General features: G+C 68.4%; 57 protein-coding genes (1 of these 57 only partly in view). 22 read left to right on the plus strand and 35 right to left on the minus strand.

Annotated elements, in window-relative coordinates:
• Positions 1-381: 381 nt before the first annotated feature.
• The 5 genes from ACTZQ5_RS09455 to rpmF form a co-directional block, all read right to left on the minus strand.
• A complete protein-coding gene (locus tag ACTZQ5_RS09455; RefSeq protein ID WP_443584934.1) occupies positions 382-729 on the minus strand; it encodes a MerR family transcriptional regulator in 348 nt (115 codons plus the stop codon).
• 5 nt (positions 730-734) lie between these two features.
• Complete coding sequence (locus ACTZQ5_RS09460) at positions 735-1,034, minus strand: integration host factor subunit alpha (protein ID WP_443585172.1); 300 nt, start codon at positions 1,032-1,034, stop codon at positions 735-737.
• Between the two features lie 267 nt (positions 1,035-1,301).
• Complete coding sequence (locus ACTZQ5_RS09465; RefSeq protein WP_443584935.1) at positions 1,302-2,270, minus strand: beta-ketoacyl-ACP synthase III; 969 nt, start codon at positions 2,268-2,270, stop codon at positions 1,302-1,304.
• On the minus strand, positions 2,267-3,298 hold the full coding sequence (plsX, locus tag ACTZQ5_RS09470) for a phosphate acyltransferase PlsX (RefSeq protein WP_443584936.1): 1,032 nt from the start codon (positions 3,296-3,298) through the stop codon (positions 2,267-2,269). Before plsX ends, ACTZQ5_RS09465 begins: the two co-directional genes overlap by 4 nt.
• Before the next feature lie 32 nt (positions 3,299-3,330).
• Complete coding sequence (rpmF, locus tag ACTZQ5_RS09475) at positions 3,331-3,510, minus strand: 50S ribosomal protein L32 (RefSeq protein WP_198354171.1); 180 nt, start codon at positions 3,508-3,510, stop codon at positions 3,331-3,333.
• Between the two features lie 391 nt (positions 3,511-3,901).
• On the opposite strand from rpmF, the gene ACTZQ5_RS09480 reads away from it, so the two are divergent.
• Complete coding sequence (locus ACTZQ5_RS09480; protein WP_443584937.1) at positions 3,902-4,135, plus strand: hypothetical protein; 234 nt, start codon at positions 3,902-3,904, stop codon at positions 4,133-4,135.
• A gap of 32 nt (positions 4,136-4,167) precedes the next feature.
• Here ACTZQ5_RS09480 and ACTZQ5_RS09485 read toward each other — a convergent pair whose 3' ends face one another.
• Complete coding sequence (locus ACTZQ5_RS09485; protein ID WP_443584938.1) at positions 4,168-4,827, minus strand: MBL fold metallo-hydrolase; 660 nt, start codon at positions 4,825-4,827, stop codon at positions 4,168-4,170.
• Positions 4,828-4,907: 80 nt separating this feature from the next.
• Here ACTZQ5_RS09485 and pabB point away from each other — a divergent pair, with 80 nt between their 5' ends.
• From pabB to msrA, 4 genes are all read left to right on the plus strand, one after another.
• Positions 4,908-6,686 (plus strand): aminodeoxychorismate synthase component I, encoded by a 1,779-nt coding sequence (pabB, locus tag ACTZQ5_RS09490; protein WP_443584939.1) that lies wholly within the window; start codon positions 4,908-4,910, stop codon positions 6,684-6,686.
• A 39-nt stretch (positions 6,687-6,725) separates the two neighbouring features.
• Positions 6,726-7,925, plus strand: coding sequence for a pyridoxal phosphate-dependent aminotransferase (locus tag ACTZQ5_RS09495; RefSeq protein WP_443584940.1), 1,200 nt, complete (start codon positions 6,726-6,728; stop codon positions 7,923-7,925).
• Positions 7,926-8,088: 163 nt separating this feature from the next.
• On the plus strand, positions 8,089-8,235 hold the full coding sequence (locus ACTZQ5_RS09500; protein ID WP_443584941.1) for a hypothetical protein: 147 nt from the start codon (positions 8,089-8,091) through the stop codon (positions 8,233-8,235).
• 38 nt (positions 8,236-8,273) lie between these two features.
• Positions 8,274-8,927 (plus strand): peptide-methionine (S)-S-oxide reductase MsrA, encoded by a 654-nt coding sequence (msrA, locus tag ACTZQ5_RS09505; RefSeq protein ID WP_443584942.1) that lies wholly within the window; start codon positions 8,274-8,276, stop codon positions 8,925-8,927.
• A 182-nt stretch (positions 8,928-9,109) separates the two neighbouring features.
• Here the strand turns inward: msrA and pdeM are convergent, their stop codons facing one another.
• Entirely contained in the window at positions 9,110-9,772 is a 663-nt protein-coding gene (gene pdeM, locus ACTZQ5_RS09510) for a ligase-associated DNA damage response endonuclease PdeM (RefSeq protein WP_443584943.1), read from the minus strand.
• Between the two features lie 192 nt (positions 9,773-9,964).
• Between pdeM and ACTZQ5_RS09515 the strand changes: the two genes are divergently transcribed.
• On the plus strand, positions 9,965-11,848 hold the full coding sequence (locus ACTZQ5_RS09515; RefSeq protein WP_443584944.1) for a potassium transporter Kup: 1,884 nt from the start codon (positions 9,965-9,967) through the stop codon (positions 11,846-11,848).
• Positions 11,849-11,999: 151 nt separating this feature from the next.
• Here ACTZQ5_RS09515 and ACTZQ5_RS09520 read toward each other — a convergent pair whose 3' ends face one another.
• Entirely contained in the window at positions 12,000-14,405 is a 2,406-nt protein-coding gene (locus ACTZQ5_RS09520; RefSeq protein ID WP_443584945.1) for a ligase-associated DNA damage response DEXH box helicase, read from the minus strand.
• A 162-nt stretch (positions 14,406-14,567) separates the two neighbouring features.
• Positions 14,568-14,741 carry a hypothetical protein gene (locus ACTZQ5_RS09525; protein WP_443584946.1) on the minus strand — a complete coding sequence of 58 codons (174 nt, stop codon included), beginning with the start codon at positions 14,739-14,741 and terminating at the stop codon, positions 14,568-14,570.
• A gap of 96 nt (positions 14,742-14,837) precedes the next feature.
• Here ACTZQ5_RS09525 and ACTZQ5_RS09530 point away from each other — a divergent pair, with 96 nt between their 5' ends.
• Entirely contained in the window at positions 14,838-15,836 is a 999-nt protein-coding gene (locus ACTZQ5_RS09530) for a ligase-associated DNA damage response exonuclease (RefSeq protein ID WP_443584947.1), read from the plus strand.
• A 27-nt stretch (positions 15,837-15,863) separates the two neighbouring features.
• Here the strand turns inward: ACTZQ5_RS09530 and rpoN are convergent, their stop codons facing one another.
• From rpoN to ACTZQ5_RS09555, 5 genes are all read right to left on the minus strand, one after another.
• A complete protein-coding gene (gene rpoN, locus ACTZQ5_RS09535) occupies positions 15,864-17,342 on the minus strand; it encodes an RNA polymerase factor sigma-54 (RefSeq protein WP_443584948.1) in 1,479 nt (492 codons plus the stop codon).
• Between the two features lie 116 nt (positions 17,343-17,458).
• Entirely contained in the window at positions 17,459-18,235 is a 777-nt protein-coding gene (lptB, locus tag ACTZQ5_RS09540) for an LPS export ABC transporter ATP-binding protein (protein WP_443584949.1), read from the minus strand.
• Positions 18,236-18,601: 366 nt separating this feature from the next.
• The gene (locus ACTZQ5_RS09545; RefSeq protein WP_443584950.1) at positions 18,602-19,147 is read right to left on the minus strand and encodes an LptA/OstA family protein; all 546 of its coding nucleotides are present in this window, start codon (positions 19,145-19,147) and stop codon (positions 18,602-18,604) included.
• A gap of 6 nt (positions 19,148-19,153) precedes the next feature.
• Positions 19,154-19,792, minus strand: a complete 639-nt coding sequence (gene lptC, locus ACTZQ5_RS09550) for an LPS export ABC transporter periplasmic protein LptC (RefSeq protein WP_443584951.1) — start codon at positions 19,790-19,792, stop codon at positions 19,154-19,156.
• Position 19,793: 1 nt separating this feature from the next.
• On the minus strand, positions 19,794-20,414 hold the full coding sequence (locus tag ACTZQ5_RS09555; RefSeq protein ID WP_443584952.1) for a ribonuclease D: 621 nt from the start codon (positions 20,412-20,414) through the stop codon (positions 19,794-19,796).
• Positions 20,415-20,734: 320 nt separating this feature from the next.
• On the opposite strand from ACTZQ5_RS09555, the gene ACTZQ5_RS09560 reads away from it, so the two are divergent.
• Together ACTZQ5_RS09560 and ACTZQ5_RS09565 are read left to right on the plus strand one after the other, a co-directional pair.
• A complete protein-coding gene (locus ACTZQ5_RS09560; RefSeq protein WP_443584953.1) occupies positions 20,735-21,559 on the plus strand; it encodes a cold-shock protein in 825 nt (274 codons plus the stop codon).
• A 112-nt stretch (positions 21,560-21,671) separates the two neighbouring features.
• Positions 21,672-22,496, plus strand: a complete 825-nt coding sequence (locus ACTZQ5_RS09565; protein WP_443585173.1) for a glutaminyl-peptide cyclotransferase — start codon at positions 21,672-21,674, stop codon at positions 22,494-22,496.
• A 13-nt stretch (positions 22,497-22,509) separates the two neighbouring features.
• Here ACTZQ5_RS09565 and ACTZQ5_RS09570 read toward each other — a convergent pair whose 3' ends face one another.
• Both ACTZQ5_RS09570 and ACTZQ5_RS09575 read right to left on the minus strand, forming a co-directional pair.
• Positions 22,510-23,379: an EamA family transporter gene (locus ACTZQ5_RS09570; protein ID WP_443584954.1), complete on the minus strand. Its 870-nt coding sequence runs from the start codon at positions 23,377-23,379 to the stop codon at positions 22,510-22,512.
• Between the two features lie 43 nt (positions 23,380-23,422).
• Entirely contained in the window at positions 23,423-25,015 is a 1,593-nt protein-coding gene (locus tag ACTZQ5_RS09575) for a cisplatin damage response ATP-dependent DNA ligase (RefSeq protein WP_443585174.1), read from the minus strand.
• A 50-nt stretch (positions 25,016-25,065) separates the two neighbouring features.
• Here ACTZQ5_RS09575 and ACTZQ5_RS09580 point away from each other — a divergent pair, with 50 nt between their 5' ends.
• A complete protein-coding gene (locus ACTZQ5_RS09580; protein WP_443584955.1) occupies positions 25,066-25,908 on the plus strand; it encodes a metallophosphoesterase in 843 nt (280 codons plus the stop codon).
• Positions 25,909-25,912: 4 nt separating this feature from the next.
• Here the strand turns inward: ACTZQ5_RS09580 and ACTZQ5_RS09585 are convergent, their stop codons facing one another.
• The 4 genes from ACTZQ5_RS09585 to ACTZQ5_RS09600 form a co-directional block, all read right to left on the minus strand.
• A complete protein-coding gene (locus tag ACTZQ5_RS09585; RefSeq protein ID WP_443584956.1) occupies positions 25,913-26,098 on the minus strand; it encodes a DUF1328 family protein in 186 nt (61 codons plus the stop codon).
• A gap of 68 nt (positions 26,099-26,166) precedes the next feature.
• Positions 26,167-26,658, minus strand: coding sequence for a Dps family protein (locus ACTZQ5_RS09590; protein ID WP_443584957.1), 492 nt, complete (start codon positions 26,656-26,658; stop codon positions 26,167-26,169).
• A gap of 98 nt (positions 26,659-26,756) precedes the next feature.
• On the minus strand, positions 26,757-27,323 hold the full coding sequence (locus tag ACTZQ5_RS09595) for a TMEM165/GDT1 family protein (protein ID WP_443584958.1): 567 nt from the start codon (positions 27,321-27,323) through the stop codon (positions 26,757-26,759).
• A 13-nt stretch (positions 27,324-27,336) separates the two neighbouring features.
• Positions 27,337-27,672 carry a hypothetical protein gene (locus ACTZQ5_RS09600; RefSeq protein WP_443584959.1) on the minus strand — a complete coding sequence of 112 codons (336 nt, stop codon included), beginning with the start codon at positions 27,670-27,672 and terminating at the stop codon, positions 27,337-27,339.
• Between the two features lie 178 nt (positions 27,673-27,850).
• Here ACTZQ5_RS09600 and rpmG point away from each other — a divergent pair, with 178 nt between their 5' ends.
• Entirely contained in the window at positions 27,851-28,018 is a 168-nt protein-coding gene (gene rpmG, locus ACTZQ5_RS09605; protein ID WP_017977469.1) for a 50S ribosomal protein L33, read from the plus strand.
• Between the two features lie 489 nt (positions 28,019-28,507).
• Here the strand turns inward: rpmG and ACTZQ5_RS09610 are convergent, their stop codons facing one another.
• Positions 28,508-28,870 carry a response regulator gene (locus tag ACTZQ5_RS09610; protein ID WP_443584960.1) on the minus strand — a complete coding sequence of 121 codons (363 nt, stop codon included), beginning with the start codon at positions 28,868-28,870 and terminating at the stop codon, positions 28,508-28,510.
• A gap of 41 nt (positions 28,871-28,911) precedes the next feature.
• On the opposite strand from ACTZQ5_RS09610, the gene ACTZQ5_RS09615 reads away from it, so the two are divergent.
• The 4 genes from ACTZQ5_RS09615 to ACTZQ5_RS09630 all read left to right on the plus strand — a co-directional run bounded on the left by ACTZQ5_RS09615 (position 28,912) and on the right by ACTZQ5_RS09630 (position 31,568).
• Positions 28,912-29,187 (plus strand): DUF3572 domain-containing protein, encoded by a 276-nt coding sequence (locus tag ACTZQ5_RS09615; RefSeq protein ID WP_443584961.1) that lies wholly within the window; start codon positions 28,912-28,914, stop codon positions 29,185-29,187.
• Positions 29,184-29,810, plus strand: a complete 627-nt coding sequence (locus ACTZQ5_RS09620; RefSeq protein ID WP_443584962.1) for an HAD family hydrolase — start codon at positions 29,184-29,186, stop codon at positions 29,808-29,810. Before ACTZQ5_RS09615 ends, ACTZQ5_RS09620 begins: the two co-directional genes overlap by 4 nt.
• A 68-nt stretch (positions 29,811-29,878) precedes the next feature.
• Positions 29,879-30,343: a RidA family protein gene (locus ACTZQ5_RS09625; RefSeq protein ID WP_443584963.1), complete on the plus strand. Its 465-nt coding sequence runs from the start codon at positions 29,879-29,881 to the stop codon at positions 30,341-30,343.
• A 76-nt stretch (positions 30,344-30,419) separates the two neighbouring features.
• Entirely contained in the window at positions 30,420-31,568 is a 1,149-nt protein-coding gene (locus ACTZQ5_RS09630; protein WP_443584964.1) for a GNAT family N-acetyltransferase, read from the plus strand.
• Here ACTZQ5_RS09630 and ACTZQ5_RS09635 read toward each other — a convergent pair.
• From ACTZQ5_RS09635 to ACTZQ5_RS09645, 3 genes are all read right to left on the minus strand, one after another.
• Positions 31,543-33,162, minus strand: coding sequence for a hypothetical protein (locus ACTZQ5_RS09635; RefSeq protein ID WP_443584965.1), 1,620 nt, complete (start codon positions 33,160-33,162; stop codon positions 31,543-31,545). The two genes, ACTZQ5_RS09630 and ACTZQ5_RS09635, sit on opposite strands and share 26 nt — an antisense overlap.
• Positions 33,163-33,171: 9 nt before the next feature.
• The gene (locus tag ACTZQ5_RS09640) at positions 33,172-34,899 is read right to left on the minus strand and encodes a hypothetical protein (protein WP_443584966.1); all 1,728 of its coding nucleotides are present in this window, start codon (positions 34,897-34,899) and stop codon (positions 33,172-33,174) included.
• Between the two features lie 119 nt (positions 34,900-35,018).
• Positions 35,019-36,233, minus strand: a complete 1,215-nt coding sequence (locus ACTZQ5_RS09645; protein WP_443584967.1) for an argininosuccinate synthase — start codon at positions 36,231-36,233, stop codon at positions 35,019-35,021.
• A gap of 132 nt (positions 36,234-36,365) precedes the next feature.
• Here ACTZQ5_RS09645 and ACTZQ5_RS09650 point away from each other — a divergent pair, with 132 nt between their 5' ends.
• Positions 36,366-36,773: an EF-hand domain-containing protein gene (locus ACTZQ5_RS09650; RefSeq protein ID WP_443584968.1), complete on the plus strand. Its 408-nt coding sequence runs from the start codon at positions 36,366-36,368 to the stop codon at positions 36,771-36,773.
• Between the two features lie 151 nt (positions 36,774-36,924).
• On the opposite strand, the gene ACTZQ5_RS09655 is transcribed toward ACTZQ5_RS09650, so the two are convergent.
• Genes ACTZQ5_RS09655 through ACTZQ5_RS09665 form a run of 3 tightly spaced genes read right to left on the minus strand, consistent with a single transcriptional unit; the run spans position 36,925 to position 39,616 of the window.
• Entirely contained in the window at positions 36,925-38,154 is a 1,230-nt protein-coding gene (locus ACTZQ5_RS09655; RefSeq protein WP_443584969.1) for a class I SAM-dependent methyltransferase, read from the minus strand.
• 17 nt (positions 38,155-38,171) lie between these two features.
• Positions 38,172-38,918 (minus strand): molybdopterin-dependent oxidoreductase, encoded by a 747-nt coding sequence (locus ACTZQ5_RS09660; protein WP_443584970.1) that lies wholly within the window; start codon positions 38,916-38,918, stop codon positions 38,172-38,174.
• A complete protein-coding gene (locus ACTZQ5_RS09665) occupies positions 38,915-39,616 on the minus strand; it encodes a cytochrome b/b6 domain-containing protein (RefSeq protein WP_443584971.1) in 702 nt (233 codons plus the stop codon). Before ACTZQ5_RS09665 ends, ACTZQ5_RS09660 begins: the two co-directional genes overlap by 4 nt.
• A gap of 26 nt (positions 39,617-39,642) precedes the next feature.
• Here ACTZQ5_RS09665 and ACTZQ5_RS09670 point away from each other — a divergent pair, with 26 nt between their 5' ends.
• Entirely contained in the window at positions 39,643-40,260 is a 618-nt protein-coding gene (locus ACTZQ5_RS09670) for a flavin reductase family protein (protein WP_443584972.1), read from the plus strand.
• Positions 40,261-40,352: 92 nt separating this feature from the next.
• Here the strand turns inward: ACTZQ5_RS09670 and ACTZQ5_RS09675 are convergent, their stop codons facing one another.
• Genes ACTZQ5_RS09675 through ACTZQ5_RS09690 form a run of 4 tightly spaced genes read right to left on the minus strand, consistent with a single transcriptional unit; the run spans position 40,353 to position 43,527 of the window.
• Complete coding sequence (locus ACTZQ5_RS09675; protein ID WP_443584973.1) at positions 40,353-41,111, minus strand: sulfite exporter TauE/SafE family protein; 759 nt, start codon at positions 41,109-41,111, stop codon at positions 40,353-40,355.
• Between the two features lie 9 nt (positions 41,112-41,120).
• Positions 41,121-42,329 carry a dual-specificity RNA methyltransferase RlmN gene (rlmN, locus tag ACTZQ5_RS09680; RefSeq protein ID WP_443584974.1) on the minus strand — a complete coding sequence of 403 codons (1,209 nt, stop codon included), beginning with the start codon at positions 42,327-42,329 and terminating at the stop codon, positions 41,121-41,123.
• 32 nt (positions 42,330-42,361) lie between these two features.
• The gene (locus ACTZQ5_RS09685; protein ID WP_443584975.1) at positions 42,362-42,871 is read right to left on the minus strand and encodes a hypothetical protein; all 510 of its coding nucleotides are present in this window, start codon (positions 42,869-42,871) and stop codon (positions 42,362-42,364) included.
• Complete coding sequence (locus ACTZQ5_RS09690) at positions 42,868-43,527, minus strand: histidine phosphatase family protein (protein WP_443584976.1); 660 nt, start codon at positions 43,525-43,527, stop codon at positions 42,868-42,870. Before ACTZQ5_RS09690 ends, ACTZQ5_RS09685 begins: the two co-directional genes overlap by 4 nt.
• A 133-nt stretch (positions 43,528-43,660) precedes the next feature.
• Here ACTZQ5_RS09690 and ACTZQ5_RS09695 point away from each other — a divergent pair, with 133 nt between their 5' ends.
• Positions 43,661-44,263, plus strand: coding sequence for an outer membrane protein (locus ACTZQ5_RS09695; RefSeq protein WP_443584977.1), 603 nt, complete (start codon positions 43,661-43,663; stop codon positions 44,261-44,263).
• Positions 44,264-44,382: 119 nt separating this feature from the next.
• A complete protein-coding gene (dnaN, locus tag ACTZQ5_RS09700) occupies positions 44,383-45,498 on the plus strand; it encodes a DNA polymerase III subunit beta (RefSeq protein ID WP_443584978.1) in 1,116 nt (371 codons plus the stop codon).
• A gap of 352 nt (positions 45,499-45,850) precedes the next feature.
• On the opposite strand, the gene ACTZQ5_RS09705 is transcribed toward dnaN, so the two are convergent.
• The 3 genes from ACTZQ5_RS09705 to ACTZQ5_RS09715 form a co-directional block, all read right to left on the minus strand.
• Positions 45,851-46,582, minus strand: a complete 732-nt coding sequence (locus tag ACTZQ5_RS09705; RefSeq protein ID WP_443584979.1) for a class I SAM-dependent methyltransferase — start codon at positions 46,580-46,582, stop codon at positions 45,851-45,853.
• On the minus strand, positions 46,579-47,706 hold the full coding sequence (gene prfB / locus ACTZQ5_RS09710) for a peptide chain release factor 2 (protein WP_443584980.1): 1,128 nt from the start codon (positions 47,704-47,706) through the stop codon (positions 46,579-46,581). The genes ACTZQ5_RS09705 and prfB overlap by 4 nt, the downstream gene beginning before the upstream one ends.
• Positions 47,707-47,820: 114 nt before the next feature.
• Positions 47,821-50,334: a penicillin-binding protein 1A gene (locus ACTZQ5_RS09715; RefSeq protein WP_443584981.1), complete on the minus strand. Its 2,514-nt coding sequence runs from the start codon at positions 50,332-50,334 to the stop codon at positions 47,821-47,823.
• A 299-nt stretch (positions 50,335-50,633) separates the two neighbouring features.
• Between ACTZQ5_RS09715 and ACTZQ5_RS09720 the strand changes: the two genes are divergently transcribed.
• Together ACTZQ5_RS09720 and ACTZQ5_RS09725 are read left to right on the plus strand one after the other, a co-directional pair.
• On the plus strand, positions 50,634-51,986 hold the full coding sequence (locus tag ACTZQ5_RS09720) for a M48 family metalloprotease (RefSeq protein ID WP_443584982.1): 1,353 nt from the start codon (positions 50,634-50,636) through the stop codon (positions 51,984-51,986).
• Positions 51,983-52,696, plus strand: coding sequence for a DsbA family protein (locus ACTZQ5_RS09725; protein ID WP_443584983.1), 714 nt, complete (start codon positions 51,983-51,985; stop codon positions 52,694-52,696). Before ACTZQ5_RS09720 ends, ACTZQ5_RS09725 begins: the two co-directional genes overlap by 4 nt.
• A gap of 12 nt (positions 52,697-52,708) precedes the next feature.
• On the opposite strand, the gene ACTZQ5_RS09730 is transcribed toward ACTZQ5_RS09725, so the two are convergent.
• Positions 52,709-53,098 (minus strand): JAB domain-containing protein, encoded by a 390-nt coding sequence (locus tag ACTZQ5_RS09730; RefSeq protein ID WP_443584984.1) that lies wholly within the window; start codon positions 53,096-53,098, stop codon positions 52,709-52,711.
• Positions 53,099-53,197: 99 nt separating this feature from the next.
• On the opposite strand from ACTZQ5_RS09730, the gene ACTZQ5_RS09735 reads away from it, so the two are divergent.
• Positions 53,198-53,748, plus strand: partial view of a thymidylate synthase gene (locus ACTZQ5_RS09735; protein WP_443584985.1) — the 5' portion only. It continues 244 nt past the right edge of the window; the window shows 551 of its 795 coding nt (coding positions 1-551); its start codon is at positions 53,198-53,200; its stop codon lies off the right edge, out of view.

The following is a 53,748-nucleotide window of genomic DNA, read 5'->3' on the forward strand; positions in this document are numbered from 1 at the left end:
GCCTTGTGGCCCTATGCCGGAACGGTCACGCTGTCCGCGCCCGGGTCGGGTGGCCACCCGACCCGGGCATCCCGCTCATCGCGGAACGTCCCCTCCCTACACCCTTTCCAACAGACAATGCCGGACTCGGTCCGGCATCCACCGTGCCGCACACCCCTACGCTATGGGTTTTGCGGCACCGTGGACCCCGGAACGAGTCCGGGGTGACGAAGGGTACCGGGTTGGCATGCGCCTTCACCCGAAGCCGGCAGCCGTCCTCCCCCGCCAGGGGCAGGATCGAATGTCGATTGGTGCTATGGGCGATATTCGCCCCCATTTAGGTTTCGGGAGGACGATCCGCACCGCAGGTAACGCGGCGGCGCCAGCTTCGCCGTGCCGCCGTCAGTCGGCGCGTTCGTCCGTGCGCAGGGCCTGCGCCAGCCGGTTGCGGATGGCGATCAGCGCGGCGGTGCCTGCGTCGCCGTCATCGGGAGCGGCGGTTTCGGTGAGCAGCAATTGCTGCACGCCGCGCACGGTATAGCCCTTGCGGTTCAGCAGGTCGTCGATGCGGCGGACGAGCGCGACATCCTCCGGCCGGTAATAGCGCCGGTTGCCGGCGCGGGTCACCGGTCGCAGCTGGGGAAAGCGCGTTTCCCAATAGCGCAGGATGTGCTGGGGCAGGCCGGTTTCCGCCGACACTTCCCCGATCGTCCGGAACGCGCCGTCCGCCTTCACCGTGCCGGGCGGCATGCGACTCAGCTGGGGGCGACGATGCGTTCGCGCATCATCTGGCTGGCGCGGAACGTCAGCACGCGGCGCGGTGCGATCGGCACTTCGATGCCCGTCTTGGGATTGCGTCCGATCCGCTCGCCCTTGTCGCGCAGCACGAACGTGCCGAATCCGGAGATCTTGACGTTCTCGCCGCGCGCCAGTGCATCGCACATTTCGCCCAGAATCTGTTCGACGATCTTGGCCGAGTCGCTGCGCGACAGCCCGATTTGCCGGTGCAAAGCCTCTGAAAGATCGGCCCGCGTCAACGTGCCGGCGGTAGTCATCAACACGCTTGCCCCACTCCACTCGCTAAAAAGCCCGTGCACAGGATACACCAGATGAAACGTGTCAGAAAGTGACTTTTCCGTTACCATGCTCAAAATGGGCTTTAGCGCCGGTCAAGACGCCGGCGAACGAGCCGATTTGCAGCGATTTCAAGCGGCTTTCACCCCCCGCTCCTGTCCGAACATCGTCTTGACGGCCGATACGGGAAGGGCGGCGTGCCCCTGATCGGGACGCGCATACCGTCGGCGTGCCGGGCTGCGTCGCGCCTAGAAGCGCAGGACGGCTGCGCCCCAGGTGAAGCCGCCGCCCATCGCCTCCAGCACGACGATCTGATTTTCGCGGATACGCCCGTCGCGGACCGCCGTGTCGAGCGCCAGCGGCACCGACGCGGCCGAGGTGTTGGCGTGGCGATCGACGGTCACCACCACCTTTTCCGGCGGCAGGCCGAGCTTGCGGCTGGTCGCATCGAGGATGCGGGCATTCGCCTGATGCGGGACGACCCAATCGACGTCGGCGGCACTCAGCCCGGCGATCACCAGCGTTTCTTCCATCACCGCAGCCAGATTGACCACCGCGTGGCGGAAGACTTCGCGACCCTTCATGCGCAGCTTGCCGACCGTACCGGTCGTCGAGGGGCCGCCGTCGACGTAGAGCAGCTCGTTATGGCGGCCGTCGGCATGCAGCTTGGTGGCGAGGATGCCGCGGCCGGTATCCGAGTCGGTTTCCTGGCCTTCCAGCACGATCGCGCCGGCGCCGTCGCCGAACAGCACCGCGGTGGTGCGGTCCTCCCAGTCGAGCAGGCGGCTGAACGTCTCGGCGCCGATCACCAGCGCGCGGCGGTGGATGCCGGTGCGCAGCATCGCGTCGGCGACCTGCACCGCGTAGAGGAAGCCGGAACACACCGCCGCCACGTCGAACGCGACGCAATCGTCGATGCCGAGCATCGCCTGCACCTTGGTGGCGCTCGACGGAAAGGTCTGGTCGGGGGTGGCGGTCGCCAGCACGATCAGGTCGATGTCCTGCGCGCGCATATCGGCCGCCTCCAGCGCGGCGCGGCAGGCGTCGGCGGCGAGCGTCGCCGTCGTCTCGTGCGCGGCGGCGATGTGGCGGAAGCGGATGCCGGTGCGCTCGACGATCCAGGCATCGCTGGTGTCGAGCCGCTGCTCGAGATCGGCATTGGCGACGCGCTGCGCCGGCAGCGCCGATCCGGTGCCGAGGACGACCGAGCGGATCATGCGGCTCTCTTCTCGAAATTGCCGAGGTCGTCGGCGATGCGGCGGGTGAGGTCGGCGCGCACCATCTTGGCGGCATTGCCGATCGCAGTGGCGACGCCGCGCTCGTTCGCGCTGCCATGGCTCTTCACGACGATGCCGTTGAGGCCGAGGAAGACCGCGCCATTGTGGTTGTTGGGGTCGAGGTGATCGCGCAGCAATTCGGTCGCCGGGCGGGAGATCAGGAAGCCGACCTTGGAGCGGACCGAGGACCGGAACGCGCGCTTCAGCAGGTCGGCGACGAAGCGCGCCGTGCCCTCTGCCGTCTTCAGCGCGATGTTGCCAGCAAAGCCGTCGCACACGATCACGTCGTGATTGCCGCGGGCAAGCTGGTTGCCCTCGACGAAGCCGGTGAAGGTGAGGGGGAGGTGGGTCTGCCCGCGCAGCACCGCGGCGGCGTCGCGGATCTCGTCCGTGCCCTTCTGATCCTCGCTGCCGATGTTGAGCAGCGCGACGCGGGGCGAATCGAGATCGAGGATGGTGCGGGCATAGGCCGCGCCCATCACCGCGAACTGGACGAGGTTGCGCGCATCCACCTCGGTATTCGCACCCAGGTCGAGCATCACCACGTCATTGTCGCCGAGCGTCGGCAGCGGCGCCGCGAGCGCCGGCCGGTCGATACCGGGCAGCGTGCGCAGCGCGAGCTTGGCCATCGCCATCAAGGCGCCGGTGTTGCCCGACGACACGGCCGCGCCGGCGCGGCCCTGCTTCACCAGATCGATGGCGATGCCCATCGAGGTGGTCTTGGCACGGCGGATCGCCTGGCTCGGCTTGTCGCTCGACCCGACGGTTTCGGGCGCGTGGACGATCTCGCTCGCATGGGCGAGGTTGGGATGGCCTTTCAGCCCCTCCGCCACCGCCGCCTCGTCCCCCACCAGCAGGAAGCGCATGCCCTCGAACCGCCGCCGCGCAGCCGCGACGCCGGCGAGCATGACCTCCAGCCCCTCGTCGCCGCCCATCGCATCGACGGCGATCCAGGAGTTGTCGGGCATGGTTCAGCGCTTATCCGAGTAAGGGGAGGGCGTCAGCCCTCGACCGAGACGATCTCGCGGCCGTTGTAATGGCCGCAGGCGGTGCACAGGTTGTGCGGGCGCTTCAGCTCGCCGCAGTTCGGGCACTCCTGGAACGATTCGATGCTCAGCGAATCGTGGCCGCGACGCATGCCGCGCTTGGAGGGGGAGGTCTTTCGCTTGGGGACGGCCATTTCGGCACCTTGTGTCTGATCGGCTTACGGAATTGAGATGCGCCCTACGGCACGTGCCGGCGATCGGCAAGGCGCCGACTGCTGGACGCCACCGACAACCGGACGCATCGCGAAGCGCGGGCCTATAGCGATATTCCGAGCGGTTGCAAGCCGAAGCCCGTCGCCAACCGCGCGCAACCGCTTGCGAAAGGCGGAACACCGCGCGCGCCCTGCCGTTCAGCCCATCGGCGATTGAACGGAGAGTTGCGATGAATTTCAAAGCTTTAGGATTGGGCCTCGGCGTGTTCTCGATCGCGCTGGGCGTAACCGAACTGTTCGGTTCGCGGCGCATCGCCCGTGCGTTGGAGGCAGAGGGCCACGAAAGCCTCATCAAGGCTTCGGTGCGCGCGAGGTGCTGGCGGGCGTCAACCTGCTGGCAGCGCCGGCGGTGTCGACCAACGTGTGGAACCGCGTGGCGGGCGATGCGATGGACATCGGCGCGCTCGGCCTTGCCGCCAGGGCGCATCCCCGCAACAGGGCGGTCTGGGGATCGCTGCTGTTCGTGATCGCGGCCACCGCGCTCGATGTCATCACCGCGCGCGGGCTGGACCGGGAGACGGGCAAGCTGCTGCCGGTCGGTGCGTGAGCGGCTGGAGTAGGCCCGCCCGCCCGGCGCGCCTACTCCGCCAGCGCGCGATCGCTGACGAACATGTTGTGCGCGCGTTCGTGGGCGAAGGTGCTGGGGTTGCCGTGGCCGGGGATGAAGGCGGTGTCGTCGCCCAGCGGCCACAGCTTGGTGACGATCGTCTCGATCAGCTGCTTGTGGTTGCCGCCCGGCATGTCCGATCGGCCGACCGACCCCTGGAACAGCACGTCGCCGACCTGCGCGAACTTCGAGGGCGCGTGATGGAAGATGACATGGCCCTGGGTGTGACCGGGCGTTTCGTAGACGTCGAGCCGCAGGTTGCCGACCGTCACCGTATCGCCCTCGACCAGCCAGCGATCGGGTTCGAACACGGTGCCGGGCATGCCGTAGTTACGGCCGTCGTCGTCCAGCCGCGCCAGCCAGAACCGGTCCGCCTCGTGCGGCCCCTCGATCGGCACGCCGAGGTCTTCGGCGAGCGGCTTTGCCTCGCCGGCGTGATCGATATGGCCGTGGGTCAGCAGGATCTTTTCCACGGTGACGCCGGCCTGCGCCACAGCCGCCTTGATGCGGGGCAGGTCGCCGCCCGGATCGACGATCGCGCCCTTCATCGTCTCGGTGCACCAGATCAGGGTGCAATTCTGCTGGAAGGGCGTCACCTGGACGATAGCGGCGCGCAAGGTCGTGCTGGTCATGCCGCGGGAGATAGGGGCGAGCGTACGCTCGGGCAATCGCCGCTTGCGCCGGTGGCGGCGCTGCGTGCATCTGGCGGACGATGCTGACCGCGCCCTTCGTGCTGCTCGACGATGCCCGTCCCGGCGGGGCGGGAGCGCGGCTCTATGTCGATCCGGTCGAGATCCTGGCGGCAGACCGGATCGAAGATGTCGTGCCGGCGCTGGAGAGGCTGCGCGCGGCCGGGGACCGCGGGCTGCATGCCGCCGGATATCTGACCTATGAGGCGGGGGCGGCGCTGATGCCGCGGGCGCCGGCGGGGCCGGCGGTCGAGGGGCCGTTGCTGTGGTTCGGGCTGTTCCGCGATCATCGCGCGATGGAGGCGGCAGAGGTCGCGGCGCTGCTGCCCGATCCCGCCGGTGCCTGGGCGACGGCACCGGTGCCGCGCGTCGGCCGGGTGGCCTATGACGAGGCGCTGGCGCGGGTGCTCGAATGGATTCGCGCCGGCGATATCTACCAGGCCAATCTGACGCTGCGCGCCGATGTGGCGGTGGCGGGCGATCCGCTGGCGCTGTACGCGCGGCTGCGGGGTACGTCGGCGGCCGGCCATGGCGCGCTGGTCGCGACGGGCACGCGGCACCTGCTGTCGCTGTCGCCCGAACTGTTCTTCGCGCTGGAGGGGGATGCGCTCACCTGCCGGCCGATGAAGGGGACGGCGCCGCGCGCCGACACCGCAGACGAGGATGCGACGCGGATCGCGACGCTCGGTGCCGATGCCAAGCAGCGCGCCGAAAACCTGATGATCGTCGACCTGATGCGCAACGACCTGTCGCGCGTCGCGGCCCCCGGCAGCGTTGCGGTGCCGGCGCTGTTCACCGTCGAAAGCTATCCGACGGTGCATCAGATGACCTCCACCATCACGGCGCGGCTGGCCGAGGGGCGGGACGCGGTGGATGTCCTCGCCGCGCTATTCCCCTGCGGATCGATCACCGGCGCGCCCAAGCTGCGCAGCCTGGAGGTGATCGGCACGGTCGAGGACGAGGGCCGGGGCGTCTACACCGGCGCGATCGGCCGGATCGATGCGGGCGGGAACGCCGCCTTCAACGTGGCGATCCGCACGCTGGCGATCCCCGTCGGGGGTGCGGTGGCGGAGCTCGGCCTGGGGTCGGGCATCGTTGCCGACAGTCGCGCCGACGACGAATGGGCGGAGGTGCTGGCCAAGGGCGCCTTCGTCACCGCGGGCCAGCCGCCGCTCGACCTCATCGAGACGATGGCGTTCGATCCCGAGGAAGGGCTGCCGCTGCTCGAACGCCATCTGGCGCGGATGACGGCCAGCGCGGCGGCGCTCGGCTTTCGGTTCAACCGGCATGCGGCGCGCAACGAATTGCAGGCGGCGACCTTTCGCCTGCGCGAACCCTGCCGCATCCGCCTGCTGCTCGCGCAGAGCGGCGCGATCGCGATCGAATCGGCGCCGATGCCTGCGCCGGTCGACGAGCCGCTGCGGGTGGCGCTGGTGCCGCTGCCGGTCGATTCCGCCGATTTCCGGCTGCGCCACAAGACCAGCGATCGCGGCTTCTACGATGCGGCGCGGCGCGCGGGGGGAACCGACGAGGTGCTGTTCGTCCGGCCGGACGGCCTGCTGACGGAGGGGAGCTTCACCTCGCTGTTCGTGGCGCACGCCGGTGGCAGGTTGCTCACGCCGCCCGCCGACCTCGGCCTGCTGCCCGGCGTGCTGCGATCGGAACTGCTCGCAAGTGGCCGTGCCGTCGAACGAAATCTGTCGCCTGCCGACCTCGGCGAGCAATTTTTTGTCGGAAATGCGCTGCGCGGGTTGATCCCGGCGGTTGTTGCGATTGCGAAAGAGCCATCGCTGCCGCTATAGGCCCGCGCGTTCTTTCTCGTCGCCACAAGGCCCTGACCCATGAAGCCCTCCGCCGCCCTCGGCCGTATCAGCCCGTCCCCCACGCTTGCCATCACCAGCCGCGTGCTGGAGCTGAAGCGGGCCGGCGTCGACGTGATCGGCCTGGGTGCGGGCGAGCCCGATTTCGACACCCCCGATTTCGTCAAGGACGCGGCGATCCAGGCGATCCGCGACGGCAAGACCAAATACACCAACGTCGATGGTACGATCGAGCTGAAGCAGGCGATCGTCGCCAAGTTCGCCCGCGACAACGGCCTCACCTACACCACCGACCAGGTGACGGTGAACGTCGGCGGCAAGCACACCCTGTTCAACGCCATCGTCGCCAGCGTCGATGCGGGCGACGAGGTGGTGATCCCCGCGCCTTATTGGGTGAGCTACCCCGACGTGGTGCAGTTCGCCGGCGGCACGCCCGTGTTCGCGGTCGCCGGGCCGGAGCAGGATTACAAGCTGTCGCCGGAGGCGCTGGAGGCGGCGATCACCCCGCGCACCAAGTGGGTGATCCTCAATTCGCCGTCCAACCCGACGGGCGCGGCCTATACGGTGGACGAGCTGAAGGCGCTGGGCGCGGTGCTGGCGCGCCACCCGCACGTGTGGATCTTCGCCGACGATATGTACGAGCATATCGTCTATGACGATTTCCGCTTCGCGACGATCGCCGAGGTCTGCCCGGAGCTGTACGAGCGGACGCTGACCGTCAACGGCTGTTCCAAGGCCTATGCGATGACCGGCTGGCGGATCGGCTTCGCGGCCGGCGCGCCCTGGCTCATCAAGGCGATGGCCAAGTTGCAGTCGCAATCGACCAGCAATCCCTGTTCGATCGCGCAGGCGGCGGCAGTGGCGGCGCTGAACGGGCCGCAGGACTTTCTGAAGGAGCGTGCCGCCGCGTTCCAGGGGCGGCGCGACCTGGTGGTCGGCATGCTGAACGCGATCCCCGGCATGCACTGCCCGACGCCCGAAGGCGCCTTCTACGTCTATCCCTCGTTCGCCGAGCTGATCGGCAAGACCACGCCGAACGGCCGCCGTATCGACAGCGACGAGGATTTCGTCGGCTATCTGCTCGACGATGCCAAGGTGGCGGCGGTACAGGGTGCGGCGTTCGGCCTGTCGCCGGCGATGCGGATCAGCTACGCGACCTCCGACGCGCTGCTCCGCGAGGCGTGCACCCGCATCCAGCAGGCCTGCGCCGACCTGCGGTAATCCCGCTCCGGCCAAACCCTGCTGAGGCATGAACGCCGCCGCCACGCGGCGTTAATGCAGCGTTTCTATAAACGGCATTGAGCCTGGGTGCGGGAGGGACGATCTCGCACCGGAATGGCGTGCAGCCCGGCGGGCGGCGCGCGAACAACGATAAAGGTGCGTCATGCGCAAGATCTTCAAGACCGGCTTCTTCTGGCAGTTCGTCGGCGGCTTCGCGATCGGTGCCGTCGGCGTCGTGACGCTGCAGCCGGCCAGTGCCCAGGCCGTGCAGCCGGCGCCGGCCGTCTCGCCGATCGTCGCAGTCCGCTGACCCTTGGCGCCGGTCATGATCGCCACCATCTGTCGATCATGCTGAAAATCCTGTTGCCCGTCGCCGGCACCGTGGCTGCCGTGCTTGCCTCCACCGGCTTCGCCGAGGCCGAGCGTGCCGTGCCGATCCCGGCGGCCAAGGCCGACGTGCCGGCCGCCGGCGCGACGCAGACCGCGGTGTTCGCCGGCGGCTGCTTCTGGGGCATGGAGGCGGTGTTCGAGCGGGTGAAGGGCGTTCGCTCGGTCACGGCGGGCTATGCCGGCGGCACGCCCGGCACCGCGACCTACGATCAGGTGTCGACCGAGACGACGCGGCATGCCGAGGCGGTGCGGGTGGTCTACGATCCGCGCGTCGTCAGCTATGCGACGCTGCTGCGCGTCTATTTCTCGATCGCGCACGACCCGACGCAGCTCAACCGGCAGGGGCCGGATAGCGGCACGAGCTACCGGTCCGCGATCTTCCCGCAGGATGCGCGGCAGGCGGCGGTGGCGCGCGCCTATATCGCCCAGCTGACCGCGGCGAAGAGCTTCCCCAAACCGATCGTAACCCGGATCGAAAACGGCGGATTCTACCCGGCCGAAGCCTATCACCAGAACTTCTACGACCGAAACCCAACCTATCCCTATATCGTCCGCTGGGACAAGCCGAAGGTCGCGGCGTTTAAAGCCGGGTTTCCGACGCTGGCGCGGTAACGTCCCTTCCTCCCCCGCCAGGGGGAGGTGGCCGCGGTGAGGCGGTCGGAGGGGGAGGTCAGCGGCGAACGGCGTGCTTGCGGAAACGCCCCCTCCACCACGGCCTGCGGCCTCGGTCCCCCTCCCCCGGCTGCGCCGAGGGAGGACTGATTCATGCGTCCCCAGCTGCGTGCGGGACGCATTCAAGCCGCGATCGGAAAGCGTAGCAGTCGCTGCTCCACCGGCACCAGGGCCTCGGCGCCGCGGCCGATCGCCTTGGTGAGGGCGGGGTGATCGACATCCAGCCCCCCGGTCAGCGCGCCGAACGCCGGCAGCACGATCTTGCGCGCCGTCGCGACGAAGCAGCGGCGGGCGACCAGCTTGCCGCGCACCTGCACGCGTAATTTGGGGTGGAAGTGGCCGGAGAGTTCCGGCCGCGTCTCGTGCGGATCGGCTTCGTGACGCAGCACCAGGCCATCGACCTCCGCCTCGTCGACCACCCGTCCGCCGCAGCGATCGAGCAAAGCGGCATCGTGGTTGCCGGTGATCCACGTCCAGCGCAGCCCGCCGGTCAGCGCGCGCAGCCGGTCCTGCGCCTCCTGCGGCAGGCGGTCGCAACCGGCACTGTCGTGGAAGCTGTCGCCGAGGCACCACAGCTCCTCCGCGCCGGTCGCCTGGACCAGCCGGGTCAGGTCGGCGAGCGTCGCCAGCGAATCATAGGGCGGCAGCATCTGCCCGCGCGCGGCGAACCAGCTCGCCTTCTCGAAATGCAGGTCGGCGACCAGCAGCGCGCGCCGCGCCGGCCAGAGCAACGCGCCCTCCGCCAGCGCGAGCAGCGCGTGACCACCGAACGAAAAGGGAACCATCGCCGCGCCTTTGCCTGCAACGGCCGGTCCGATCAAGACGTTATCCACACATATGTAAATCCGCTTGCGCGGAGGCGGAATCGGCGTACAGCGCGCCGTCCTTCCGCTCGAGAAGGCATCATCAGGGGGTAAGTGCGCACCATGTCGCTTGCCGACGACGCAGCCGGTTCATCGTCCCATCCGCATCCCGCCATGATCGGCCTGACCATCGGCGCGATCGGCGTCGTGTTCGGCGATATCGGCACCAGCCCGCTCTATGCGTTCCGCGAGGCACTGGGCCAGTCCGCGGCGGACGGGATCGACCCCAGCGAGATCCTGGGCGTGCTCAGCCTGGCGCTGTGGACGCTGACGCTGATCGTCACCATAAAATACGTGCTGTTCCTGATGCGTGCCGACAATCACGGCGAGGGCGGGGTGCTGGCGCTCGCCGCGCTGGCGCGCCGCTCGATCGGCATGCGCAGCCGCATCGCGCTGGTGCTCGGCGCGGCGGGTGCGGCGCTGTTCTACGGTGATGCGATCATCACGCCGTCGCTGTCCGTCCTGTCCGCGATGGAGGGGCTGCGGACGATCCCGAGCGCGGCCAGATTGTTCGACGAAGGCACCATCCGGGCGCTGACGATCGGCATCCTGATCGCGCTGTTCCTGATCCAGCGGCGCGGCACTGCGATGGTCGCCAAGCTGTTCGGCCCGGTGTGCATCGTCTGGTTCCTGACGATCGGCGGGCTCGGCATCTGGCATATCGCCGACGAGCTTTCGATCTTTCGCGTGCTGATCCCGAGCTACGGCATCCATTTCCTGGCGACGCACGGCACGGTCGGCCTGTTCGTCCTCGGCGCGGTGTTCCTGACGGTAACCGGTGCGGAGGCGCTGACCGCCGACATGGGGCATTTCGGCAAGAAGCCGATCCGCATCGCCTGGCTGTTCCTCGTCTTTCCGGCACTGATGCTGAATTATCTGGGGCAGGGGGCGTTCGCGCTGTCGCATCTGGAGGCGGCGCAGGCGGCCGGCACGCCCTTCAAGAACCAGGACTGGTTCTTCCTGATGGCGCCCGAATCGCTGCGCGGGCCGCTGATCGTGCTGGCGGGCTTCGCCACGGTGATCGCCAGCCAGGCGGTCATCACCGGTGCCTTTTCGCTGACGCAGCAGGCGGTGCAACTCGGCCTGCTGCCGCGGATGAAGCTCCGGCAGACGTCCGCGGCGTTCGCCGGGCAAATCTATCTGCCGGCGATCAACTGGCTGCTGCTGGTCGGCGTGCTGGTGCTGATCGTGCAGTTCAAGACCTCGTCGGCGATGGCCGCGGCCTATGGCATCGCGGTCACCGGCACGATGGTGGTGACGACCCTGCTCGGCTATCTCGTCGCGCGGCATGTGTGGCACTGGCGCAGGCCAGTGGCGCTGGCGGCGATCCTGCCGTTCCTGTGCCTCGACCTCATCTTCTTCGGCGCCAACATCCTGCGGGTGATCGAGGGCGGCTGGGTGCCGCTCGTCATCGCCGCCGCGATCGGCCTGCTCATCTCCACCTGGGTGCGCGGCAAGGGCATCGTGCGCGCCTTCGAGGCGCGGCAGAGCATCCCGCTCGCCGACCTCGCCGCCGCGCTCGCCAAGCGGCCGCCGGAACGCGTGCCGGGGACCGCGGTGTTCCTCACCGCCAACCCGCGTTCGGCGCCCGGAGCGCTGCTCCACAACCTCAAGCACAACAAGGTGCTGCACGAACGGAACCTGGTGGTGAGCATCCGCACCACCGACCGCCCGGTCGTCGACCCGACTCTGCGCGCGACGGTGGAGCGGCTCGACGACAATTTCGAGGTGGTGGTGCTGAACTACGGCTTCATGGAAGCGCCGGACGTGCCTGCCGACCTGGGTGTCGGCGGCAAGGCCGAGATGCGCAGCCTTGATGCGATGAAGACCAGCTTCTTCATCGGCCGCAACACGTTGAAGCCGGAAGCGGACGTCGGCATGCCCTTGTGGCAGGATCGCATCTTCATGTTCATGCAGCGCAACGCGAGCGATCCGACGGATTTCCTGAAGATCCCGCCCGGTAAGGTGCTGGAACTGGGCGAGCAGGTGACGGTGTAGGCGTTTCAGGTCCCGCCGTCGGCCTTTCCATTGTCATCCCCGCGCAGGCGGGGATCCATACTGGCTGACCCATCGGTCCCTGCCCATAGCGTCGTGATTATGGATCCCCGCCTGCGCGGGGATGACGGAGAGTAGGGGGCAGCGTCCAGGATCAATCCACCCGCATCGCTTCGGCGGCCAGTGCCTCCGCCTCGACCAGCAGCGCATCGTCGGCGCTGCCTGTGGATACCTTTTCACGCCCGATCAGCGTCAGCACCGGCACCGCGAGCGGCGTCACCCGGTCGAGATCGACATGCAGCATCGTGTCCGCAGCGCGATCGAGCAGCCCGGCGAGGCGACCGACGTCGGTCATCCGGGCGCGTGCATCGTCCCAGGCCGCCTGCAACAACAGATGCGTGGGCTCGTACTTTCGCAGCACGTCGTAGATGAGGTCGGTGGAAAAGGTCACCTGTCGCCCGGTCTTGCGCTTGCCGGGATGCTGGCGCTCGACGAGGCCGCCGATCACCGCCACCTCGCGAAACGCACGCTTGAGCAGATGCGATTGCTGCACCCAGTCGACGAATTCGTGTTCGAGGATATCGGGGCTGAACAGGCGGGCGGGGTCGGTGATCTGTTCGAGGCCGTAGACGGCGAGCGCATAATCGTTGGACACGAAACCCAGGGGTTTCAGCCCCTCCGCCTCCATGCGGCGGGTGACGAGCATGCCGAGCGACTGATGCGCGTTCCACCCTTCGAAGCTGTAGGCGACCATGTAATGGCGCCCTTCGCGCGGGAAGGTTTCGACGAGCAGCTGGCCGGGGCGGGGCAGGGCGGAGCGCTTCTGCTGGAATTGCAGCCATTCGCGCACGTCGTCGGGAAAGCGCTGCCATGCGTCGGGGTCGGCGAGGAACCCGCGCACCCGCGTCGCGAGGTTTGTCGACAGCGGCATGCGGCTGCCGCCATAGGTCGGGATGCGCGCCGGCTTGGACGAGGCGCGGACGATCAAATCCTCGGTATCGATCCGCTCGACCTCGCACGACAGGCCGGCGAAGAAGAAGGTGTCGCCGGGGCTGAGCTGCGCGGCGAAGCCTTCCTCGACCTTGCCGAGATTGCGGCCGTTCTTGAACCGGACGTTGAGCATCGTCGCCTCGACGATGATGCCGGCGTTGAGGCGGTGCTGTGCGACGAACTTGGGATGGCTGACCCGCCACAGGCCGTCGGGGTCCTGCGTCAGCCGCTTGAACCGGTCATAGGCCTTGAGGCTGTAGCCGCCGTCGCGGATGAAGCCGAGCACGCGGTCGAACGTCTCGTCGGTCAGCGCCGAATAGGGCAGAGCGGAGCGGATCTCGTCGAGCAGCGCGGCCTGGTCGAACGGCGCCGCGCAGGCGAGCGCCATGACGTGCTGCGCCAGCACGTCCAGCGCGCCGGGGCGGAACAGGTCGGGGTCGAGTTCGCCCGCCTCCACCGCATCGAGTGCCGCGCGCGCTTCGAGATATTCGAAGCGGTTGCCGGGGACGAGGATGCCTTCCGACGCCTCGTCGAGCCGGTGGTTGGAGCGGCCGAGGCGCTGGAGCAGGCGGCTGGACCCCTTGGGCGCGCCCATCTGGATCACGCAATCCACGTCGCCCCAGTCGACGCCGAGGTCGAGGCTGGCGGTCGCGACCAGGGCGCGCAGCCGCCCGGACGCCATCGCGCCTTCCACCTTGCGCCGCGCCTCCAGCGCGAGACTGCCGTGGTGAACGCCGATCGGCAGGCTCATCGTGTTGACCTTCCACAAATCCTGGAAGATCAGCTCGGCGAGGCTGCGCGTATTGCAGAAGATGATCGAGGTCCGGTGCGTCTCGATCTCCGCCATCACCTGCTCGGCGGCGTAGCGGCCCGAATGGCCCGACCAGGGGACGCGGTCCTGCGGCAGCAGGATGGCGATGTCGGGATCGGCGCCGGGCTCGCCCTGCACCATGGCGACCTGATCGATGTCGCCATCGGGCGCGAGCCAGGCGCGATAGCCGTCGGTATCCGCCACCGTCGCCGACAGCGCGACACGGCGCAGGCCGGGGCTGATCCGCTGCAACCGCGCCATGCACAGCGACAGGAGGTCGCCGCGCTTGCCGGTGGCGAAGGCGTGCACCTCGTCGATGACGATCGTCTTCAGCCCTTCGAACATCGTGATGCTGTCGGGGTAGCTCAGCAGCAGCGACAGCGATTCGGGGGTGGTGAGCAGGATCTGCGGGGGCCTCACCCGCTGGCGCGCCTTGCGGTCGGACGGCGTGTCGCCGGTGCGCGTCTCGACGCGGATGTCGACGCCCATCTCGTCGATCGGCGTGACGAGGTTGCGCTGGATATCGACGGCAAGGGCCTTCAGCGGCGAGACGTAGAGCGTGTGCAGGCCGGTGGTCGGCGCCTCGATCAGCTCGGCGAGCGTCGGCAGGAAGCCGGCGAGCGTCTTGCCCGCACCGGTGGTGGCGACGAGCAGCGCGTGGCGTCCGGCGCGGCCTTCGCGCAGCATGTCGAGCTGGTGACGGCGGGGACGCCAGCCGCGCGAGGCGAACCAGTCGGATAGCGGCTGCGGGAGGTCCATTCTCACCTATGTAGGTAGGTGGCGAGGGCGGGGGAATGGGCCAGCTGTCCGCCATGGCCACGCATCCCCGCGAAGGCGGGAATCCATACGGGCTGACGTCCCGGATCGATCGCAGGCCGTGATGATGATGAACCCCGCCTGCGCGAGGGTTGCGGCAAAGCGTCAGCGCGCGTCGTGATCCACCGCGTCACCCTGGTACAGGTCGTGCGTCGCCTGTTCCGTGCGGCGATGCTGGTCCTTCGACACGCGGTTGTTGAACTTCGCCCAGATGAGCACGCCGAGCAGCACCATTGCGCCGACGAACACGACGAGGCCCCAGAATGTGCTGATAACCATCGAATCTCTCCCACGACGGATCGCTGGGGTTGCAACGGCTGGGGGTGTGCTTTCGATCCGGCGGCACCGGCGCGCCTCTCGCGCGTAGTGACAGGCATGGCACGATTGGGCGACTGGCTGGAACCACATCCGCACGGGATCTATGTGAAGCCTGCCGACGCCTGGATCGACCCGTCCGAGCCCGAACCGCGCGCGCTGGTGACCCACGGCCACGCGGATCATGCGCGCGGCGGCCATGGCGCGGTATGGGCGACGCCCGAGACGCTGGCGATCATGGACGCGCGCTACGGCGAACAGGCGGGCCATCCCGTCGCATATGGCGAGACGATCCGGATGGGGGCGGTGGAGGTCGGCTTCGTCCCCGCCGGACACGTGCTGGGATCGGCGCAGATCGTCCTCGATTTCCGCGGCGAGCGGGTGGTGGTGTCGGGCGACTACAAGCGTCGTGCCGACCCGACCTGCACGCCCTTCGAACCGGTGAAGTGCGACGTCTTCGTCACCGAGGCGACCTTCGCGCTGCCCGTCTTCCGCCATCCCGACACCGGCGACGAGATCGACAAGCTGATCGAACGGTTGCACGCCAATCCCGATCGCTGCGTGCTGGTCGGCGCCTATGCGCTCGGCAAGGCGCAACGGGTGATCGCCGAGTTGCGCGCCCGTGGGCACGAAGCGCCGATCTACATCCACGGCGCGCTGCAGAGATTGTGCGACCTGTATCAGGAACAGGGCGTACGGCTCGGCGAATTGCTGCCGGTGGCCGATGCGAAGAAGGCGGACATGGCGGGCCATGTCGTGATGTGCCCGCCCGGCGCGCTCAACGATCGTTGGTCGCGGCGGCTGCCCGATCCGATCACGGCGATGGCATCGGGCTGGATGCGCGTGCGCCAGCGTGCGCGGCAGAAGAACGTCGAATTGCCGCTGATCCTCTCCGACCATGCCGATTGGGACGAACTGACGACGACGCTGAGCGAGATCGCGCCCAAGGAAGTCTGGGTGACGCATGGCCGCGAAGAGGCGCTGGTGCACTGGTGCATGACCCGCCAGATCAAGGCGCGCGCGCTGGCGCTGGTCGGTTTCGAGGACGAGGATGACTGAGGCGCCGTCCGCTCCGCCGGCGTGACGTTACCCCTCCAGCGCCCGCGCGCGGCGGCGCTGGACGGAGCTGCCGATGCCCATCGCCTCGCGATATTTGGCGACGGTGCGGCGGGCGATGTCGAAGCCCTTGGCTTGCAGCAGCTCGACAAGCGTATCGTCGGACAGGATCTTGGCGCCTTCGCCGGCGATCAGCGTGCGGATCGCGGATTTGACCGCCTCCGCCGACACCGCGTCGCCACCGTCGGCAGCCTGGATCGCCGAGGTGAAGAAATATTTGAGCTCGAACACGCCGCGCGCGCAGCTGAGATATTTGTTGCTGGTGACGCGGCTGACGGTCGATTCGTGCATCTCGATCGCCTCGGCGACCCGCGCGAGCGTCATCGGCTTGAGGTGCGCGACGCCCTTCAGGAAGAACGCCTCCTGCTGCTTCACGATCTCGGCGGCGACCTTGATGATCGTGCGCTGGCGCTGGTCGAGCGCCTTGATGAGCCAGTTGGCGGAGGCGAGCGCGTCGGACAGCCAGGCCCTGGATGCCTTGTCCTGCGGCCCGTGGCTGAGTTCGTGATAATAGCGGCGGTTGACCAGCACGCGCGGCAGCGTCGCGGCGTTGAGTTCGATGCCCCAGCCCGCCTTGGTCTTCATCACGAACAGGTCGGGGGTGACGGCGAGCGCGGGTTCCCCGCCATAGCGGCAGCCGGGCTTGGGATCGTAGCCGCGCAGTTCGCGGATCATGTCCGCCATGTCCTCGTCATCCACGCCGCACATGCGCTTCAGGCGGGCGAGGTCGCCGCGCGCGAGCAGGTCGAGATTGTCGATCAGCCGCGCCATGCAGGGATCGTAGCGATCCGCCTCGCGCGCCTGGAGCGCGATGCATTCGGCGAGATCGCGCGCGCCGACGCCGGTCGGGTCGAGCGTCTGGATCAACGCCAACACCCGCTCGACCCGCGCGAGCGCGATGCCGAGGCGGTTGGCGATATCGAGCAACGGCACGGTGAGGTAGCCGGCCTCGTCCAGCTGGTCGATCAGATGCTGGGCGATGAACCAGTCGGCGCCATCCACCACCGCCCCCGCCTGAGCGAGCAGATGGTCGGCGAGGCTGGTTTCCGTGTCCGCGAACGAATCGAAGTCGAGGCCATCCTCGCCACCGAGGCCGCCACCCGTGCTGCCGCCGGTCATCGACAGCGCGCCGTCGAAGCCGCCGCCGCCATCGGCGACGCTGTCCTGCTGATGGCTTTCGGTGGCGTAATCCACGTCGAGCGGATCGGCCTTGGCGGCACCGCTGACCAGTTCGTCGGCGCCGGCGGGCTCGTCGCGCTCGGGACGTTCGGGGCGGACGACCTCGTCGGTCTGTTGCGCCTCGAGCAGCGGGTTCTTCTCGACCTCTTCGGCGATGAAGCTTTCGATCTCGAGGTTGGATAGCGCCAGCAGCTTGATCGCCTGCTGGAGCTGCGGCGTCATCACCAGCGACTGCGTCTGCCGGATGTCGAGGCGGGGGGCGAGGCTCATGCGGCTAGCCCGTCACCCCAACGCAAGCTGGGGTCTTTTTCGAGCGGACGCACCGGCCGCACGAGATCCCAGCCTGCGCTGGGATGACGGTTGGGGGGACCGCCGGCTTCATATCCCTACAGCGAGAAGCCCTCGCCCAGGTACAGGCGGCGGACGTTGGCGTCGGCGACCAGTTCCTCCGGCGATCCCGCGAACAGCACGCGTCCGTCGTAGATGATGTAGGCGCGATCGACGATGTCGAGCGTTTCGCGGACGTTGTGGTCGGTGATGAGCACACCGATGTCGCGGCGCTTCAGGTCCTTCACCAGATCGCGGATGTCGGCGATCGAGATCGGATCGATGCCGGCGAACGGTTCGTCGAGCAGCATGATCGACGGATCGGCGGCGAGTGCGCGAGCAATCTCGGCGCGGCGGCGCTCGCCGCCCGACAGCGCCATCGCGGGGGAGACGCGCAGCCGGGTGAGGCCGAATTCGTCGAGCAGTTTGTCGAGCTTGCGCACGCGCTCGGCAGGATCGGGCTCGGAGAGTTCGAGCACGGCGCCGATGTTCTTCTCGATCGACAGGCCGCGGAAGATGCTGGTTTCCTGCGGCAGATAGCCGAGGCCGAGGATGGCGCGCCGGTACATCGGCAGCTTGGTGATATCCTCGCCGTCGAGCATGATCCGGCCCGAATCGGGCTTCACCAGACCCATCACCGAGTAGAAGCAGGTCGTCTTGCCCGCGCCGTTGGGGCCGAGCAGCCCGACCACCTCGCCACGATCCACCGACACCGACACGTCGGTCAGGACGACGCGCTTGTCGTAGGACTTGGCGATCGAGATCGCCTGCAGGCCGCGGTTCACCGGGTCTTCGTGGATCGCTTCGGCGGTCTGGAGGTCGGTCACGGCGTCCATCGGGCGAGGCCTTGCTTCGGATGAGAAAAGCCTTGGCAGGCTTCGTGCATGGCCGCGTCATGGCGCGGGATGACGCGGGAGGAAACCCCTTTTCGGCGAAAGGGTGGCGCGATGCGATCATCATCCCCCTCGGGGCAGGGCTGTCGCATAGGGGCTGTCTGATCCGGGAATGGTGTTCTTCGCTCCTCCGCCATGCCGGACTTGGTCCGGCATCCACCGTGGCGCACGCCAATCCGCTGTTGATTTGCGGCACGGTGGACCCCGGAACAAGTCCGGGGTGACGAAAATATCACCCCTTCACCCGGAGCCGGCAGCCGTCCCAGTTACATGCGATAGCCCTGCCTTGGGCGGGGAGGCGCGTGAGGGTCAGTTGCGCTTGGGTACCGAGAAGGTGCCGGTCACGCGGCCGCTGGGTGCGGTGCTGACGCTGCTGCCCGGCGTGCTGCCGCCACCGCCGCGCACCGACGATCCGTCGATCACGGCGCGACCGGTGTCGAGGTTGATGGTCAGCCGGCCGCCGTTCACCGTATTCCCGCCCTGCGTCAGCGTCACCGCGCCGAGCATGGTGATGACCCGGCGGTTGAGATCGTAGATCGCATATTGGCTCTTCGCGGTCTGATCCGGACGGCGCACGGTGACGCCGCCACTCGCGTCCAGGCGCGACACCTGCGGATTGCCGCCGACGACCTGGCCGGTGTAGGTCACGGTCATCCGCGCGGCGTTGAGCGTCATCTCCGCCTGCTTCACTGACACGTTGCCGGACAGCACGGCGCGGTTCGCCTTGTCCTGCAATTCGATATTGTCCGCGCCGAAATCGATCGGTGCGTTCGAATTGTGGGCGGTCTGTGCCGCGAGGGGCGCGGCGGCGAGCAGCAGGGCTACGGTCAGGATGGGAGCGGGAAGGGCACGCATGGCGCGCTATTTCGCCCCTCGCGGCACGATCCGCAAGCGGGCATTGCCGCTGAGGCGCACGGTGCGGTCGTCGAGGTTGGCGCTGAGCCGGTTGGCGCTGAACGTCCCCTGTGTCACGGTGCCGGTCACCTTGCCGCGGCTGTCCATCGTCTTCGACTTGAGGTCGATGGTGGCGTTGCTGGTGTCGAGGCTGTAGCCGTCCGGGCCGCGGAAGGTGATCGACCCCGGCACGGTCATCTGTTCGCTGTTGAGATCGTAGCGCCCCTGCTGCGCACGCAGCACGGCGGGCCCATCCTGCAATTGCAGGTCGGCGGACATGCCGTTGATCTGGACGATCGGCACGCTGCTGCTCTGCTGCACCGCCGATCCGGCGTTGAGCGCGAACGCCTGCCCCTTGTCGTCCTGGCCGCGATAGGTGGCCGATTGCAGCTTCATCCGCTCCTTGGCGACCTCGACCTTGTTCTTGTCGAGGACGAAGGACACTTCGCTGCCTGCGGTCAGCGGCGCCATCACCAGAAAGGCGAACAGCACGCCGATCGCGATCGGCAGGCCGCTGTTGAGCAGCGCGATCAGCCGGTCGTGCCGGCTGCCGGGCGCCGCCCAGCGCTGTCGCGCCGATCGGGGAGGGATGATGACCGCGCCCACGTCAGGCGTGCGCGAAGATATCGATCTCGGGCCAGCCGGCGAGATCGAGCGCCGCGCGGGTCGGCAGGAAATCGAAGCACGCCTGCGCCAGCGCGGTGCGGCCCTCGCGTGCCAGCCGCCGGTCGAGTTCGGCCTGCAGGCGGTGGAGGAAGCGGACGTCGCTGGCGGCATAATCCTTCTGCGCGTCGCTGAGTTCGGGCGCACCCCAATCCGAGGATTGCTGCTGCTTGGACAATTCCTGCCCGAGCAGTTCGCGCACCAGCTCCTTGAGGCCGTGCCGGTCGGTGTAGGTACGCACCAGCCGCGAGGCGATCTTGGTATCATAGGCCGGCGCCGCGACGATCCCCAGGTAATGCTGAAGCGCCGCGATATCGAACCGGCCGTAGTGATAGAGCTTCACCCGCGCCGGGTCGGCGAGCACCGCCTTGAGATTGGGCGCGGCATAGTCGCTGTCGGGGCCGAACCGGACGAGGTGCTCGTCCGCGCCGCCGTCCGACAATTGCACGACGCACAGGCGGTCGCGGGGCGTGATGAGGCCCATGGTTTCGGTATCCACGGCGATTGAGGCACCGGGGGCGAAGACGTCTGCGGGGAGGTCTTCCTCATGGAAGTGAACGGTCATGGCGTGGCCCTACGCCGCAACCGCCCGGCGCTCAATGGGCAAGCGCGCATCGCCGCGCCCGGCTTCGCTATCCGGCGGGATTCCATGTGCCTCGGTGCGCGCACAGACACATGGGTTGTGCCGTTACGGCCACGGTCGGAGATGTATTGGTGCGAAGCGACACTCGATTGCGACGAATTTGTTCGCGGGGACTTGTTTTGTGCGCTATGACGACTCCCAAGGCGCAATAGGTTTGGCGCCCGAGGGCTCGCGTTCGTCGTCCGGCGCACGGGTTCTTCGAACGGATTGGATGCGGGCGAACCGGGAAGACGAACAGGGTTATGAGTTACGACAAAGGTGGCCGCGGCAACCGTGGCGGACGTGGTCGCGATAAGCGCGACGGTTTCGGCGGCGACGATTTCGGTGGCGGCAGCAGCTACGGCGGCGGCGGTTTCGGCGGCGGCGGCTTTGGCGGCGGTGACCGTGGCGGCTTCGGCGGTGGTGGTTTCGGTGGCGGCGGCTTCGGCGGCGGCGGTGACCGCGGCGGCTTCGGCGGCGGTGGCGGCTTCCGCGGCGGCGGTGGTGGCGGCGGCTTCGGCGGCGGTCGCGGCATGCCCCCGCAGGTGGTCGGCGAAGGCACCGGCGTGGTCAAGTTCTTCAACGCGCAGAAGGGCTTCGGCTTCGTCGTCCGCGACGACGGCGGCGAAGACGTGTTCGTGCACATCTCGGCGGTCGAGCAGGCGGGCCTCAGCGCGCTGGCCGAAGGGCAGCCGCTCGGCTTCACGCTCGTCGATCGCGGCGGCCGTATCTCGGCAACCGAGCTCAAGATCGACGGCGAGCCGATGGCCGTTACCGAGCGTGCGCCGCGCGAGCCGCGCGAAGGTGGCTTCGGCGATCGTGGCCCGCGTGGCGGCGCCGGCGGTGCCGGTGGCCCGCAGCGTCAGCTGACCGGCGAAAAGGCGACCGGCGTGGTCAAGTTCTTCAACGCCATGAAGGGCTTCGGCTTCATCCAGCGTGACGACGGACAGCCCGATGCGTTTGTGCACATCTCGGCCGTCGAGCGCGCCGGCATGCCGACGCTCAACGAGGGCGACCGCCTGTCGTTCGAGATCGAGGTCGACCGTCGTGGCAAATATGCCGCGGTGAACCTGTCGCCGGCATCGTAATCATCCCGATTCGCTAAGTCGAAGGGCCCGGTTCCGCAGCAGCGGCGCCGGGCCTTTTGCGTTTCATCCGCGGCCGTGCGATCGAATGGCGGGTACAGGAGGCGCAGGCATGATGAGACTGGCGATGGCGATGGCGGCGATCACGGTGACGGCCGACCTGCCGCAGGCGCCCGCCTCCGCGGGACAGCGCGCCGCGACGCCAGCGCAAGCGCCGATGGCGGGCGTGCCGGTCTATGCGGCGACGGTGGTCGCCCGGCTACCACACGACAAGGGCGCCTTTACCGAAGGGCTGCTATTCTGCGGCGGCGCCCTATACGAGAGCACGGGCAAGGAGGGCGCATCGGACATCCGCCGCGTGACGCTGGCCGATGGCAAGGTCGCCGCGCGAGCGCGAATCGCCCCCGACCTGTTCGGCGAGGGCATCGCCTGCTGGAAGAACCAGTTGCTCAGCGTGACGTGGAAGACGGGCATCGGCTTTCGTTGGGCACTCCCCGGCCTGAGCCGAACCGGCAAGCCGTTCCGATATGCGGGCGAGGGCTGGGGGATGACGACCGATGGCGACCGGATCATCCTGTCGGACGGCACGCCGACGCTGCGGGTGATGGATCCGGCGACCTTCGCGGATCGCGGCCGCATCGCGGTGACGATGAACGGTCGTCCGCTCCGGCAACTCAACGAACTGGAATATGTCCGCGGTCGCATCCTCGCCAACGTGTGGATGAGCGGCTTCATCGCACGGATCGACCCCGCGACCGGCAGGGTCGACGGCCTGATCGACGTGCGGCCGCTCCTCGCCGAGATCGGCAACCCCGATCCCGATGCGGTCGCCAACGGCATCGCCTATGATGCGGCGCATGATCGGCTGTATGTGACGGGCAAATACTGGCCGACGCTGTTCGAGATCAAGCTTGGTGCCGAGGTCGGCCGGGCGCGGTGAGTTGTGGGTCCGATCAGCGCACGATCACCAGCGCTGCGCCCGCGACGATGCCGATGACGGCGCCTGCGCGTTGCCAGGTCACGTGTTCACCGAGTGCCAGGACCGCGATCATCAGTGCCGTGACCATGCCCGTTTCGCGTAGCGCTGCCAGAGGAGCGGTCGGTCCCATCGCCAAGGCGCTCAGCGCCAGGCCGTAGGTTACGATCGAGAGGACACCGGCGGCGGCACATGGGCGCCATTGCCGCCGCATCGCGCCGAGCAGGCGGCCGCGCGACAGGGCCGTGAACATCACCACCGACAGGCCCCCGACCGCGACGAAATCCCACACGATATAGCTGCCGGCCGTGGGAGCGGCGCGCACGCCATGCGCGTCGGCGACCGTGTAAAGAGCCGTCATTACTCCGGTCAGGACCGCCCAGCCGAACGCCGCGCGATCAAGGTGACGTCCGGCGAGCAGCAGGAAGATCGCCGTGCCGATCAGCGCGATGCCGGCGATCTGCGCGGCCGTGACGGCCTCGCCAAGCAGCCCGATCGACACCGCCGCCGTGACGAGTGGCGCCGTGCCGCGCAGGATCGGATAGGCGGCGGAAAAGTCGGCGACCGCATACGTGCGGATCATCGCATAAAGATAGACGATGTGGACGAAGGCGCTGATCGCCAGCCAATTCCATGCTCCCGCGGGCAACGGCACGAGCACGACCGACGGGAGCAGAACGATCGCGCTGGTGCCGTCGGTGACGCCGCGCGCCGCCATGATGTCCGTGGTGCGCGAGCCGGCCGGCACCGGCGCGGAGGAGCGCTTGCCCTTGATGATCGCATTGACGATCGCATGGATCGATCCAGACGCGATCATCATAACGGAAGCGAGCGCGTAGCTGGACATGCACCTACCGTAGGTTCGTCCAATGCCGACGCAAGCGCCCCCGCTACGTCACCAGCCGCCGCAACGTGTCCACCCGGTCCGCTTCCGCGGCGGGTTTGTCCGTCCTGATCCGGGCAATCCGCGGGAAGCGCATCGCCACGCCGGATTTGTGGCGGGTGGAGGCGTGGATCGAATCGAAGGCGACCTCCAGCACCAGCGTCTTCTCCACCTCGCGCACCGGGCCGAAGCGGTTGAGGGTGTGGCGGCGCACGAACGAATCGAGCATGCGCAATTCCTCGTCGGTGATCCCCGAATAGGCCTTGCCGACGGGCAGCAGCTCGCCGTCCTCAGTCCAGCAGCCGAAGGTATAGTCGCTGTAATAGGACGAGCGGCGGCCGTTGCCGCGCTGGGCATACATCATCACGCAATCCGCGGTCAGCGGATCGCGCTTCCATTTGTACCACAGGCCGGCACGGCGACCGCCGACATAGGGGCTGTCACGCCGCTTGAGCATCACGCCTTCGATCGCGGCGTCGCGGGCGCCGGCACGGATCGCCTCCAATTCGGTGAAACTGGCGGCCTCAATCACCTGGCTGATATCGAACCGGTCGGGATCGAGGCGGGGGACGAACGCCTCCAGCCGCGCCCGCCGCTCGCCCCACGGCAGCGCGCGCAGGTCTTCCGCCCCGTCGAACAGGATATCGTAGAGCCTGACGAAGGCGGGATAATCGGCGAGCATCTTCTGGCTCACCACCTTGCGGCCCAGCCGCTGCTGGAGCGCGTTGAAGCTTGCCGCACCGCCGCCTTCGTCCAGCGCGCCGCCCTGAAACTCGCCCTTGACCAGCAATTCGCCGTCCACCGCGCCGGCTTCGGCGAAGGCGGCGGCGACATCGGGGAAGCTGGCGGTCACGTCGTCGCCGGTGCGGCTGTAGAGCCGCGTCTGGCCGTTGACGTGGACGATCTGGACGCGGATGCCGTCCCACTTCCATTCGGCGGCATAGTCGGCGAGATCGACCTGCGCATCCTCCAGTCCGTGCGCGAGCATGAATGGGCGAAAGACGGGGACGTCGGCCGGCGTCGGCTGTGCGCCCTTGCCCTGTGCCCAGGCAAACAGGCTGGCATAGGGCGGGGTGAGCCCGTGCCACACCTCCTCCACCGCATCGACGTCGAGGCCGAAGGCCTGTGCGAGCGCCGTCTTGGCGAGGCGCGCGGAGACGCCGATCCGTAGCGCGCCCGTCGCCATCTTCAGCAGGGCGAATCGCTCCTCGGCATCCAGCCGGTCGAGCATGCCGGCGAGCACCGCCGGCGCATCCGAGCGCGACAGGTGGCGCAGGGCATCCACCGCCGCGGTGATCGACAGCGGGCCGCCGTCGGGCGCGGGGACCGGCGCCGGCCAGAGCAGCGCCACCGTCTCCGCGGTATCGCCGACATAGTCGCGGCTCATCCGGAACAGCACCGGATCGACCCGCGCCTCGATCAGCGCGCGGATCTGCGCCGGCTTGACGCCGGGCAGGTCGAGATCCCCGGTCAGCGCCGCCATCGCCCAGCCCCGGTCGGGATCGGGCGTCGCGTGCAGGTAGTCGACGATCAGCTTCAGCTTGGCGTTACGCCCGCGGGTGTAGATGAGCGAATCGAGAAGCGCGGCGAAGGCGTGCATGGCTGCCAAACGCATGGCGCGATCGTTCCGCTCCCGCTACGGGCGGCGGCGTGATCCGCCGTCTCCTTTTCGTCGCGCTGGGGCTCGTCCTGCTGCTCTGTGCCGTGCTGCTGACGGGCTATGCCGGCGCTCGTGCCGATCCGGTGATCCGCAGAACGGCGGTGAACCTGCCGGGCTGGCCCGCGGGAAAACCGCCGATCACCATCGCGCTGATGAGCGACATCCACATGGAAAGCGCGGCGATGGACGAAGGGCGGCTCGCGCGGATCGTCGCCAGGGTGAACGCGCTGCATCCCGATCTGGTGGTGATCGCCGGCGACTTCGTCGAGGGGGAGGGCGTCGCCGAGGCGGAGCGCGCGATCCCGCTGCTGGAGCGGCCTCTGGCACGGTTGAGGGCGCCGCTGGGCGTGGTGGCGGTGCTCGGCAATCACGATCACTGGACGGACCCTGCGCCGCTCGCCGCGATGCTGCGGCGGATCGGTGTCGTGGTGCTGGTCAACCGGGCCCAGGCGATCGGGCCACTCGCCGTCGGCGGGCTGGACGATCCGGCGACGCATCGCGAGCGGATCGCCCCGACCCGCGCTGCGCTGGCGATGCTGGATGGCGCCGGCGTGATGGTCGCCCATTCGCCGGATATCGCCAGGCGGCTGCCGGCGCGCACCCGGCTGTTGCTGGCGGGGCATACCCATTGCGGACAGGTGGTGCTGCCGCTGATCGGCGCACCGGTGGAGGTGACCGATTCGCATTACCGCTGCGGCATCGTCCACGATCCCGGCCGGGTGACGATCGTCACCGCCGGCCTCGGCACCAGCGAGCTGCCGGTGCGCGTCGGTGCGCCGCCGGACATCTGGCTGGTGCGCGTCGGCGGCCTGATGCGGCCGCCGGCACGGTAAAACGTCAGTCGACCGCGTCCTTGACCGCCTTGCCGGCCACCAGGCTGATGACGAGGAACAGCAGGAACAGCGCGATCGCGATGAAGAACAGGATCTTGGCGATGCCGACGAAGGCGCCGCCGATGCCGCCGAAGCCGAGCAGGCCTAGCACGACGCCGATGATGAGGAAGGTGAGGGCAAGCTTGAGCATGGCGGGTCCTTTTTGGCGGATGAGACGATGGGCGGCGGTACCAGTGGGTTGTCCGCCGCGGAGAGCGGTCAGCCCTTGCGGCTGGCCTCGAACAGGAACCAGGCACGCTCCTCGGCCTGATCGGTCCATTCATCGACGATGCCGCTGGTGGCATTGTCCTTGGCCTCTTCGGCCGCGTCCTTCACCACGCGGAAGCCCTCGACCAGCTTGAGATTGTCCTCGCGCAGTTCGGCGAGCATCGCGTGCGCGTCGACGAAATCCTGATCGTTGTCGGCGATCGACTGGCGGCGGCTGATGTCGCCGATCGAGCGCAGAGTCGTGTTGCCGGTCTTGCGCACCCGCTCCGCGATCGCGTCCGTCACGCCGAGGATCTGCGCCGCCTGATCGTCGAGCAACAGGTGGTAATCGCGGAAATGCGGGCCGGAGACGTGCCAGTGGAAGTTCTTGGTCTTGAGGTACAGCGCATAGCAATCCGCCAGCGACGCATTGAGTGCGTCCGCTACCGAACGCGTGTTGCTGAGGTCGGTCGGCGTGCTGAGCGCCGGATTGATGTCGGCCATCGGTCTGCTCCTGGAATGGGTTCGTTGCGGGAACGATCCGATGGCGGAAACGCTCCCTTTCCAGCGGGCATTTGCGGTTCACATGGATTGAGTGAGGGTTACACGAGGCCGATCGCGCCGAGGCCCAGCCACAGTGCGGCGATGACGAACAGCGTGCCGATGATGCGCCGGGCGACGACGAGCGGCAGCGCGGTCCAGCCCGCCTCGCCCAGCACGGCGGCGGGGACGATCACGGCGAGCGATCCCAGCATCGCACCCACGGCGGCGAGCCACGGCAACGTCGCGCGTGCGGCGAGTGCCATCACGATGAACTGCACGCCGTCACCGAACGCGAGGATGAACAGGCCGACAAGGCTGGTCAGCAGGGCGCCGATGCGCCAGCGATCGAGCCGGTCGGGTGCCTTCACCGGAAACCAGGCGCCGCCGCCCTGGAACAGCAGCGCCAGCGCGAGGAACAGCTGCTTGGCCTCCGGCGTCATGCGCGGCGCGATCAAGGCCCCGGCTGCGGCCGCCGCCAGGCCTGCACCGAGGATGGCGACGGCAGCGCCCGCGATCACCACGCCCGGCGCCCGGTAGCGGTCGGCCAGGATCGCGGCGAGCCATGCGGGCCGATCGCCGATCTGCGCCAGCGCAGCGGCGAGCAGCGCCGCCATCAGGGCATCCATCAGCCGGGCACCATCAGCCGGACAGCCGTACCGAACAGGCGGCGGCGAAGGCGTCGCAGGCGCGCACGTCCTGCCGCTCGCATGCCACCGCATCGCCGAGCACCCGCAGCCAGCCATGCACCAGCGCGCCATGTTCGCCGCGCGACAGCGCCGAATCGACGAAGTGCGCGACGGTGACCGCCGGGTTCAGGCCGGCGCGATGGGCGATCAGGCGGATCTGGTTGATATCGGGCTTGAGGTCGCGGGCACAGGCATAGGGCGCCCGCACGTCGATCGCCGCGATTCGCGCCGTCAGGTCGGCGCGTACCGCCGCCAGCCCTTCACCGTCTCCCTCCAGACTGCCCGTCATTACCCCCTCCATGTGTTTTCCCGAGGTTCAGCCTGCGCCGACAGTGGTAAGGGGGCGGTTAAGAACCCGCTGTGGGGCAACGCGCGGTTGACTTTCCGGCGATGCTGCCCCATGCGCCGCGACTGATCGAGCGGCGGCGTTGGTGCTGCCGCTCTCCTTGTTTTCAGGATTAGGGCTCATGGCCAAGCCGACTACCGTCAAGATCAAGCTCGTCAGCACCGCCGACACCGGCTTCTTCTACGTCACCAAGAAGAACCCGCGCACGAAGACCGAGAAGCTGAGCTTCAGCAAGTACGACCCGGTCGTGCGCAAGCACGTCGAGTTCAAGGAAGCCAAGATCAAGTAAGCAGGGCGGCGGCGCGACCAGCGCCGCGTCTGCAGGGCTTTACGCAGAGCCGCTGGTGCACTCCGCGCCGGCGGCTCTTCGCGTGCGCGCGTGGCATCGCAAGGCGCTGCGTGATCTGCCTTGGGCCGGGCTAGGTTCGGCCATATTGCGTTCATGTTCGCGCGTCATAGCAGATTTCGGCGGCCGGATTCCCCCGGTCGCCCTGTATCGCGTCACTACGGATCAAGGGCGGTATCCTCCTCGCGGAGGATGCCGCCCTTGGTTTTTGTGGCGTCGAACGGTGCGTTCGGACGCATCGCGACCCATCGTGATCCATCGGATGCGGGTCGCCGGCGATCGGTGGTGCCGGTCGTCCGGAACCAGCCGCGGCCAACCTGCGTTATGAATTCCGCTTGCAGCACTCAGCCTCTCTCGGGGGGCAGGGGTCTGGGAGCGCGCGGCGCCCTGTCGGAGCTTCATCGCTCGGCAGGGCGTCTTTCGTTTTCCGGGTCAGAGCAGCGCGGTCACCGCGTCCATGAAGCGGGCAAGGCTGATCGGCTTCGACACATAGGATCGCGCGCCCGCCGCGCGGATGCGCTCCTCGTCGTCGCGGCCCGCATAGGCGGTCACCGCCATGACCGGGATGGTCCGCAAGTCGTCGTCCGCCATCAGTTCGAGGATCAGCTCATAGCCGGTGACGTGCGGCATCTGGATGTCCATGATGATGAGGTCGGGGCGGAATTCACGCGCCCGCGCCACCGCCTCGCGCCCGTCGCGCACCGGCTCCGCCACGAAATCGTGGGCGCGCAGCAGGTCGCAGAACAGCTTCAGATTGAGTTCGTTGTCCTCGACAACGAGCACCCGTTTCGCCACGTGCGTCACCGATCCTTTTCCGATTGCAGGGACGATAGGCAATGCGCGCGCGCGATACAAACATCCCCGATCCGGAAACGCTGGCGCTGCATGCGCTGGTGTGGACGCTGGCCGAGCCGGCGCGGGCCGACCGGCTGATCGCCGTCACCGGCCTCTACCCCGACGACCTGCGCGCCCGCGCCGCCGAACCGGCGGTGCTGGCCGCAGTGATCGGCTATCTCGAATCGTACGAACCCGATCTTATCGCCTGCGCCGATGCGCTGGGCGTTCCCCCCGAGGCGCTGCCGCGCGCCCGCCAGACCCTGGAGGCCCGATGAAGCCGCTGCTGATTTCCGATTGCGATGAAGTGCTGCTGCACATGGTGACGCATTTCGGCGCCTGGCTGGGTGAGACGCACGCGATCGATTTCACCCCCGACGGCGCCGATTTCGCCAATTCCATGCGCCACCGCGATACCGGCGAGGTGCCGACGCGCGAACAGATGTGGGCGATGCTCGGCGGCTTCTTCCCGGGCGAGATGCACCGGCAGACGCTGGTGCCGCACGCCGCCGAGGCGCTGGCGCGACTCGCCGAACGCGCCGACATCGTGATCCTCACCAACCTGACCGACGCATGCCGGACCGCCCGAATCGAGCAACTGGCCCGCTTCGGCATCCGGCATCGCGTCGAATGCAACCAGGGCGGCAAGGGCGAACCGGTCGCCCGGCTGGTGGCGGAGCACGGCGATCCGGTGACGGTGTTCGTCGACGACCTGGCCGTTCACCACGAATCGGTCGCGCGCCATGCGCCCGGCGTCCACCGCCTGCACATGGTGTCCGAACCCTCGCTGGCGCCGAGCGTGCCCAAGGCTCCGCACGCGCATGCGCGGATCGACGACTGGCGCGAGGCGGCGGACTGGATCGAGGCGCGCTTCGCGGGCGGCGTCGCCGCGGCGGGATAAGCATTGCACCCGGTTTGCGCGGGGCGGGGGATGCTCTACAGCGCCGTCATCATCCAGAAGGACTGTCCATGACCACGCATGTCGACCGCAAGCTCGAGGAACTCGGCCTGACCCTGCCGGAGGCGGCGGCGCCCGTCGCGGCCTATGTGCCGGTGGTCGAGGCGGGCGGGATGCTGCACCTGTCGGGGCAGCTGCCCTTCAAGGACGGTCAGCTGGTCACCGGGCGGCTGGGCGACGGCGTGTCGCTGGAAGACGGGCAGGAGGCGGCGCGGCTGTGTGGCCTGATGATCGTCGCGCAGGTCAAGAAGCATCTCGGCGGCGACCTGTCGCGGATCAAGCGGATCGTGAAGCTGGGCGTGTTCGTCAACAGCCACGGCGATTTCACCGACCAGCCGAAGGTCGCCAACGGCGCGTCCGAACTGATGGTCGCGCTGTTCGGCGATGCGGGCAAGCATGCACGCAGCGCGGTCGGCGTGCCGGTGCTGCCGCTCGGCGCGGCGGTGGAGGTCGATGCGATCATCGAACTCGCCTGAGGCGCGCTGAGCGCCTCTGCGCGAACCCCGTCTTGAGCCCTCCGCAAACGCCCGCGGTGTGCCTATATCGGCGGCGATGACCTCTACCCCCGTCGCCGCCCGCCTCGTCGATGGCGTTCGTGCCATCCCCGCCGACCAATGGGATGCCTGCGCCGGCACTGCCAATCCCTTCGTCAGCCACGCCTTCCTCGCCGCGCTGGAGGAATCGGGCAGCACCGGCGGGCGCTCCGGATGGCAGCCGATCCCGATCGTCGTCGATGGCGCCGACGGCCGTCCGGCCGCCATCGCGCCGGCCTATGCCAAGAGCCACAGCCAGGGCGAATACGTCTTCGACCACGCCTGGGCGGACGCGTGGGAGCGGGCCGGCGGCAGTTATTACCCCAAGCTCCAGGTCGCCGCGCCGTTCAGCCCGGTGCCGGGTCCGCGGCTGCTGCTGCGCGATTCTGCCGCCGCGCCGGCGCTGATCGCCGCGCTGGAGGCGGTGACCGATCAGCATGGCCTGTCCTCCGCGCATGCGACCTTCGTCGCGCCCGATCAGGTGCCGCTGTTCGAACAGGCGGGCTGGCTGATTCGCGAGGGGACGCAATTCCATTGGGCCAACCAGGGCTATGCGAGCTTCGACGATTTCCTCGCCGCGCTCGCCAGCCGCAAGCGCAAGGCGATCCGCAAGGAACGCGCCGCCGCCGTCGAGGGGCTGACCATCCGTCACCTGTCCGGCGCAGAGATCCGCGATGACCATTGGGACGCCTTCTGGACCTTCTATCAGGATACCGGCAGCCGCAAATGGGGCCGGCCGTATCTGACGCGGGGCTTCTTCCCGATGCTGGGCGAGGCGATGGGGGACAAGGTGCTGCTGATCCTCGCTGAGCGCGAGGGGCGGCCGATCGCGGGGGCGCTCAACCTGATCGGGGCGGAGACGCTCTACGGGCGGTATTGGGGCTGCACCGAAGAGGTGCCGTTCCTCCATTTCGAGCTATGCTATTACCAGGCGATCGACGCCGCCATCGCACGTGGCCTCAAGACGGTGGAGGCCGGCGCGCAGGGCGAGCACAAGCTGGCGCGCGGCTATGTGCCGGTGCCGACCTGGTCGGCGCATTACCTGCCCGATGCCGGCTTTCGCCGCGCCGTCGCCGACTTCCTGGTGCGCGAGCGCGAGGCGGTCAGCGAGGAACACGCCTACCTCGCCGAACTGGCGCCGTTCAGGAAAAGCGGGGGAGGCGAATAGCCACCCGCCGCGGCGGCAGCAGCGACGGGTCGAGCGTCACCGCCGGCGGCGTCCGGTCGTCGATCCGGTACAGCACGTCGTCGCCGCTGCGCCAGATCGGCGTCAGGCCGGTGAGGAACTCCGCGCCGACCGGCGGCGGGTTGATGAGCAACACGTAATCGAACGCCTGGCGCGGCAGATAGGCGAGGGACACCCTGAGCGGGCGCCACCATTCGCCGCGGCAGCGCCGGTCGGTGACCAGCTGCGAGGGATCGTGCGCGAAGCGGCCGGCGGGGGTGTAGCGCACCGTCAGCAGCTGCCCGCCGGCCATCGACCATTGATCGTTGGCATAAGCGATGCGGCGTTCGAGCGCGAGGCCGGCGGCATGCTCCAGCCGCGAATAGAGCCATGCGTCCTGACAGGTGCGGCCGACCATCGTCAGCAGCCGCGCACCCCGCGGCACATGGTCGAGCGCGGTCAGCGCGCGGTCGTAATCGCGGTCGAACTGCCAATAGCTGACCGTGGTCGCGGCCAGCCGCACGCCGAAAAAGGCGAGGCCCAGCGCCGCCAGCGTCGAGGCGCCGCGGAACGACAGCCCCCGCTTCGGCCGCAGCGCGATCAGCGCGATGGCGAGCGCGAAGGGCGCGAGCCGCATGTCGGCATAGGCCGAACCGAAGACGATCCTGGGCAGGAGGAGGTAGATGGCGGTGAGGAAGAGCGCGGACAGCAGCAGATTGCGCGAATATTCGACGCGATCGTCGCGTACGCCCTTCAGCAGGATGACGAACAGCACGGTGACGGACGCGAGGTCGAACGCCATCCAGCGATCGCGCAGCACCATGATGACCCAGCCGACCTTGGCGCGCCAGTTGAACCAGTCCATCGTGTTGCCGGTGACATGGTCGCCCGAGCGCCACAGGACCATCATGGCAAAAGGCAGGGCGAGCGGCAGGCAGCCGATGCCGGCGCGCACCCAGCTTTCCAGCCAGTGGCCGCTCTTGCGGTCCTTCCTGAGGTCGTGCTGGCGGATCATCTCGGCGGAGAAGGCGAGGATGCCGAGCACGCCCCAGCCGAAGGTGTGGCAGATCCACAGGGCGCAGGACAGCGGCACGAACAGCACGGCGCGCAGCCGGACGCTGCCGAGCCGCCCCATCCGCAGCCACAATGCGAACAGGTTGAGCGCCAGCGCCATCGACAGCGCGAAGTTCACGAAGCCGAACTGGAACGGATAGCTATAGGCGAGCGGCAGCGCGAAGAGCGCGGTCGCCGGGATGCGGCCATGCACCTCGCGCGCGATCCACAGCAGCCCCGACACGATGAGGGCGGGGATCGCCATCACGATCAGCTTGACCGCCAGTTCCAGGCCGAAGATCGGCGCCAGCGGCTCGATCAACAGGTCGACGCCGAGGTTGCCGATCATCTGCCAGCGGAAATCGTACCAGTCGGCAAGCCAGGGATAGGCCGCGCCATCCAGCTGGACGCGATAGCGCCCCATGTGACCCGGCAGGTCGACCAGCGGCGGGATGTCCGGCCACAGCAACGGGATCATCGTCGCGATCACCACCGCGACCACGAACCACCGTGTTTGCCACCAGTGCAGCTTATGCCCCTGCATCCCCTTGCCTTAGGGGCTGGGGGCGCCCGACGACAAGCGGTCTCGCGCAAAGATTGTCGCTCCATCCGTCGCAACCGCGACCGCGACGAAGCTCGCCGGTGCCCGGTCGTGCGGGTTGCGGCCGAGCGAGGCCGCGATGCTGCGCGGATCGGCCGCACCGGGCAGGCCGGCGCAGGCCATCACGTAATCGACGTGCCATCGGTCCGCGATCCCCGCTGCCACGGCAGGCGATGCGGCGTAGAAGCGGAAGGGGACGAGATTGCCGGCGGTGTTGCGGTGGTAGGGCGCGGCGACGACGCGGTGCGGCGTTGCCGCCAGCACCCACGATCCCGCATCGATCGGGGCCAGCACCGTTCCCGGCGCCAGCGTCCGCAGCGCGCGCATCGCCGCCGCCGAGGCGCAATCGCCGCGGATGGCGTCGCCGGATACGGTGGTGCCGCCCCGCGGCGTCAGCGCGTCGGCCGCCAGCGGATAGAGCATGCCGGCCGAGGCGAGCCACGCGGCCGCCACCTGCCAGCCGCCCCGGCGTCGCGCCTCTCCGATCATCGTGGCCAGGCCCGGCGCCGCCAGCATCGCCGCGGCATAGGCGCCGCGCAGCTGGACGAGGGCGATGGCCAGCGTCGCGGCGAGCAGCAGGGTGACGATCCCCCAGCCGGCATCGGGCTGCCGTCGCACCCGGTACAGCGTCGCCGGCAAGCCGATGACGGCAAGGCCGAGGTAGCCGATCGCCGTCGCCGGTGCCGCGGTCAGGACCGATTGCGCTTCCTCGACATGCGACAGCCAGAGTGCGTCGAGCACCGGCGTGACCGCCCCGTAAGGCGACAGGCATTGCGGCGCATGCAGCAAGGCCGCCGTGACGACCGGCACGCCGACCGCGGCGGCAAGGATGCCGCGCGCTGCCCGCCCGGTGATCCGATAGCCGGCAAACCCGATCGTGCCTGCCGCCGCGACCGCTGCCATCGCCGTGCCGAAGGCGGCGGACGTGAATCCGTCGCAGGCGGGATAGTCGAACCCCGCACTTGCAAAGGTCGCCCGTCCGATCCCCAGCATGACGGCAAGGCCGGCGGCGAAGGCGGGCAGGGTGTGTCGCTCGCCGCTCGCGATCCATTGCGCAGCGACCATCGCGCTCAGGATCGCCAGCGCGGGCATCGTCTCCAGCCCGACGATCAGGCTGGTGCCGACGCACACGCCCGCCAGCGCCATGCCGCGGCCACCGCCGCGCAGCACGGCCAGCGTCGCGGCGAGCAGCAGCACGACCTGCACGTTGTGATGATCGATCCGCCCCGGCAGGAACACGCTCGTCGCCGGATAGGCGAGGGCCGCGACGATCATCGCGGTGCGTGCCGCCTCGGACGCGGCAAGCCGATGCGTGATCCGCGCGACCAGCAGCAGCGCGACGGCAAAGAGCAAAGCCGGCCAGAGCAGCACCGCGGTCAGTTCCGCCGCCGATGTGCCCACACCGGGCGTCAGCAGCGCGATGATCGCCCCCGGCCCCAGATCGACCAGCCGGCTCCAGTGCATGGGCAGTCCCGGCGGTGGCCCGAGTCGATGCTGGGTCAGGTCGCTCCAGCGCTGGCCACCCAGCCAGTCGCGAATCTGCTGGAGCCGCATCGCATCGTCGGTATCGGGCAGATGCAGCAGCGACAGCTGCGTCCAGTCGCGCCACGTCCAGACGATGCTCAGCACCAGCGCGAGCGTCAGCGCTGCGAGCGCATCGTGGCGGAGACGGGCGGCCATCGCCCGCCTCCTACCCGATCGTAATTAAGGCGCCGTTAGGGTGCGGCGACATGCCGCTCGGCCCTTTGCCCCTCGTCCCTCTGCGAGAGGCGAGGAATGAAACAGAGCGGAACGTCGCGTCAGTCGCGCCGGCCGAGCAGGCGCAGGCGCAACGCGTTCAACTTGATGAAGCCCGCCGCGTCGCGCTGGTCGTAGGCGCCCTGATCGTCCTCGAAGGTCACGACCTTTTCCGAATACAGGCTGTTGGGCGACTTGCGGCCGACCACGTATACGCCGCCCTTGTAGAGCTTGAGGCGGACGGTGCCGGAGACGTTCGCCTGACTGTGGTCGATCGCCGCCTGCAACATCTCGCGCTCGGGGCTGAACCAGAAGCCGTTGTAGATCAGCTCGGCATAGCGCGGTGCCAGCTCGTCCTTGAGGTGCGCGGCGCCGCGGTCGAGCGTGATCTGCTCGATGCCGCGATGCGCGAGGTGATAGATGGTGCCGCCCGGCGTTTCATACATGCCGCGGCTCTTCATGCCGACGAAGCGGTTCTCGACGAGGTCGAGCCGGCCGATGCCGTGGCGACGGCCGAGTTCGTTGAGCTTGGTCAGCAGCGTCGCCGGGCTGGTCGCCTCGCCGTTCAGCGCGACGCCGTCACCACGCTCGAAGTCGATCGTGATATATTCCGGCTGGTCGGGCGCATCCTCCGGGTTGACGGTGCGGCTGTAGACGTAATCCGGCACCTCCTGCCACGGGTCCTCCAGCACCTTGCCCTCCGACGAGGTGTGGAGAAGGTTGGCATCGGTCGAGAAGGGCGATTCGCCCCGCTTGTCCTTGGCGACCGGGATCTGGTGCTGTTCCGCGAATTCGATCAGCCGGGTGCGGCTGGTGAGGTCCCATTCGCGCCACGGGGCGATGACCTTGATGTCCGGGTTCAGCGCGTAATAGCCGAGCTCGAAACGGACCTGGTCGTTGCCCTTGCCGGTCGCGCCGTGGCTGACCGCGTCGGCGCCGATCATTTTGGCGATCTCGATCTGCCGCTTGGCGATCAGCGGCCGCGCGATCGAGGTGCCGAGCAGGTACAGCCCCTCGTACAGCGCGTTGGAACGCATCATCGGGAAGACGTAATCGCGCACGAATTCCTCGCGCAGGTCGTCGATGAAGATATGCTCCGGCTTGACGCCCGCCATCTCCGCCTTCTTGCGCGCGGGCTCCAGCTCCTCGCCCTGGCCCAGGTCGGCGGTGAAGGTCACCACTTCGCAATTGTACGTCTGTTGCAGCCATTTCAGGATCACGCTCGTATCCAGCCCGCCCGAATAGGCGAGAACGACACGGTTGATCTGATCGGCCACGGCAGCATCCTTGAACAAGGGGGAATGGCCGCGCCACTAGGCCGCTGCGGCGCGAGGCGCAACGTCTGCGTTCACCGCGGGTTTAGGGGGGCAGCTTTACCACCACCCGCACATCGATCCATCGGAGACGTCATGGTCCGCCCCTCGCTTGCCCTGTTGCCGCTGTTCCTGCTCGCCACGCCCGCCCTCGCCGCGGACAAGGTGGACCCCAAGCTGCGCGCGGAATTCGATAAGTCCGACCTCAATCACGACGGTTTCCTCAGCCGTGCGGAGGTGGAGGCGCGCGTCGACCGGATGGACGTCGGCAAGCAGAAGATGGCGCCGGGCAAGGCCAAGGCGATCGCCGGCGCCTTCTTCAACACCGCCGACGCCAATCACGACGGCAAGGTCTCGCCGGTCGAGATGCAGGGCCTCTTCCGCGCGCTCGCCTCGCGCTACGATACCAACCATGACGGCGTCGTCAGCCTGGAGGAACGCGCCGCCGCCCGTGCCGCCGTGGTCGGCCCGCCGGCGGGTGCCGGCGCGCCGAAGGGGCGGTAAGTGCCGGTCGTTACGTCCTGACCCTAACCGTAGTCATCCCGCGCAGGCGGGGATCCATAGCCGCAGGACTATCGGCTCCATCTCCAGCCGTCGTGATTATGGATCCCCGCCTGCGCGGGGATGACGGTTGAAGGGGACGGAGGGCGACGCCCTACCGCCCCCTGAGCGCCCGCTCGCCGTCGATCATGTAATCGCGGGTGATCGGCAGTTCGGTGCGGCTGCGGCTGAACTGGATCTGGAAATTGACCAGCCCGCCATTCTCGAACGCGTTGGCGGCGCCGGCGAGGTAGAAGGTCCACATCCGGTAGAAGCGCTCGTCGTAGAGCGCGATGATCGCATCCTTCGCGGCCAGCGTGCGGCGATACCATTCGTGCAGCGTATAGGCGTAATGGAGCCGCAGCACCTCGACGTCGGTGAGGAACAGCCGCAGGCCCTCGAACGCCGCAATCGTCTCCGACAGCGCGGGATTGTAGCCGCCGGGGAAGATATATTTGGTCGTCCAGTCGTCGGTGACGCTCGGCGGCCCCAACCGGCCGATCGTGTGCAGCAGCATCACGCCGTCGTCGGTCAGCAGGTCGCGGCATTTGCGGAAGAAGGTGCGGTATTGCGGCGGCCCGACGTGCTCGAACATGCCGACCGAGACGATGCGGTCGAAACGGCCCTCCACCCGGCGATAGTCGATCAACTCGAACTTCACCCGGTCGGCGACACCTGCCGCGGCCGCGCGTTCGCGCGCGATCTTGAGCTGTTCTTCCGACAGCGTGACGCCCAGCACCTCGCAGCCGAAATGCTTGTTCAGGTATAGCGCCATCCCGCCCCAGCCGCAGCCAATGTCGAGGATGCGCATCCCCGGCCGGATCGCCAGCTTGGCGGCGATATGCGCAAGCTTGTCCGACTGCGCCTGTTCGAGCGCATTGTCGGGATCGGTGTAATAGGCGCAGCTGTATTGCTTGTCGGCGTCGAGGAACAGGTCGTAGAGCCGCGCCGACAGGTCGTAATGGTGCGCGACGTTCTTCTTCGAACGGCGCTCCATGTTGATCCGGTCGAGCCGGTGCTTCACTGCGCCGAGGCCGCGCACGAAGGCGGAGGGCTTGAGCGCATTCTGGCCGCGCTCGAACGCGTTGTTGCGCTTCATCAGGCGCACGAGGCCCATGATGTCGTCGTCGTCGACGGTCAGCCGCCCGTCCATGTACATCTCGCCCGCCGCCAGTGCCGGGTTGCGGACGATACGTGCGGCGACGCCGCGGTCGGCGAAGCGGATGGTGATATGGCCGTATGCGGGATCGGGCGTGCCGAAGGTCGCGGGCGGCTTGCCGGGACGGTGGAGGGTCAGTTGGCCACGCTTCACGGCGCGGCTGAGGAACATATCGATCAGCGCCATGGCGACGCTCTAATCACCTAGATGCCGGCATACCAATCGTAATCGACAACGTCTTCCCAATAGCCGCCTTTCCCCCGGCCGATGGCGGCAAGATCGGCGACGGCGCGGATGCCGGTGACGTATTTGGCATGTTTGTAGCCCAGCTGGCGCTCGACGCGCAGCCGCACCGGCGCACCATGCGGCACGGTGAGGCGCGCGCCGTTCATCTTGAGCGCCAGGATGGTCTGCGGGTGGAAGGCGTCGACCGTATCGATCGATTCGTAATAAGGCTGGCCATTGTAGAGGTCGGCGCAGGTGAAGACGACGTAGCGCGCCGAACGCCGCATGCCCGCCGCATGCAGCACCGTGCCCAGCATCGGCCCCTGCCACTGGCCGATCGCGCTCCACCCCTCGACGCAGTCGTGGCGGGTGATCTGCGAGCGCGCGGGCATCGCGGCAAGCTGGGCGAGGCTCAGCGACAGCGGCCGGTCGACGAGGCCGTCGACCGTCAGGCGATAGCTGGCGAAGCCGTCCGCCACCATCGCGGCATAGGCGGGCGTGCCGGGATCGCGCGTGCCGTTGGCGCGGAAGATCGGCGACATCTGTTCGCGGGTGAATTCGGGGGCGAGCGCGCCGCGGTCGAGCAGCGCGCGCTGGAGCCCCATGTGCATATCCTCGCCCGCGAACAGGATCTTGCGTGCCTGCGGGTTGGCGACCACCTTGTCGCAGCCGGCGAGCAGCAGGCCGGCACCGCCGGCGAGCAGGGAGCGGCGGGGCAGGATCATGCGCGCGGCTCCCGCCAGCGGCCGGTCAGCATCGAGCGGACCTCGTTAACCGCCCCCGCTAGGATGACGAGCGCGAGATGGATCACCACAAAGCCGCCCAATGCGGCGCAGGTGATGAAGTGGATCGACCGCGCCGATTGCCGCCCGCCGAAGATCTCCAGCAGCCACGGCCATGCCGCATCCATACCGGGTGAAAGTGCAAGGCCGGTGAAGATCATCACCGGCAGCATGACGAACAGGACGAGGATGTAGCTCCACTTCTGCAAGCTGTTGTAGGCGCCGGGATCGTCGGGGTCGTGGAAGCGGAAGTTCCAGTGATCGCGCACGTCCTCCGCCAGATGGCGGGCGCTGACGTCGGCGCGGGTCAGCCGCAGCCGCCTGACGTGGCGATTGACGAGGCTCGCGATCAGAAAGGCGAGCAGGCCGAAGGCGAGCACCAGGGCGAAGAACAGGTGCCAACGCCGCGACAGCGCCAGATTGTAGTTCGCGGGAATCGTGATCCACGCCGGAAACCGCGGCAGCTGCGCCCAGGCATGATCGAAGTTCGCGCCGTAGTGCCCCCAATAGAGGCGCGGATGCGCGTTGGAGATGCCGAGGCCGCTGCCGATTAGCACGAACACCGCGACGGCATTGACCCAATGCCACAGGCGCGTCGCCAGTGCGTGACGGTAGACGGAGGTGCCGGGGCTTGGGTTCATAGCCCGGATGTAGCAGGAACATGGCCATGACCGAATGGCATTTCTACGAACCGCACGCCGGCCACCGCCTGCGGCACGATCCGCTCAACGCGATGGTCGCGCCGCGGCCGATCGGCTGGATCAGCAGCGTGTCGGCGACGGGCGTGCGCAACATCGCGCCCTACAGCTTCTTCAACCTGCTCAACTACGCGCCGCCGCTGATCGGCTTTTCGTCGATGGGGTGGAAGGACAGCGTCGCCAATATCGCCGCGACGGGTGAGTTCGTCTGGAACCTCGCGACGCGCGACCTCGCCGAGGCGATGAACGCGACCTCCGCCACGGTGGGCGCCGAGGTCGACGAATTCGACCTCGCCGGCCTCGCGACGGCGCCCTCGCGGCTGGTCCGGCCCGAGCGGGTCGCGGCTAGCCCGGTGGCGTTCGAATGCAAGCTGACCCAGCTGATCCGCCTCAAGACCCGCGAGGGGCGCGACCTCGACCAATGGCTGGTGATCGGCGAGGCGCTCGGCATCCACATCGACACCGCCATGCTGGACGGCGGCGTCTATCAGACCGCCCGCGCCCGCCCGATCCTGCGCGGCGGCGGCCCGGCGGATTATTTCGAGATTGGCGAGGGCGACCTGTTTCGGATGCGGCGGCCGGGATAAGGGGTTTCCCTCCGTTTGCCTTGAGCTTGTCGAAGGGCGTGGGTTTCACCGTGCTTCGACAGGCTGAGCACGAACGGTGGTTGTGCGGCGTGTCACCCGTACGCCCGCCAGAAGAACACGATCGTCGTCACCACCGTCACCAGCAGCGTCCACCCGCGGATGACCCCGGCGGGCAGCCGCCGCCCGACCAGCGCGCCGAGCCAGCCGCCGACGATCGATCCCGCCATCATCGGCAGGCAGAGCGCCCAGGCGACCATGCCCGACATGACGAACACGATCGTCGCCGCGCTGTTCGCCACCGCCAGCATCAGCGTCCGCGGCGCGGCGAGCGACGCCGGCGACGCGCCGGTCAAGAGGCCCCACAGAGCGGTCAGCATCATGCCGATGCCGCCACCAAAATAGCCGCCGTAGATGCCGAGCAGCGCCTGGCCCGCCGCGATCGAGCGCGGTCCGGCGGCAAAGCGCGTGCTCAGCCAGTCCGATGCATGCCGGCCGAGCGCGATGGCGATCGTCGCGGCGAGCAGCAGCCAGGGCACGATCACGTCGAACGCACGCGCCGGCGTCCACGCCAGCAGCAGGCTGCCGGCCAGCCCGCCGGTGAAGGTGATCGCGGACAGCGCCCGCACCGAGACGCCGCCGATCGGGGCAAGCCCGCCGCGATAGGCCCAGGCGCTCGCCACCGCGCCGGGCTGCACCGCGACGTTGCTGGTCGCATTGGCGACGGTGGAGGGCAGGCCCAATGCGATCAGCGTCGGCATCGTCGCGAACGATCCGCCGCCCGCCAGCGCATTCATCCCCCCGCCGAGCACGCCCGCGCCCGCGGCGAGCGCGAGCGCCGCCCAGTCCGTCACGAGACGCGATCAGCCAAGCGCGGCCATCTTTTCGGCAGCTTCGCGATCCATCTGCGCGCGGCTCTTCTTTTCGGCAGCGGTCTTGAGCTGCCCGCAGGCGGCGTCGATGTCGCGGCCGCGCGGGGTGCGCACCGGCGCCGAGATGCCGCCTTCGAAGATGATGTCGCTGAACCGCCGCACCCGCTCCGGCGTCGAGGTGTCGTAGGGCGCGCCCGGCCAGGGGTTGAACGGGATCAGATTGACCTTGGCGGGCAGCTTGTACTTGCGCAGCAGCCGGACGAGCTCGTGCGCCTCCTCGTCCGAATCGTTCTTGTCCTTCAGCATCACATATTCGAACGTGATGCGCCGCGCGTTGTTGGCGCCCGGATAGTCGGCGCAGGCCTGCAACAGCTCCTCGATGCCGTATTTCTTGTTGAGGGGGACGATCTCGTCGCGCACCTCCTTGGTGACGGCATGCAGCGACACCGCGAGGTTGACCCCGATCTCTTCGCCCGCGCGCGCCATCATCGGCACGACGCCGCTGGTCGACAGCGTGATGCGCCGCTTGGAGAGCGCCAGGCCGTCGCCGTCCATCACCAGTTTCAACGCATCGCGCACATGGTCGAAATTGTAGAGCGGCTCGCCCATGCCCATCATCACGATGTTGGTGAGCATGCGCCCCTCGGGCTGGCTCGGCCATTCGCCCAGGGCATCGCGCGCCAGCATCACCTGGCCGACGATCTCGCCCGCGGTCAGGTTGCGGACGAGGCGCATCGTGCCGGTGTGGCAGAAGCGGCAGTTGAGCGTGCAGCCGACCTGGCTCGACACGCACAGCGTGCCGCGATCGGCGTCGGGGATGAACACCGCCTCGTAATCCTGCCCGTCGGGCGAGCGCAGCAGCCACTTGCGCGTGCCGTCGGTCGACACCTGCGCCTCGACCACCTCCGGCCGGCCGATGACGAAGCGCTGCTCCAGCCACGGGTGCTGCGCCTTGGCGATATCAGTCATCTGCGCGAATTCGGTCGCGCCGCGATTGTAGAGCCAGTGCCAGATCTGCTTGGCACGCAGCTTCGCCTGGCGCGGCTCCATCCCGGCCTCCAGCAACGTCTCGCGCAGCGCGTCCTTGCCAAGGCCGATAAGGTCGATCCGCCCGTCGGCACGCAGCGACGGCGCGCGGGGAACGGGCACGGGATCGATATGGCCCGGAATGGGCATGGGCGGGGCAACGCTGTCGAGCATCGCGGGCATATAGCGGCAAACCGGCCGGATTTCTATCCCGCCCTGCTGGCTCCAGCACCGACCCTGGCACACGCCAGCGTCGCCGCGTCGATGGCGGTGGCGGCGCCGGGGAGGGGGTAGACGTCGGCGAAGGGGCGGCCGCCTGTGGCGACGGCCTCGACGCTCATGCTGCGGGCGGAGCGGAGCGCGGCGACGATGGCGCGGTCGCTGGGGGCGTCGGCGGCCCAGGCGTCCAGGCCGTTGGCGACCAGTTCGAAGCGCCGCTCGCCCACGGTCAGCGTCACCGGCGCGGCGCGGTCGCGCGGGCGTGAGAGGCGGACGTGCAGCGAGGCGGCAAGGCCGCGCCCCGGCCAGGTCGCGACGCTGGCCCAGCCGGAGCGGCGCCCGCCGGCCATGACCGGCCGGGCGATGGCATAGCAGCGGCGCGGGTGCGCATCGCGGAACGCGCCCCAGCTCTTGAAGACGCCGAGCGCCGCGCGCGCGCCGGGTGCCGCCGGCGCAGGCGCGGCCAGTGCCAGTGCCGCGGCCAGCCACGCCGTCACGCCGGCCCGCCGCCGGTGCCGCGGTGGATCACCGTCTCCACGCCGCGCTCGATCATCACCAGCGACCCTTGCGGCAGCCCGGCGGCGATCGGTGCGCCCCATTCGGGATGGGGAGGCGTGCCCGTCATCACGCCGCGCAGCACCCGGCTGGAGATGCCGTGCATGATGACGAGGCGGTCGCCGTCATCGTCCGCAGTGTCCGCCAGCCAGCCCGACACGCGGCTGGCGATGGCGCGATAATCCTCGCCGTCCGGGGCGGGGCGGAGCAGCCCCTCCGGCGTCACCACGGGGCCGACCGCGTCGATCACCTCGGCATAATAGCGCCCGCCCCAGCTGCCCATGCCGATCTCGACGAGGCGCGGGTCGGTCTGCGTGCCGTGCCAGTCGCGTTCGAGATGTTCGGCCATCACCGCCAGCGTCTGGAGCGCCCGCCCGGTCGGCGAGGCCCAGAGCGTCAGCGCGGGTGCCGGCCCCAGCGTCGTGCGCAGCGCCCGCCCCATCTCCTCGGCCTGGGCGAAGCCGGCGCGGGTGAGCGGGGTGTGCGGATGGTCGCCTTGTAGCCGCGCGGCGGCGTTGAACACCGTCTCGCCATGCCGGGCGATGAAGTCGCGGCCCTTGCGGGGGGGTAGGGCGGGCGGGGCGGGGGGCGGCGTCATCCGGCCGGTGTCGGGGCGCTGTGGCGCAAAAGCAACGGTTTTCCGTGTTTAGCTGAGGTTCATGCAACGCCGGCGCGCATCGACCATTGGAGCCGCACGCCCCGCCGTCGGGGTGTCAGTTACGGAGTTGCTTATGCGTACCCTCATCCTCGCCGCGCTTGCCGCCGGCACGCTCGCCACGCCCGCCCTCGCGCAGACCGCCGGCGCGCCGTTCACCGGCTTGCGCATCGAAGGCGTCGCCGGTTACGACGCGCTGCGCGACGGCCACGACAAGACCGATGGCTTCGTCTACGGCGGCGCGGTCGGCTATGACGTGCAGCTCAACAACCTGGTCGTCGGGGCCGAGGGCGAGCTGACCGGCTCGACCGCCGACACCCGCACCAACAACCTCATCACCTCGGGCGACCGCTTCCGCGTCGGCATGGGCCGCGACCTGTATGTCGGCGCGCGCGTCGGCTTCCCGCTCAATCCGACGACCATGGCCTATGCCAAGGGCGGCTACACCAACGCCCGCGTCGAGACGCGCTACGACATCGGCACCACCAGCACGCGCGACCACAGCGATCTGGACGGTTTTCGCCTCGGTGCCGGCCTGGAGCACCAGATCGGCGCGAGCACCTACATCAAGGGTGAATACCGCTATTCGAACTATGGCCGCGCCAACGGATCGGTCAGCAGCTACGATATCGACGCCGACCGCCACCAGCTGGTGGCAGGCGTCGGAATGCGCTTCTGATCCTAACCGGCTGTTAACCGGAATCGTCCGAGGGGTCGGGGTGCTTGCTCCGACCCCTTTTTCGTGGGTAGGACTGTCGGTGAACACGCCCCGGACTCGGGGGACGGGGGTTATAATCCATGAAGGCGACGATCGAACGCGCAACGCTCCTCAAGGGGCTGAGCCATGTCCAGTCCGTGGTGGAGCGGCGCAACACCATTCCGATCCTGTCGAACGTGCTGCTGGAGGCGACCGCCGAGGGACAGCTGCGGCTGATGGCGACGGACCTCGACCTGCAGATCAACGAATCGGTCGCGGCGGCGGTGGACCAGCCGGGCTCCACCACCGTATCGGCGCACACGCTGTTCGACATCGCGCGGAAGCTGCCCGACGGCAGCCAGGTGCAGCTGACCGCGGCGGAAGGGCGGATGACCATCGTCGCCGGGCGCGCGCGCTTCAGCCTCGGCACGCTGCCGCGTGACGACTTCCCGGTCATCGCCGAGGGCGAGCTGCCGACGCAGTTCGAGATCCCGGCCGACACGCTGAAGCAGATCATCGACAAGACGCGCTTCGCCATCTCGACCGAGGAAACGCGCTATTACCTCAACGGTATCTTCCTCCACGTGCAGGACGACGCCAGCGAACCGACGCTGAAGGCGGCGGCGACCGACGGCCATCGCCTTGCCCGCGTCACGCTGCCGCGGCCGGACGGCGCGGCGGGGATGCCCGACGTGATCGTGCCGCGCAAATGCGTCGGCGAATTGCGCAAGCTGCTCGACGAGGTCGACGGATCGGTCGGCGTGTCGCTGTCGGGCACCAAGATCCGCTTCGACCTGGGCCAGGCGATCCTGACCAGCAAGCTGATCGACGGCACCTTCCCCGATTATTCGCGCGTCATCCCGACCGCGAACGACAAGATCCTGAAGCTCGATCCGCGCAGCTTCGAAGAGGGCGTCGACCGCGTGTCGACGATCGCGACGGAAAAGACCCGCGCGGTGAAGATGGCGCTGGATCGCGACAAGATCACGCTGTCGGTGACCAGCCCCGAGAACGGCACCGCCGCCGAAGAGGTGCCGGGCGATTATGCCGCCATGCCGTTCGAGATCGGCTTCAACAGCCGCTACCTGCTCGACATCCTCGGCCAGATCGACGGCGACGTGGTGGAGGTCCACCTCAACGACGCCGCCGCGCCGACCCTGATCCGCGAGAACGACAAGGCGCCGGCGCTGTACGTGCTGATGCCGATGCGGGTGTGACGGGGGAGGGGGCTGGCGCCGCGGTGGCTGGCCTCCTTGCTGTGCCAAAAGGCGCGGCCGGTAGGATCGAACGCGATTCATCGTTCGGCGTGAGCGTGTCGAAGCGCCTGAGTCTCACCTGTGCTTCGACAGGCTCAGCACGAACGGGTTAGGGTGCCGTCGTCTTTGGAGTGTCGCGCGCGCACTCGGCCCATCTTGGAGCCTCAAGCGATCACGCTCGACCCGCTTTGCAGCGTCGAACGGTTACCCTTGATCCGTTCGCCCTGAGCCTGTCGAAGGGCACCTCGCCGCAAGCACATCGCTCGTGGAAATCACGCCGCGAGCGGCACGCGCATCATTCGCCCGAAAAACGTCAGTCCTTCAGCACGCAGGGCTTGATCGCCTCGGGCTCCGGCCGCGGGCCGACGGCCTGGAAGGTCGCCATATAGCCGCCCGCCGAGGGCATGTCGGTCATCGCGACCTGGCGATATCCTACCGCCTCGAACTCGCAGCGCAGCAGGGCCGGCGGCGTGCCGTGGTTCTGCGTCTGCCGGTTGGCGTCGACCACGACCACCAGTCCGTCGGGCTTCAGCGAGGGGCGCATCCGCCAGAGGAATTCGTAGGGCTGCGCGATCTCGTGGTACATGTGGACCATCAGCACCCGGTCGAAGCTTGCCGGCGGCAGTTTGGGATCGGCCGGCGCGCCGAGGCGCACCGAAACGTTCTCCAGGTCCTCGCGCGCGACGCGTTCGGCCAGCGTGTCGCGGACGCCGGCGACGATGTCCTCCGCCAGCACCCGGCCGGTCTTGCCGACGCGCTGGGCGAGGCGGATGGTGTAATAGCCTTCGCCCGCACCGATGTCTGCGACGGTCATGCCCTTGGCGATACCCGCCTTGTTCATCACCTCCGACGCTTCGTTGAGCCGGTCGCGCGCCTCCTCGTTCGACCAGCGCGACGAGACGATATGCGCGACCGGGCGATCGGCGGCGGGAAACTGCGGCGGCTTCTCGTCGCGCTTGATGAGCGGCTTGGACCCGTCGCACGCGCTCGCCCCGAGCGTCAGCCCGGCGCAGGCGGCAAGGGAGAGGGCCCGGACGAGTCTCAATCGACGTCCTCCACCTCGACCTTTTCGCCGGTCACCCGCTGCGACAGCGCCGCCGCCATGAAGGGGTCGAGCGCGCCGTCGAGCACGTCGCCGGGCGCGGTCGAGGTGGTGCCGGTGCGCAGGTCCTTCACCAATTGATACGGCTGAAGGACGTAGGAGCGGATCTGGTGGCCCCAGCCGATATCGGTCTTGGTCGCGTTCTCGGCGTTGGCGGCCTGTTCGCGAATCGCGAGTTCGCGCTCGTACAGGCGTGCGCGCAGCTGGTTGTACGCCTCCGCCTTGTTCTTGTGCTGCGAACGCTGGTTCTGGCACTGCACGACGATGCCGGTCGGAATGTGGGTGATGCGGACGGCCGAATCGGTGGTGTTGATGTGCTGGCCGCCGGCACCGGACGCACGATAGGTATCGATGCGCAGGTCGCTCTCGTTGTATTCGACCTCGATATTGTCGTCGATCACCGGATAGACCCACACGCTGGAAAAGCTGGTGTGGCGGCGCGCGGCGCTGTCGTAGGGGCTGATGCGGACCAGCCGGTGAACGCCGCTTTCGGTCTTGGCATAGCCATAGGCGTTCTCGCCCTTGACCAGCAGCGTCGCGGACTTGATCCCGGCCTGCTCGCCGGCGTGATAGTCGATCAGTTCGACCTTCATGCCGCGGCGTTCCGCCCAGCGCGTGTACATGCGTTGCAGCATGCCCGCCCAGTCCTGGCTCTCGGTGCCGCCGGCGCCGGAGTTGATCTCGATATAGGTGTCGTTGGCGTCGGCCTCGCCGGCGAGCAGCGCCTGGATCTTGTCGTGATCGGCCTTTTGCGCGAGCGCGGCGAGCGCCTCGACGCCCTCCGCCTCCATCGCGGTGTCGCCCTCGGCCTCGGCCATATCGATCAGTTCGACGGTGTCGTCGAGTTCCGACTGGATCGCGCGGGTCGCGGTGATCGCCTCGTCCAGGCGACGACGCTCGCGCATCACCTCCTGCGCGGCCTTGGGGTCGTTCCACAACGCCTGGTCCTCGACGCGGGCGTTGAGTTCGTCGAGACGGCGGAGCGCACGGTCCCAATCGAGGAACCGGCGCAGCAGCGCCAGCGCCTCTTTGATGCTGTCGACGTGGGACTGCGCTTCGGCGCGCATCGAGTTTCTCCAATCACAACCGTCATGCCAGCGAAGGCTGGCATCTCGTGCGGCCAAGGTGGCGCCTCACGAGGAAGATCCCAGCCTTCGCTGGGATGACGAACCTGTTTCCCGCTAGTAGATTCCGCCTTCCCTTTGCAAGAAGTCGCTGTCGCGCGGGGCCTGAGTCGGCTTGGCGGCAGCGGTGGGCGCGGCGGCCGGCGCCGGGCCGCGGCGGATCGCGCGGCGCGGCTCGCTCTGCGGCTTGAACGCTTCCCAGATCACCGCGGCCTTGGGATCGGTATCGGTCGGGAAGGTGCCGTAGACCGGCCGTCCGCTGCCGCGATCGATCCGCACCATGCGGATGCCCGCGGGCGCGCGGAACGGCACCTTTTCCAGCCCCTCATACGCCTTGACCGCGAATTCCTTGAAGATCGGCGCCGCGAAGGTGCCCCCCTGCGCATAGCCACCGAGGTTCGAGGGCGTGTCGTAGCCGACGTAGAGGCCGCCGATGAACTGCGGCGTGCCGCCGATGAACCACACGTCGGTCGGGCCGGTGGTGGTGCCCGTCTTGCCCATCATCGGCCGGTCGAGATCGCGCAGCACGGTGGCGGTGCCGCGCTGGATGACGCCTTCGGTGATGTGCACCATCTGGTAGGCGGTCATCGCGTCGATCGCCTGGCGGGTGCGGTCGCCGGGGCGGGGCATCGCCTTACCGTTCCAGTCGCGCGCGTTGCAGCCATCGCAGGCGCGCCAGTTCTCCGGCAGGATCACCTTGCCATGCCGGTCCTGCACGAAGTCGATCAGCGTCGGCGCATGGGCGCGGCCCTGGTTGGCGAGCGTCGCATAGGCGTTGACCATGCGGGTGACGGTGGTGACGCCGGCGCCGAGCGCATTGGCGAGATAGGGCTGATAGTCGCCGACGCCCATGCGCTTCATCACGTCGACCACCTTGGGCATGCCGGTGGTCGCGGCGGCGCGGACGGTCATCAGGTTGCGCGACTGTTCGATCCCCCAGCGCATCGTATGCGGGCCGGCGCCGCGCGAGCCGCCGAAGTTGCGGAAGCATTTGTTGCCCAGGCGAGCGCCCTGATAGACGCAGAACGGGCCGTCGATGATGATCGAGGCGGGCGACATGCCGTTTTCGAGCGCGGCGGAATAGACGATCGGCTTGATCGTCGACCCCGGCTGGCGCAGCGCCTGCGTCGCGCGATTGAACGCCTGCAACCGGCTGTCGAAGCCGCCCTGCATCGCCAGGATGCGCCCGGTCGCCGGCTCCTCGACGACGAAGCCGCCGGAGATCTTGGGCACCGAACGCAGCGCATAGGCATCGCCCTCGGGCGCGACCGCGATGACGTCGCCCGGCTTGATCGCCGCAAAGGCGGTGCCGCCCTTGCCCCGCACCGGCATCTGCGCGCTCCAGCGCGGCAGCGTGCCGGTCTTGCCGTCGGCGAAGCCCAGGCTCCAGGCGTTGCCGTCGCGCCCGATGACGATGGCGGCACGCCAGTCGCTGTAGTCGAGCCCGATGTTGGTGTTGAGCAGCGGCTGCAGCCACGCATCGCCCTCGATGTCCTTGTGCGCGAGCGGCCCCGACCAGCCACGGCCGCGATCGTAGCGCAGCAGGCCGTCGCGCAGTGCCTGCGCGGCGAGGTCCTGCAATCGCGTGTCGAGGCTGGTGCGCACCCACAGCCCGCCCTGGTAGACGCCATAAGGGCCATCGCGCGCCGTCTCGCCGAACTTGTCGATCAGCTGGCGGCGCACCTCTTCGACGAAATAGCCGCCGACCCGCTCGAACTTGGGCGTCCGCCGCAGGATCGTGCCGAGCGGTTCGGCGACCGCCTGATCGTGCTGTGCTTGCGTGATGAAGCCGTTGCGCAGCATCTCGCCGAGCACATAGTTGCGCCGCGTCATCGCCCGGTCGGCATGGCGGACGGGATCGTAGTTCGACGGCCCCTTGGGCAGGATGGCGAGATAGGCGAGCTGGGCAAGATCGAGCTCGTCCAGTTCCTTGTCGAAATAGGCGTGGCTCGCGGCCTCCACGCCGAACGCGTTGCGGCCGAGCGCGATCTGGTTGAGGTACAGTTCCAGGATCTGCGGCTTGGTCAACGTATCCTCGATCTTGTACGCGAGGATCGCCTCCTTCAATTTGCGCGTCGGCGAATATTCGTTGCCGATCAGCAGGTTCTTGGCGACCTGCTGGGTGATGGTCGATCCGCCCTTGGCGCGGCGGCCACTGCCGAACTTGCGAACGTAATCGATCACCGCGCCGCCGAGGCCCGGATAGTCGACGCCGTGGTGCTCGAAGAAGGTCTTGTCCTCGGCCGCGAGGAAGGCGCGGACCAGCAGCGGCGGATATTCGGAGAAGGACAGCTCGACGCGCCGTTCGCGGGCGTAGGACTGGATCGGCGTGCCGTCGGCGCCGCGCACGTTGGTCGGCAGCGGCGGCTCGTAGGTACGCAGTTGATCGACCGAGGGGAGGCCGCGCAGGATCGTCAGCCACAGAACGGCATAGGCGATGGCGGCGAGCACGGCGAGGATCGCCAGCCCCTTCACCCACCACCGCCCCCAGGCCCGCCGGGCAAGGCCGCGCAAGCCACCGCGTTCGCGGAAGACGGTGAAACGGGTGGTGCGGGGTGCTTCGGACGCCATGATACTGGGGGCCGCGTGTAGCAGGTTCGGGCGCGGTTGCCAGCCTGCGAGGCGCATCATTCCTCCCTGGCACGGGGAGGGGGACCGCGACGCGTGGCGGCGTGGTGGAGGGGCAGCCACGGGCGGCAGCGCTGCTTGGCTGCCCCTCCGTCACCGCTTTGCGGCGCCACCTCCCGTGCCGGGGAGAAATGGGAAGGTTCAATCGACGTTCACCCGCCGCGCCCTACCGCCGGGCGCATGTGCGCTCGTTTGCCCGTGACCTTCTCCCGCCCCGGTCCTATGATCCCCCGGTGCCTGCCATGAAGCGCCTCCTCGTCGTTGCCGCCGCCTCGATCCTGCTCGCCGCGCAGCCGGTGCAGGCGCAGTCGATCCTGCGCGATGCGGAAACGGAGGCGATGTTCTCCGACATGTCGGTGCCGCTGGTGAAGGCTGCGGGGCTGTCGCCGCGCGACGTCAAGGTCGTGCTGATCAACGACGATTCGATCAACGCCTTCGTCGCCGGCGGGCAGACGGTGTACGTCCATTCAGGGCTGCTCCAGGCGGCGGCGAACGCCAACCAGGTGCAGGGCGTCATCGCGCACGAACTGGGCCACGTCGCCGACGGTCACGTCGTGCTGGCCGATGCGGGCATCAAGCCGGCGATGAACATCACCCTGCTGTCGATGGTGCTGGGCCTTGCCGCCGTGGCGGCGGGGGCGGGCGAGGCGGGGGCGGGGCTGATGGCGCTCGGCCAGTCCGCCGGCATGGGCAAGTATCTGGCGTTCAGCCGTACCCAGGAATCCTCCGCCGACGCGGCGGGCGCGCGCTTCCTCAACACCGCGGGCATCACCGGCAAGGGGATGCTGAGCTTCTTTCGCGTGTTGCAGCAGCAGGAATATCGCTACGGCGTCGAGAACATCGATCCGTTCATGCAGACGCACCCGCTGTCGGGTGAGCGCATCCAGCACCTGTCCGCGGTGCTGCAGGAATCGCCGGCGTGGAACAAGCCGTCCGACCCGGCCCTGGAGGAGCGCTTCCGCCGGGTGAAGGCGAAGCTGGAGGGCTATGTGATGAGCCCGGAGCGCACGCTGAAGGATTATCCGGAAACCGACACCAGCCTCTACGGCCATTATGCGCGCGCCTATGCCTTCCACAAGGCGGGCTATCCGGCCAAGGCGGACGCCGAATCGCTGGCGCTCATCAAGGCGAAGCCGGACGATCCCTATTTCCAGGAAATCCGCGGCCAGATCCTGCTGGAGGCCGGGCGGCCGACGGATGCGCTCGGCCCCCTGCGTGCCGCGACCGAGGGATCGCGCAACAATCCGCTGATCGCCACCACCTTCGGCCACGCGCTGATCGCGACGGAGGACAAAGCGCATTATCCCGAGGCGATCCGCGTGCTGCGCGTCGCCACCGGGCGCGACGACGACAATCCCTTCGCCTGGTATCAGCTCGGCACCGCCTATGAACTGACCGGCGACACCGCACGCGCCGCGCTCGCCACCGCCGAGCGCGCGAGCATGCAGGGCGACCAGCGTACCGCGGCACAGAGCGCCCGCTATGCGCTCGCCAACATTCCCGCCAACACGCCGGACTGGATCCGCGCACAGGATATCGTCATGGCCGCGCAGAACGACATGGAAGACAATCCCAAGAAGTACAAGAAACGGTGAGCCGCCTCACCCTGCCGCTGATCGCGGGGCTGGGCGCCGTGATCGGCGCCGGCGCCGTCTGGAGCTACGACCGCTTCGCCGCCCCCGCTGGCGCCGATCGCGCCAGGATCGAGCGGGTGGTGCACGATTATATGCTGGCCCATCCCGAAATCCTGCCGCAGGCGATGCAGCGCTTGCAGGAGCAGCAGTCCGGGCAGGCGGTGGCGGCCAATCGGCAGGCGATCGAAACGCCGTTCGGCAGCGCCTGGGCGGGCAATCCCAAGGGTGACGTCACGCTGGTCGAATATTTCGATTACAATTGCGGCTATTGCCGTGCGTCGCTGCCGCTGATCGCCGACCTGCTGAAGCGCGATCCCAAGCTGCGCATCGTCTATCGCGACCTGCCGATCCTGTCGGATGAAAGCCGCATCGCCGCCCGCGCCAGCCTGGCGGCGGCGCAGCAGGGCAGGTTCCAGGCGTTTCACGATGCGCTCTATGCCGGCGGGCCGGTGAGCGAGGCGTCGATCGCCGCCGCCGCGGCCAAGGCCGGCGTGTCGCTCGCCACGATCGACGTCGCCAAGCTGGATGCCGAGATCGCCAAGAACATGGCGGTCGCGGCGAAGCTGGGGATGAACGGCACGCCCAGCTGGGTGGTCGGCGATCGCGTGCTGTCGGGTGCGTTGCCGATCGAGGAGATAGAAAGCGCGATCACGGCGGCGCGGGCGGGGTAGGGCGCGCGTTCCTCACATCCAGCCTGTATGGCGCAGGCTGACGAACCCGTCGCCCGCGACGATCAGATGGTCGACCAGCGTCAGCCCGACCGCCTCCGCAATGCGGATCAGGGCGCGGGTATAGGCAAGGTCGGCGGCGCTGGGTTCGGGCAGGCCGCTCGGGTGGCCATGCCCCAGCACCAGCGCCGCCGCGTCCAGCCGCAGCGCCTCGCCGATGATCGTGCGCAGCGGCGGTGCGACCGCGGTGGCGCTGCCGGTGAAATCGGAGCGGCCGAGATAGCTCCATTCCGGATCCAGATAGAGCACGCGTGCCCGCTCCACTCCATCGTGCGCCAGATCGGCGAACATCGCCGCCGCCTCGCGCGGGCCGGTGATGCGGGGAAGGGCGGGGGATGCGGTCACGCCCCGTTGTCGCCGGCCGCAGGACCGGGGGCACGCAGGATCGCCGCCGTTTCGGAGCGACGCTTGGCGCGGCGCATGCGAGCGGCTAGGCCATCACGGATGCGTCAATATCTCGACCTCATGGACCGCGTGCTGACCAGCGGTGCCGAGCAGATGGATCGTACCGGCACCGGCACGCTGTCCGTCTTCGGCGCGCAGATGCGATTCGATCTTGCCCAGGGCTTTCCGGTGCTCACCACCAAGAAGCTGCATCTGCGTTCGATCATCATCGAATTGCTGTGGTTCCTGCGCGGCGACACCAATGTGCGCTGGTTGCAGGACCGGCGGGTGAGCATCTGGGACGAATGGGCCGACGAGGGCGGCGACCTCGGCCCCGTCTACGGCAAGCAGTGGCGGGACTGGGAAACCGCCGACGGGCGCCATATCGACCAGATCAAGGAGCTGATCGAACAGATCCGCACGCAGCCCGCCTCGCGCCGCCAGATCGTGTCCGCCTGGAACCCCGGCGACCTCCACGCGATGGCGCTGGCGCCGTGCCATTGCCTGTTCCAGACGCATGTCGCGAACGGCCGGCTGTCGCTGCAACTCTACCAGCGGTCGGCCGATATCTTCCTGGGCGTGCCGTTCAACATCGCCAGCTATGCGCTGCT

Source organism: Sphingomonas cellulosilytica (assembly GCF_052321755.1).
Classification (GTDB): Bacteria; Pseudomonadota; Alphaproteobacteria; order Sphingomonadales; family Sphingomonadaceae; genus Sphingomonas.

What these genes read in the sequence shown, in the direction of transcription:
- lptB (WP_443584949.1), bottom strand. Translation starts at nt 18,235, where the DNA reads ATGGACGCCGTGACCGACCTCCAGACCGCCGAAGCGATCCACGAAGAC.
- ACTZQ5_RS09525 (WP_443584946.1), bottom strand. Translation starts at nt 14,741, where the DNA reads ATGGTTATCAGCACATTCTGGGGCCTCGTCGTGTTCGTCGGCGCAATG.
- ACTZQ5_RS09655 (WP_443584969.1), bottom strand. Translation starts at nt 38,154, where the DNA reads ATGGCGCTGATCGATATGTTCCTCAGCCGCGCCGTGAAGCGTGGCCAA.
- ACTZQ5_RS09615 (WP_443584961.1), top strand. Translation starts at nt 28,912, where the DNA reads ATGCGCGCGCGCGATACAAACATCCCCGATCCGGAAACGCTGGCGCTG.
- ACTZQ5_RS09640 (WP_443584966.1), bottom strand. Translation starts at nt 34,899, where the DNA reads ATGGCCGCCCGTCTCCGCCACGATGCGCTCGCAGCGCTGACGCTCGCG.
- ACTZQ5_RS09495 (WP_443584940.1), top strand. Translation starts at nt 6,726, where the DNA reads ATGAAGCCCTCCGCCGCCCTCGGCCGTATCAGCCCGTCCCCCACGCTT.
- prfB (WP_443584980.1), bottom strand. Translation starts at nt 47,706, where the DNA reads ATGCGCGCCGAAGCGCAGTCCCACGTCGACAGCATCAAAGAGGCGCTG.
- rpmF (WP_198354171.1), bottom strand. Translation starts at nt 3,510, where the DNA reads ATGGCCGTCCCCAAGCGAAAGACCTCCCCCTCCAAGCGCGGCATGCGT.
- ACTZQ5_RS09485 (WP_443584938.1), bottom strand. Translation starts at nt 4,827, where the DNA reads ATGACCAGCACGACCTTGCGCGCCGCTATCGTCCAGGTGACGCCCTTC.
- pabB (WP_443584939.1), top strand. Translation starts at nt 4,908, where the DNA reads ATGCTGACCGCGCCCTTCGTGCTGCTCGACGATGCCCGTCCCGGCGGG.
- ACTZQ5_RS09520 (WP_443584945.1), bottom strand. Translation starts at nt 14,405, where the DNA reads ATGGACCTCCCGCAGCCGCTATCCGACTGGTTCGCCTCGCGCGGCTGG.
- ACTZQ5_RS09720 (WP_443584982.1), top strand. Translation starts at nt 50,634, where the DNA reads ATGAAGCGCCTCCTCGTCGTTGCCGCCGCCTCGATCCTGCTCGCCGCG.
- ACTZQ5_RS09500 (WP_443584941.1), top strand. Translation starts at nt 8,089, where the DNA reads ATGCGCAAGATCTTCAAGACCGGCTTCTTCTGGCAGTTCGTCGGCGGC.
- msrA (WP_443584942.1), top strand. Translation starts at nt 8,274, where the DNA reads ATGCTGAAAATCCTGTTGCCCGTCGCCGGCACCGTGGCTGCCGTGCTT.
- ACTZQ5_RS09460 (WP_443585172.1), bottom strand. Translation starts at nt 1,034, where the DNA reads ATGACTACCGCCGGCACGTTGACGCGGGCCGATCTTTCAGAGGCTTTG.
- ACTZQ5_RS09575 (WP_443585174.1), bottom strand. Translation starts at nt 25,015, where the DNA reads ATGCACGCCTTCGCCGCGCTTCTCGATTCGCTCATCTACACCCGCGGG.
- ACTZQ5_RS09515 (WP_443584944.1), top strand. Translation starts at nt 9,965, where the DNA reads ATGATCGGCCTGACCATCGGCGCGATCGGCGTCGTGTTCGGCGATATC.
- ACTZQ5_RS09455 (WP_443584934.1), bottom strand. Translation starts at nt 729, where the DNA reads ATGCCGCCCGGCACGGTGAAGGCGGACGGCGCGTTCCGGACGATCGGG.
- ACTZQ5_RS09660 (WP_443584970.1), bottom strand. Translation starts at nt 38,918, where the DNA reads ATGATCCTGCCCCGCCGCTCCCTGCTCGCCGGCGGTGCCGGCCTGCTG.
- pdeM (WP_443584943.1), bottom strand. Translation starts at nt 9,772, where the DNA reads ATGGTTCCCTTTTCGTTCGGTGGTCACGCGCTGCTCGCGCTGGCGGAG.
- ACTZQ5_RS09630 (WP_443584964.1), top strand. Translation starts at nt 30,420, where the DNA reads ATGACCTCTACCCCCGTCGCCGCCCGCCTCGTCGATGGCGTTCGTGCC.
- ACTZQ5_RS09570 (WP_443584954.1), bottom strand. Translation starts at nt 23,379, where the DNA reads ATGTCCAGCTACGCGCTCGCTTCCGTTATGATGATCGCGTCTGGATCG.
- ACTZQ5_RS09555 (WP_443584952.1), bottom strand. Translation starts at nt 20,414, where the DNA reads ATGACCGTTCACTTCCATGAGGAAGACCTCCCCGCAGACGTCTTCGCC.
- ACTZQ5_RS09560 (WP_443584953.1), top strand. Translation starts at nt 20,735, where the DNA reads ATGAGTTACGACAAAGGTGGCCGCGGCAACCGTGGCGGACGTGGTCGC.
- ACTZQ5_RS09715 (WP_443584981.1), bottom strand. Translation starts at nt 50,334, where the DNA reads ATGGCGTCCGAAGCACCCCGCACCACCCGTTTCACCGTCTTCCGCGAA.
- ACTZQ5_RS09585 (WP_443584956.1), bottom strand. Translation starts at nt 26,098, where the DNA reads ATGCTCAAGCTTGCCCTCACCTTCCTCATCATCGGCGTCGTGCTAGGC.
- plsX (WP_443584936.1), bottom strand. Translation starts at nt 3,298, where the DNA reads ATGCCCGACAACTCCTGGATCGCCGTCGATGCGATGGGCGGCGACGAG.
- dnaN (WP_443584978.1), top strand. Translation starts at nt 44,383, where the DNA reads ATGAAGGCGACGATCGAACGCGCAACGCTCCTCAAGGGGCTGAGCCAT.
- rpoN (WP_443584948.1), bottom strand. Translation starts at nt 17,342, where the DNA reads ATGAGCCTCGCCCCCCGCCTCGACATCCGGCAGACGCAGTCGCTGGTG.
- ACTZQ5_RS09650 (WP_443584968.1), top strand. Translation starts at nt 36,366, where the DNA reads ATGGTCCGCCCCTCGCTTGCCCTGTTGCCGCTGTTCCTGCTCGCCACG.
- ACTZQ5_RS09690 (WP_443584976.1), bottom strand. Translation starts at nt 43,527, where the DNA reads ATGACGCCGCCCCCCGCCCCGCCCGCCCTACCCCCCCGCAAGGGCCGC.
- ACTZQ5_RS09545 (WP_443584950.1), bottom strand. Translation starts at nt 19,147, where the DNA reads ATGCGTGCCCTTCCCGCTCCCATCCTGACCGTAGCCCTGCTGCTCGCC.
- rlmN (WP_443584974.1), bottom strand. Translation starts at nt 42,329, where the DNA reads ATGCTCGACAGCGTTGCCCCGCCCATGCCCATTCCGGGCCATATCGAT.
- ACTZQ5_RS09620 (WP_443584962.1), top strand. Translation starts at nt 29,184, where the DNA reads ATGAAGCCGCTGCTGATTTCCGATTGCGATGAAGTGCTGCTGCACATG.
- ACTZQ5_RS09595 (WP_443584958.1), bottom strand. Translation starts at nt 27,323, where the DNA reads ATGGATGCCCTGATGGCGGCGCTGCTCGCCGCTGCGCTGGCGCAGATC.
- ACTZQ5_RS09565 (WP_443585173.1), top strand. Translation starts at nt 21,672, where the DNA reads ATGAGACTGGCGATGGCGATGGCGGCGATCACGGTGACGGCCGACCTG.
- ACTZQ5_RS09665 (WP_443584971.1), bottom strand. Translation starts at nt 39,616, where the DNA reads ATGAACCCAAGCCCCGGCACCTCCGTCTACCGTCACGCACTGGCGACG.
- ACTZQ5_RS09600 (WP_443584959.1), bottom strand. Translation starts at nt 27,672, where the DNA reads ATGACGGGCAGTCTGGAGGGAGACGGTGAAGGGCTGGCGGCGGTACGC.
- ACTZQ5_RS09635 (WP_443584965.1), bottom strand. Translation starts at nt 33,162, where the DNA reads ATGCAGGGGCATAAGCTGCACTGGTGGCAAACACGGTGGTTCGTGGTC.
- ACTZQ5_RS09695 (WP_443584977.1), top strand. Translation starts at nt 43,661, where the DNA reads ATGCGTACCCTCATCCTCGCCGCGCTTGCCGCCGGCACGCTCGCCACG.
- ACTZQ5_RS09625 (WP_443584963.1), top strand. Translation starts at nt 29,879, where the DNA reads ATGACCACGCATGTCGACCGCAAGCTCGAGGAACTCGGCCTGACCCTG.
- ACTZQ5_RS09590 (WP_443584957.1), bottom strand. Translation starts at nt 26,658, where the DNA reads ATGGCCGACATCAATCCGGCGCTCAGCACGCCGACCGACCTCAGCAAC.
- rpmG (WP_017977469.1), top strand. Translation starts at nt 27,851, where the DNA reads ATGGCCAAGCCGACTACCGTCAAGATCAAGCTCGTCAGCACCGCCGAC.
- ACTZQ5_RS09530 (WP_443584947.1), top strand. Translation starts at nt 14,838, where the DNA reads ATGGCACGATTGGGCGACTGGCTGGAACCACATCCGCACGGGATCTAT.
- ACTZQ5_RS09670 (WP_443584972.1), top strand. Translation starts at nt 39,643, where the DNA reads ATGACCGAATGGCATTTCTACGAACCGCACGCCGGCCACCGCCTGCGG.
- ACTZQ5_RS09465 (WP_443584935.1), bottom strand. Translation starts at nt 2,270, where the DNA reads ATGATCCGCTCGGTCGTCCTCGGCACCGGATCGGCGCTGCCGGCGCAG.